Raw genomic sequence first — 57,671 nt, 5'->3', positions numbered from 1 at the left:
AAGTAGCGCACCAGTTGCTGGGCGCCCAACTCCTCGAACAGGCTGTCGATACGCGCCACGTAGCGCGCCATCACTGGGCTCAGGTAGGCGTTGACCACGGTGGTGGAGGTGCGGGTGTATTCGCGGATTTGCGGGAACACTTCAACGCCTGTGCAAACGAACACCCCGGGCAGCGCTGCCCTGACCAGCTCGGCGGCACGCTGCTCATGGCTGGGGTTGCGCACCGACCAGAGGAAGGAAATGGCCACCGCTTCCACGCCTTCGGCGCGGAAGTAGTCGATAGCCTCATGCACCGCGCGCTCGTCCAGCGGGCTGTGCTCGCGGCCATCGCCGAGGATCCGGCCACCGATCGGGCGCCGCAGGTGACGCGGGGCGAGCATGTGCGCCGGCGGGTAGTGGGCGTCATAGCGGTGGCCCTCTTCCTTGTGGCCCAGGCGGATTTCCAGGCTGTCTTCGTGGCCCTCGGTGCACAGCAGGCCGACCTTGACCCCGGTGCGCTCGATCAGGGCGTTGAGGGCGACGGTGGTGCCGTTGATGCACAGGTCGCAGTTGGCGATGATCTCGGCCGGCGTGCGGCCGGTGGCGTCGGCGATTTGCGCCAGGCCCGCGCGGATGGCCAAGGTGCCGTCCTGCGGCGTGGAAGGGGCTTTGAACAGCTGCACGCCGCCATCGCGGTCAGCCAGGATGAAATCGGTGAAGGTGCCGCCGGCGTCGATGCCCAGGCGATATTGATTGCGCATGATGGGTCTCCGGTCAGTGCAGGTCGCGGGCAAGACGGGTGGCGGTTTCGTCGAGGTGGCCGTCAGCGTCGACGACCACGCCGTATTCCAGGGCGGCGCCGTGGGGCGAGACCAGGCCGTTGCGCAGGTCTTGCAGCACGGCGGCTACCGGGCGGCGCAGGGGGTCGCCATAACCGCCGCCCCCCGGGTTGATGTTGATGATCCGCTCGCCGGGCTGGAGGGTGAGCATGGGGTTCTGGGTGTAGTGGTCTTCCGAGCCATCGGCGTGACGGTGGATCAGGCGGCCGAGCTTGGGCTCCAGCAGGGCATTGCGGGCCCCGGCGGCGCCGGCGGTGGGCAGTTGGCGGCCCTCGCCGAAGCCGACCACGGTCATCGCGTGTTGCAGGGGCTCGATCTCCAGGCGGGTGCCGGAGCCGCCGCGAAATTCACCGGCGCCGCCACTGTCGGCCATCAGGCTGTAGCGGTGGATGAGTATCGGGTAGGCGTGCTCCAGCAGTTCGATGTCACCGCTCATCAAGGCGCCGAAGCAGCACAGCGGCCCACAGGCATGCCAGCCATCCATGACTTTGTTGGCCCCCGCGCCGGCAATGATCGAGGCCAGGACCATGGTCACGTACTCGCTGTTGCCGTTACGTGGGTCGTGGCCGGCGATGTTGATGCCGCTGGTATGCCCCCAGGAGGCCGTGACCCGCTGCGGCGAAGCTTGCTCCAGTGCCGTGCGCACGGCATCGGCCAAGGTTTCCATCGGAGTCGTGGTGCAGTTGACGTGGGGGGCTGGTTCCTGGGCGTTGCACAGCGTGCCCTTGGCGCCGACATCGACCGTGACGCAGCGATACAGGCCTTCGTTGTAGGGCGGTGCGACCTGGGCGAACATCATCAGGCCAAGGTACACACCCGACACCGAGTTGCCCTCGTAGGAATTGATGAAGTAGGGCACCTGCGGCGGGCTTTCGATACGCACATGGGCTTGCTCGCCGCGTATCTCGACATGCGCGGTGATGGCCAGTTCACCCAGGCCGTGGCCGGCGTCTTCGAGCACGGCGGTGCCGCGGTAGTGGCCGTCCGGCACGTCACGCAGCAAGGCGCGCATGTGGCGGTCGGCCATGTTCTTCAGCTCGGCGATGCAGGCACGCACCTGCTCCACGCCGTACTTGTCGAGCAGGTCGAGCAGGTGCCGCTCACCGACTTTGCAGGCGCCGTACTGGGCGTTGAGGTCGCCCTCCTGATAGGGGCGGGCGCGCATGTTGGTGAGCATGAAGTTGATCACGTCTTCGCGGCGCTTGCCCTTTTCCCACAGCTTCACGGGCGGGATGCGCAGGCCTTCGGCGTAGATTTCCTTGGCGTCCGGGTTGTAGCCGGCCGGTACCGGGCCGCCGATGTCGGTGAGGTGGCCTTTGCATACAGTCCAGAACACCAGCTCGCCCTGGTAGTACACGGGCTTGTACATGCAGCAGTCGAGGATATGGCTGCCCTTGTACGCCGGGTCGTTGTGGTAGATCACGTCACCTTCGGCGATATCGTCACCGAAAAACTCGGCCACGCACTTCATGGCGGGGATCAGTGAACCCAGGTGGATGGGGATGTCCTGGCCTTGCAGGATCATTTCGGGGAGGTGGTCGAACAACGAGTTCGAGTAATCATGGGCCAGGTTGAACACACTGGAGCGGCCGGTCTTTTCCAACGTCAAGGTCATTTCGCGCTGCGCTGTTTCCAGCGCACCCCGGACCACCGCAAGGGTGATCGGATCTACTGTTTTCATAGGTCACCAACGTTTGTTCTTGTGCTTTTGGGTGCGTGCCGCAGTGATCGGCGCGTGGTGACAGGCTACGGGGCGAGCGGGGTGGCTGACTTGTCGGTGGGTGTACTGCTTGTTGCGCTTGGGTGCACTGTTTGGGCGGCTTTAGCCCATCATCCTGTGGGAGCAACTGTCTTGCGCCATTTCTAAAAATTGACGCATTAAGTGGGAGCGGGCTTGCCCCGCGAACACCGGCGAAGCCGGTGCCATGCTCCGCGTAGCCCCATTCGCGGGACAAGCCCGCTCCCACAATGTTCACTATTGTCTGGTCGATTTCCTACACGCCCAGCAACCGCTGCACCAGCCATTGCCCGGCTGGGCCGAGGGCGCGGCGGCGGGACCAGGCGATGTCCATGTCGACGCGGCGCGGATAACCGGCCACCTGCAATTCCACCAGGCCGCTGCCAAAGCGCGTGACCAGGGCCTTGGGCAGTTCTGCCCAGCCAAAGCCACGGGCGGCGAACTCCAGCAAGGTCAGGTAGTCCGGCGCCGACCAGGCCTGGCCGCGGTCGTGGTGCAGGCTGGGGGCGTAGGTCTTGATGTACAGCTGGCGTACGGTCTCCAGGTGTTGGCGCTGCACTGTGCGCAGCGCCGCCAGCGGGTGCTCGGCGCTCACGTACACACAAAACTCCGCCTGCTCAGGCAGGCGCGCCACGGCGACATCGGCGGGGTACTGGCGCTGCGCGGCAAGAATGCCGATCTGGGCCATGTCCTGCTGCACCAACTCGATCACGTCAGCGTCTTCCGAGGGCCCACAGCGCAGCTCGGTATGCGGGTAGCTGTGTGCGAAGCCGGTCATGACCGCGCTTTGGAAGGTGACGCTGTAGCTGTCCGACATCACCACCGAGACCAACGCTTCAACGTGCTCAGCCAGCCTCAGTGACAGGGCGTCGAGCCCGGCACTGGCGTCGAGGATCGCTTCGACATGGGGCAATACCTGGCGCCCGGCAGCATTGAGCGTAGGGTGGCGCCCGCCGCGGTCGAACAGGGGGCAGCCGATATCCGCCTCGAAATTGGCTATCGCAATGCTGACGGTGGACTGGCTTTTCTTCAGTTTGCGGGCCGCCGCAGAGAACGAGCCCAGCGAGGCGGCTTCGACAAAGGCAAGCAAGGCTTCAGGCGAGTAGCGCATAGGTATTGATAAAACCGATAGGAGCTATGTCGCGAGTATCTGTTCCATCAAAGAAAATAGGAAGCACGTCTCAAGCAAATGATGGAATTCAAGATGAAAAAGGTCTCTTTCACCGAACGCATGGTCCATGCCGTAGGTTATGAAGTGTTCGCTGTGCTGTTGTGCGCACCGCTGTTGTCCTGGGTGCTGGGCAAGTCGTTGGCAACGGCCGGGGGGCTGGCGGTGACCCTGTCGGTCATCGCCATGGCCTGGAACGTGGCCTATAACGCACTGATCGACCGCGTCGTGCAAACCGAACGGGTTGCCTGGAAGCCTTGGACGCGTGTCGCCCATGGCCTGGGCTTCGAGGCAGGCCTGGTGGTGTGGTGCCTGCCCGTGGCGGCCTGGATGCTGGATATTTCGCTGCTTCAGGCGTTCATGGTCGAGCTGGGCTTCTTCGTGATCATCCTGCCCTACACCGTGGTGTACAACTGGGCGTTCGACAAAGCCCGGCACTATGTGGTCCAGCGCCAGGCTGCCGCCTAACGGCCTACTCCCCGCGCCCGATGCCCTCGGCATGCATGATCTGCGCGATGATCGGCACGGGGGTCATCAGGTGCGAGTGCATCATGGCGCTGGCGCGCTTGGCGTCGCGGGCCAGAATCGCCTCCACCAACGCTGCGTGCTCCTGGCGCTTGAGTTCAAGGGCCTGCTCGGAAAACACCGTCTGCGTCAGCCACAGATGCCGATAACGCTCGGCCTGGTCGAACAGGTAGGTGCGTGCCTGCAGCAAGTGCTTGGAGCCGCACCCGGAGGCGATGGCGGTGTGAAACGCCTTGTGCCGCTCGTCCCAGACGTCCAGGCGCTGCTCGCGGGTTTTCACTTCCACCACTTTGGCCAAGGTATGCGAACAGGCCAGCACCGAGGCCTCCCAGGCGTCGTCGCCGCGTTCGATGGCCAGGCTGATGATCATGGCTTCCAGGTTGGCGCGGGCATCGTAGATGTCGTTCATCTCCGCCAGTGACATGGGGGCGACACGGTAGCCCTTTTGGCTGATGGCATTCACCAGGTGCTCGGCCACCAACTGCGAGAGCGCCTCGCGCAGGGGCCCTACACCCAGTTCGTAGCGGTCTTTGAGGGTGCTCATCAAGAGCTTTTCCCCCGGCTTGAACACGCCACGGATGATGTCCTTCTTGAGCCTCTCATACCCGCTGAATGCTGAATTTTGTCGGGGCGCGAGCGCTTCCAAGGTCCTGTTCCTCAAAACGTTTTGCCGATCATACCGAAACCACTGGCGGACGAAAAACAATGGACATACTCGCTCTTTATCTTCGTTTTATAAAAATGTAGACATTTTTGTTGAGTGGCGATATTTTTGCTTCGCCTGCACTGATCCAGATCACACACTGGGCGGCGCCACCCACTTTTTCTGCCAGGACCTAGCCATGAACGCTTTTACGCAGATCGACGAACTTGTCATGCCGTTGCCACTCGAACCGCGGGGTTACACCATCGCCCCTTCGAAGCAGTCGCCGCGTCTGCTTGAACTGACCTTTGCCCGCGAGACCGTGGAGGCGTTCGTCAAGGCCGTGGCCGAATGGCCGGTACAGGCGTTGGAGTACAAGTCGTTCCTGCGTTTCCGGGTGGGCGAGATCCTGGATGAACTGTGCGAAGGCACGCTGCGCCCGGTATTGCTCAACACCATCCTCGACCGCGCCAGCGGCGGCATGCTGATCACCCCGGTCGGGCTGGATGACGTGAGCCAGGCCGAGGACATGGTCAAGTTCACCACCGCCTGCGCCCACCTGATCGGTCGCTCCAACTACGACGCCATGAGCGGCCAGTACTACGCCCGCTTCGTGGTGGTGAACAGCGACAACTCCGACAGCTACCTGCGCCAGCCACACCGCGTCATGGAGCTGCACAACGACGGCACCTTCGTGAACCAGATCACCGACTATGTGCTGATGCTGAAGATCGACGAAAAGAACATGGAAGGCGGTAATTCGCTGCTGCTGCACCTGGACGACTGGGCAGACTGCGACGCGTTCTTCCGCCACCCGATGGCGCGCCGCGAGATGCGCTGGACCGCGCCACCGAGCAAGAAAGTGGCCGAGGACGTGTTCCATTCGGTGTTCGATACCGATACCGAAGGCCGGCCGACCATGCGCTACATCGACCAGTTCGTGCAGCCGGAAAACTTCGAGGAAGGTATCTGGCTGAACGCCTTGTCCGAATCGCTGGAGGGCAGCGACAAGAAACTTTCCGTTCCGGTGGCGGTAGGCAGCTTCGTCTTGATCAATAATCTGTTCTGGCTCCACGGCCGCGACCGCTTCACCCCGCACGATGGCTTGCGCCGCGAGCTGATGCGCCAACGCGGCTATGTCGCCTTCCCCAAGCCGCTGTACCAGCGCGGCCAGTAAACACGGCGCGGGAGGTAACACTGTGTACGACTTCATCATCATCGGCGGTGGCATTGTGGGCATGTCCACTGCCATGCACCTGATCAAGGTGTACCCGGACGCCAAGATTCTCCTGTTGGAGAAAGAGTCCGGCCCGGCCCGCCACCAGACAGGGCACAACAGCGGCGTGATCCATGCCGGGGTGTACTACACCCCTGGCAGCCTCAAGGCGCGCTTCTGCCTGGAAGGCAACAAGGCGACCAAGGCCTTTTGCACCGAGCACGGCATCGCCTTCGATGAGTGTGGCAAGCTGCTGGTGGCCACCAACGACCTGGAAATGCAACGCATGAAGGCGTTGTGGGAGCGCACCGCGGCCAATGGCCTGGAGCGTGAATGGCTGTCTGCTGCCGAGCTGCATGAGCGCGAGCCCAACATCGTCGGCCTGGGCGGGATCTTTGTCCCCTCCAGCGGCATCGTCAATTACGCCGAGGTCACGGCGGCCATGGGCCGTCAGTTCCAGCGTGCCGGTGGCGAGATCCGCTACAGCGCCGAGGTGATTGGCCTGGAAGAGCGCGCCAGTGAAGTGATCGTGCGTACCCGCAGCGACGAGTTCCACAGCCGCTTCCTGGTCACCTGCTCGGGGCTGATGGCCGACCGCGTGGTGAGCATGCTGGGCATTCAGACCAATTTCGTGATTTGCCCGTTCCGCGGCGAGTACTACTTGCTGCCCAAGCAGCACAACCAGATCGTCAACCACCTGATCTACCCGATTCCGGACCCGTCCATGCCGTTTCTGGGCGTGCACCTGACGCGGATGATCGACGGTACCGTGACCGTCGGGCCAAACGCGGTACTGGCGATGAAGCGCGAAGGCTATCGCAAGTCCGACGTCAGCCTTGGCGACATGTTCCAGACCCTGACCACACCCGGCATCCTCAAGGTGCTGGCCAAGAACCTGCGGCCGGGCCTGATCGAGATGAAGAACTCGCTGTTCAAGGGCGGCTACCTCAAGCAGGTGCAGAAGTACTGCCCGAGCATCACCAAGGACGACCTCACGCCATACCCGGCGGGTGTGCGGGCACAGGCGGTGTCACGCGATGGCAAGCTCATCGACGACTTCCTCTTCGTCAACTCCGCGCGCAGCGTGAACGTGTGCAATGCGCCGTCGCCTGCCGCCACCTCTGCGATTCCGATCGGCGCCTACATCGTCGAGAAGGTCTGCGAACAAGTCAGCCGCCAAGGGGGCGGCTCGCTCAAGCCTGACTTGGCGGGCAAGCAGCGCGCTGCCAGCTGAGGCGGCAGCTAACCCCGGCGGATCTGCGTTTCGTTTTACTCAACCCGTCCTTGCCCTACTCACCATTTAGGGCAGGGCGGGCTTTTTCGCGCCCGCGTTCGCTAGCCATGCGTGCTGACGGCTTAGCGCGGGCATGACAAGAATAAGAAGGTAAGACCATGCAAACAGACAAGAACAATTTGAGTCATGGATTGAAATCGCGGCATGTCACCATGCTGTCCATTGCCGGGGTGATCGGCGCCGGCCTGTTCGTTGGCTCTGGGCGGGCCATCGCCGAAGCCGGGCCTGCAACCATCCTGGCCTATATCCTGGCCGGCGGGTTGGTGGTGCTGGTGATGCGCATGCTGGCGGAAATGGCAGTCGCTTCGCCCGACACCGGCTCGTTCTCCACCTATGCCGACCTTGCCATCGGCAAGTGGGCCGGCTACACCATCGGTTGGCTGTACTGGTGGTTCTGGGTGCTGATCATCCCCATCGAAGCCAACATTGCCGCCACCATCATCAACACTTACGTGCCGCAGATGGAGATCTGGGTATTGTCGTTGGTGATCACGCTGCTGCTGACCGCCACCAACCTGTTCAGCGTGAAAAACTACGGTGAATTCGAGTTCTGGCTGGCGCTGGTGAAGGTCATTGCCATCGTCGCCTTCATCATTCTGGGTGCCTGTGCCATTTTCGGCCTGCTGCCCAGCTCCGGTGTCAGCGGTGTTTCGCGCCTGTGGGATACCGGTGGGTTCATGCCCAACGGCTTTGGCGCGGTGCTCAGCGCCATGCTGATCACCATGTTCTCGTTCCTTGGGGCCGAGGTGGTGACCATTGCCGCTGCAGAGTCCGACGAGGCGGGCAAGCACATCTCCAAGGCCACCAACTCGGTGATCTGGCGGATCACGCTGTTCTACATCCTGTCGATCTTCATCGTCATCGCGCTGGTGCCCTGGACCGACCCACGGCTGGCCACTGAAGGCTCGTATGTCACGGTGCTGGATACGCTCGGCGTGCCGCATGCCAAGGCCATCATCGACTTCGTCGTGCTGACTTCGGTGACCAGCTGCCTGAACTCGTCGTTGTACACCGCCTCACGCATGGTCTATTCGTTGAGCCGCCGGGGTGACGCGCCGGCCTGTGCCCAGGTGACCAGCCGCAGCGGTACGCCGATTGTCGCGGTGCTGTTGTCCACCGGGGCGGCGTTCCTGGCGGTGATCGCCAACTACCTGGTGCCGGCCAAGGTGTTCGGCTTCCTAATGGCCAGCTCCGGCGCCATTGCCTTGCTGGTTTATCTGGTTATCGCCATTTCCCAGCTGCGCCTGCGCAAGCGCCTGACCGCCCAGGGCAAGACGCTGAGCTACCGCATGTGGCTGTTCCCGTGGCTGACCTGGGGCGTGATCCTGTTCATCAGCAGCGTGCTGGTGCTGATGCTGTTCCGCCCGGATCATCGCCTTGAAGTGGTTTCGACAATGGTGCTGGCGGTGTTCGTGGTGTGCTCGGGGTTGTTGATCACCCGCCGACGGGCGCGGGTGGCGCAAGGCAGTGCTGTGGGGCAGGGCGCCTAGGCGCCCGAAACACCCTGAACAGACGAACGTTGCATCACAGACGAGCAAGATCCATCAGGCTGTGAGAGGATGACCGCCACCTCCACGGCTCGGCCACAGGACCCCAGAACTCAAGCCTGATGAAGACTCCAAAAAGAATCGAACCCCTGATCGAAGACGGCCTGGTCGACGAAGTACTGCGACCTTTGATGAGCGGCAAGGAAGCAGCCGTCTACGTGGTGCGTTGCGGTACCCAAGTGCGCTGCGCCAAGGTCTACAAAGAAGCCAACAAACGTAGCTTCCGCCAGGCCGCCGAGTACCAGGAAGGCCGCAAGGTCCGCAACAGCCGCCAGGCCCGGGCCATGGCCAAAGGCTCCAAGTACGGCCGCAAAGAGGCCGAGGATGCCTGGCAGAACGCCGAAGTGGCGGCCCTGTTCCGCCTGGCCAGTGCCGGTGTCCGGGTGCCCAAGCCTTATGATTTCCAGGATGGCGTACTGTTGATGGAACTGGTGACGGACGCCGATGGCGATGCCGCGCCACGCCTTAACGACGTGCACCTGGAAGCCGACGAGGCTCGCGAGTTCCATGCGTTCGTCGTCCGCCAGATCGTGTTGATGCTGTGCGCGGGGCTGGTGCATGGTGACTTGTCCGAGTTCAACGTGTTGCTTGGCCCGGAAGGCCCGGTGATCATCGACTTGCCGCAGGCGGTGGATGCGGCCGGTAACAACCATGCGTTCAGCATGCTGCAACGTGATGTGGGCAACATGGCGCTGTACTTCGGCCGCTTCGCCCCCGAGCTCAAGAGCACCCGTTACGCGCAGGAAATGTGGGCGTTGTACGAGGCCGGCGAGTTGAAACCGGACAGCCCGCTGACCGGCGAGTATGAGGAGGATGACGAGGCTGCCGATGTGGATGGCGTGTTGCGTGAAATCGACGCCGCACGGCTCGACGACGCCCGCCGCCGGGCGGCGCTGGCCGATGCCGAGCGCGGCCCGGTCAAGGGCGAAGAACCGCCACCGCCCTGGTTGCAGTAAACAGTCACCCACAGGTACAGCGCCGCTTTTACCCAAAGCGCTGTACCTGATTGGCGCCCCCACCCCTGTGGGAGCGGGTTTACCCGCGAAGGGGCCGGCACACGCGCTGCAAACTCCCGCTATTACCCCCACCGCAAGACACAATCTCGTCATTCAGCCTTTTCACTGAAGCTCAACAGGCATATGGTGTACGCCGTCCATATTCCCTGGAGCTGTCATGTCCAACCGTTTCCCCTCCGTTCGTCCGCGCCGTCTGCGCCAGAACGAATCCCTGCGCTCGATCTTCCAGGAAACCGAGTTTCGCCTTGAAGACCTGATCCTGCCGATCTTCGTCGAAGAAGGCATTGACGATTTCGTGCCGATCACCAGCATGCCCGGCGTCAACCGCATCCCTGAAAAGCTGCTGGCGCAGGAAATCGAGCGCTACGCCCGCGCCGGCATCAAGTCGGTGATGACCTTTGGTGTCTCGCACCATCTGGACGAGGTTGGCAGTGACACCTGGAACGAAAACGGCCTGGTGGCGCGCATGGCGCGGATCTGCAAGGACACCGTGCCGGAAATGATCGTCATGTCCGACACCTGCTTCTGCGAATACACCAGCCATGGCCATTGCGGCGTGGTGCACGACCACGGTGTGGACAACGACGCCACCCTGGCCAACCTGGGCAAGCAGGCCGTGGTCGCGGCCGCAGCCGGTGCTGACTTCATCGCGCCATCGGCGGCGATGGACGGCCAGGTCCAGGCGATTCGCGGCGCTCTGGACGCCGCAGGCTTCCATGACACCGCCATCATGGCCTACTCGACCAAGTTCGCCTCGTCGCTCTATGGCCCCTTCCGCGAAGCGGGCGGCACTGCGCTCAAAGGCGACCGCAAGAGCTACCAGATGAACCCGATGAACCGCCGCGAAGCCGTGCGCGAATCGTTGCTCGACGAGCAGGAAGGGGCCGATGTGCTGATGGTCAAGCCGGCCGGTGCCTACCTGGACGTGATCGCCGACATCCGCGCGGCCTCGCGCCTGCCGCTGGCGGCGTATCAGGTCAGTGGCGAGTACGCGATGATCAAGTTCGGCGGCCTCGCCGGTGCCATCGACGAAGGGCGCGTGGTACGTGAGAGCATCGGTGCCATCAAGCGCGCCGGTGCCGACCTGATCCTGACTTACTTCGCCATGGACCTGGCCCGCGAAGGCATCTGATCAGTAAAAGGTATTCGCGGCCCTCCAAGGGCCGCCAATACCCGCAGATGGCCTCTAGCCACAAAAAATTTACTAAGCGCTGAATTATTTTGTGTCCCTTTGTCTCTGATGCCATAGAGCATTCAGTGACAAGGAAATGGGCATGAAATCTCGCAAGAAAAGCGTCAAGCCAATTGGCTTGAAAGATATCACCATCGTCGACGACGCCAAGATGCGCAAAGCGATCACCGCTGCCGCACTGGGCAACGCCATGGAGTGGTTCGACTTCGGCGTTTATGGCTTCGTCGCCTACGCGCTCGGCAAGGTGTTCTTCCCCAACGCCGACCCCAGTGTGCAAATGATCGCCGCCCTGGCGACGTTCTCGGTACCGTTTCTGATTCGCCCGCTGGGTGGGTTGTTCTTCGGTGCCCTGGGCGACAAGTTCGGCCGGCAGAAGATTCTCGCCGCGACCATCGTGATCATGTCGTTGAGCACCTTTGCCATCGGCCTGATACCGTCTTACGCCACTATCGGCATCTGGGCGCCCATCCTGCTGTTGCTGGCCAAGATGGCCCAGGGCTTTTCGGTGGGCGGTGAATACACCGGGGCGTCGATTTTCGTCGCCGAGTACGCACCCGACCGCAAACGCGGCTTCCTCGGCAGCTGGCTGGATTTCGGCTCGATCGCAGGCTTTGTGCTCGGCGCAGGCGTGGTGGTGTTGATTTCCACCGTGCTGGGCGAGGAGAAGTTCCTTGAGTGGGGCTGGCGCCTGCCGTTCTTCCTGGCCCTGCCGCTGGGCATCATTGGTCTCTACCTGCGCCACGCACTGGAAGAAACACCGGCGTTCCAGCAACACGTCGAGAAGCTTGAGCAGGGCGACCGCGAAGGCCTGGCCTCCGGCCCCAAGGTGTCGTTCAAGGAAGTCGCCACCCAACACTGGCGCAGCCTGGTGACTTGCATTGGCGTGGTGATCGCCACCAACGTCACGTACTACATGCTGCTCACCTACATGCCCAGCTACCTGTCGCATAACCTGCATTACAGCGAAGACCACGGGGTGCTGATCATCATCGCGATCATGGTCGGCATGCTGTTCGTGCAACCGATCATCGGCCTGCTCAGCGACAAGTTCGGCCGCCGGCCTTTCATCATGGTCGGCAGTGTCGGCCTGTTCGCGCTGGCCATCCCGGCCTTCATGCTGATCAACAGCGGCGCGCTCGGGCTGATCTTTGCCGGGCTGTTGATCATTGCGGTGCTGCTGAACTTCTTCATCGGCGTGATGGCGTCGACGTTGCCGGCGATGTTCCCCACGCATATCCGCTACAGCGCGTTGGCCAGTGCCTTCAACATCTCGGTGCTGATCGCGGGGCTTACCCCGACCTTGGCGGCCTGGCTGGTGGAAAGCACCGGCAACCTGTACATGCCGGCGTACTACCTGATGGTGATCGCGGCCATCGGCCTGATCACTGGCCTGACCATGAAAGAGACCGCCAACAAGCCGCTGCGCGGCGCAGCGCCTGCCGCGTCGGACATCGATGAAGCGCGCGAGCTGTTGCAGGAGCACCACGACAATATCGAGCAGAAGATCGAGGACATCGACACGCAGATCGCCGAGCTTGAGGCCAAGCGCAAATTGCTGGTGCAGCAACACCCGCGCATCGATTAAGGGACGGGCCGAGGGTTTTTCGGCGCTACCCGCAGCGTTTGATCAACGCGGCATGTAGCCGCGTTGCCAAGAGCGCGGAATGAACCGTGTCACCAAGGCCAGCAGGCACGCCAGCGCGCAACTGCCTGCCAGCGCCTGCAGGCCCAGTTGGTGCTCAAGCCAGGCGCCCAGTGCGGCGCCCAGCAGCATGCCAGCCCAAGGCACCAGCTGTACCCGCCAGCCGTTGCGCCGCTCGCCCAGCAACCAGCGCCCCAAGCCGCGGCCGAAGCGGGACAGGGCGCCGGTGACATAGGTCAGGCCGATCGGCAGGCCATTCACTTGTTCAACCACGGCATTGATCATGCCCATCGCCAGCGTCGCTGCCAGCAGCGCCGGAAAGGTCGCGGGCAGCGGCCAGGCCGTCGCCATGCCAAGCAGAACGGCGACCACCAGCAGCACCGGCCAGGCGCGGCGTCGGCAAGCCCGGGCCAGTATCACCCCCAGCGCATTGCCTGCGACAAAGCCGAGCACCGCGCCACTCAGGCGCAGCACCATGGCCAGGTCCGCCTCGCTGATGGCCACTGCCAGACGGGTGGTGTTGCCACTCATGAACGACACGAAATCACCCAGCGCCAGCAGGCCGATAGCATCCGTCATGCCAGCCAGCACCGACAGCGCGGCAACCAGCCCCAGGCCCACGCGACCGCGCAGGGCCTGCAGCTTGAGCCGTCGTGCGTTGCGGGCGGGCAGTGCGTTGGGCAGCATGCTCAGCGCAGCAGTGTTTCGCGGGCCAGCGTGCCCTTGAGCGTTCGCTCGACCACATCGACCAGCACCATGGTCTGGTGGTCCACTTCGATGTTGAGCAGCTCGCCAGCCTTGTAATGGGCGAAGGTGGTCTGGCGCAAGGTCTCGGGGATCAGGTTGATGGTGATGACATTGTCATCGACATCGGCGACGGTCAGGCTGCAACCGTTGACCCCCAGGAAGCCGCGGGGGAATACGTACTTGGCCCATTGCGCTGGCATGCGGAAACGGATGAACGCACCGGTCTCTTCGATCACCTGTTCGACGATCTCGGCGGTGGTGGCGATGTGCCCGGCCATCAGGTGGCCGCCAACCTCGGCGTTCATCTTCGCTGAGCGCTCGATGTTCACGCTTTGGCCGGCCGTCAGGCAGCGCAGGTTGGTGCGTTCGAGGGTGGCATTCATGGCGTCGAACTTCACCTGGGTGCCGTCGATCTCGGTGACTGACAGGCACGTGCCCTCGACACTGACGCTGGCGCCGATCTTGAGGTCGTCGAGCAGTTCAGGGGTGAGGTCGACGGTGAACTGCCGGTGGCCTGGGTAAGGGGTCACAGCAAGCAGCGGGCGAACGGCCTGGACGATGCCGGTGTACATGGAAATTGCTCCTGGGCACGGGAAAATGAAGTCCCCCGGAAACTATGCCTCTGAAGCGGTAAAAGCAAGGCGGCCGCCGCCCTTCAAACATGCCCGCTGCTGCTCACGATGCGCAGGCACAGCGCCTCGTACGGCTCCAGGTTGACCATCAAGCGCCCATCTTCGGTCAAATCCCCCTCGACTGTCTCGTTGATCATGTCCACCACCGTTCCCGGTGTGAAGCCGGTCAAAAGCAGCTCCTCGGCAATGACCGTCTGGCCAAAGTTCAGTGCGCTGATCTGGATGCCGCGCCCCGCTGGCAGCTCGTGCACCATCACCAGCAACCCAGGGCTGCTGACCTCGGGCACCAGCACTTGGCGGCTGGTGGCGATGCCATAGGCCTGGCGCACGGCCAGCAGTTTTTTCACCTTGCTGGCGAATGAGTCGCTGCTCTCGAGCTGGCTGTCGAGGCTGCCGTAGAGCGCCCGCGCCCGGGGCATGCCGCGCACCGACGCCTCAGCGTCGGGGGCGAGCCCGGCCAGGTCGTAGCCGCCACGGTGGATCCAGCGGGTGTCGCCATCGAGCATCCGTTCGGCCACCGCCTCGGCAGGCAAGGGCAGGGCGCCGACCAGGTCCCAGCCGGACAGTGCGACCACGCCGGGCTGCATGGCGTTGTACATCACCAGCAGCAGGTGGATTTTTTGGATGCGCTCGATATCCGCTGCGTCGATCTGCTCAAGGTCGCGGATACCCAGCGCGGCGGTGATCAGGCTGGCAGTGGTGCAACTGATGCCATTGGTGACGAAGCGCAAGTTGTAGGGGGCATGTTCGCCAGACAGGCGCTCATAGATTTCTTCGCGTATGTGCTCGCGCAAGATACTGCCAGGCAGGGTCTGGCCCTTGAACAGGTACATGTCGTGGGCATGCAGGGTCCAGAAGTGCACCAGTTCGACGGTCAGCTCGTCATGGTTTTGCAGGGCGTGGATCAAGGAAGCCGGGTCGATGCCAAACGCGTGCATTTCCTTGAGCATCAGGCGCAGGAACTCGGTGTCGCCGGTCAGCAGTGCATGCTGGTAGGCGGGGCGGGTGATGAAGTCATAGGACAGATCGGCGCCGCCCGTGGACATCTGGGCTATGTCGTCGATTGTCAGGTTAAGCTCCTGAAAGCTGAACCCGCCCGCCTTGCGAATCATGCCGCCAATCAACTGGTTGCCGACGATCGACAGCGGGTGGCTTTCGGACCACGCGGTGCCCTGGAGCCGCGTTTCCACCCCGAGAAAACCATTGGCATCCAGGCGCAGGCCCCGCGCGCCCAGGCAGTCCAGCGCATGCAGGGCATCCCCGATGATCATCTGCTGGGCGGCGAAGGTTGGGTCGAGCCAGTTGAGCGACGGCTGCCCTTCCTTGAAGTAGTGCAGGTACACCCAGCGCCGGGTCTTGCCATCGACGCCGGTGATGGGCGGGGTGACGCTCCAGTCGGTCTCCTTGACCCCAGGCTCGAAGAAGATCACCCGCTGCAACTGGCCGACGATGTAGTGGCGGGCCTTGAGCTCGTCGCACACAGCCGGCAATAGGTTGACCGCATCACGGCCTGCGGGCACCTCGGGTAGCAGCGGCCAGTCTTCCTCGCGCACTTCGACCATGTGGTAGAGCCCAGGGTAGGCCCCGTGGGCCAGCTCAGCCAGGCGGAAGTCGGCACCTTTGCCGGTGTGCGAAGGGATCAGGTCATCGATGGTCACAGCGTTGTGCGCAGCGGCCATGCGGCTCATCTGGATCAAGTCCTGCTCGCTGCCGTAGAGCGGGTCGATGTCAAAGCTGATGCGGTCGAAGTTACCGTCCACGCTGGGGGTAAACTCGCGGCCACGCACGCCGCCGGACTGTTTGATCGGGCCAGTGTGCACGCCTTGTATGCCAATTTCCGACAAACGCTTCCACAGCGCCTCGTGGGCCAAGGCCGCCAGCACCGAGCCGCCCTCCGGGGCAATGATGGCGTCTGGGTAGACCGTCAGCCACACCGAGGCGATTTCAGTGGCGCGGCGGGGCTGGGCTTCGGCGTAGGGGTTCTGCCATAGGCGCGATTGCCCCGAATACAGGCGGGCCCGTTCCTGGGAGGCCTTGAGCATGGAACGGTCTTCGAGCCACTTGATGTATGACGGGTCGGGTTGGGTCATCTCGCGTCCTCTCTGCGTGTCGGCACCGGCCACAGTTATGACGGCGTTGCAGGCGGAACGTTCGGATCAGGTCTACGCCTCCTGCACGTTTTGTGTGTAGGAGCGGCCTTGCGTCGCGAAAGGGGTGCGAAGCAGCCCCCGACTTTGGCGTCGCCGCACATATTGTTGGGGCCGCGTTGCGGCCCTTTCGCGACGCAAGGCCGCTCCTACAGGGGACGCGTATTCCGTGAGGTCGGCAACCCAGCGGTTCAACGCCGCGCCGACAACTGCTGCGGTGCCAGAAATGCACCATGAAAGTAGTTGCGCAACGCCTGCATCGCCGGGCTGAACGCCCGCTCGCGATGCCAGGCCAGGCCCACGCTCATCGGCGTGACCGGGTCGCTGATGGTCACCGTCTCGATCCGTTTGCCCTCCAGCGACCAGGGCCTGTGCACCAAATCAGAGAGGATCGCCACGCCGCTGCCATTGGCGACCATGCTGCGCACAGCCTCCACCGAGCTGGTCCGCACGCGCACGCTGGGCCGCTGCCCGGCCTGCTCCCAGTAACGCATGGCACTTTGTTCGGCTTCGTCCACGGTCAGCAGAATGAACGGTTCGCTGGCCACATCGGCCAGGCTCACCGCCGAGCGCTCGCACAGCGGGTGGTGGCCGGGCAGCCACAGCCGGCGCTCGGAGTTGAACAGGGTTTCCGAGACGATATCCGGGTGGGTGAGGTTGGCGGTGAGCACCACCGCCATGTCGAAGCGCCCCTCCAGCAGCCCTTGCTCGATCGCGCTGCGCTCCTGCTCATGCACTTCCAGGGTCACGTCCGGGTGCCAGTGTTCGAGGCGTTGCAGGTGGTGTGGCAAGAAGTAGCCAATCACCGTATAGCTCGCCGCCAGGCGCAGCAGGCCGCTGGCGCGCACGTCTGGCAGCGGGCTGTTCAGCGCATCGTCGACGCTGCGCAAAATCACGTAGGCGCGGTTCAGAAAGTGCCGGCCCGCCTCGGTCAGGCTCATGCCCTGGGCCGAGCGCTGGAACAGCAGCACGCCGAGCATCGCCTCGAGTTCCTTGATTGCGGTGGTCACCGCCGACTGGGAAATGTTCAGGTGGATCGCCGCCTGTGAAATCTGGCCGATCTCGGCAGTGGCGACGAAGTAGCGGACCTGGCGCAGGGTCAATGACACGGTTGGCTCCCGGTGTATCTGATTTTCAGAAGACACCCTATCTGTTTATAGATCTTCCCAAGGGGGTGTGGAAAATCTAACGTGGCTTGCATGCAGTCACAAGTGCCAGGAGATACGTTCATGCAGGTGGTGGATTTCAATTCGGACATGGGTGAGGGCTTCGGCCCGTGGACCATCGGTGATGGCGTCGACAACGAGCTGATGGCTTTTATCAGCTCGGCCAACATCGCCACCGGCTTCCATGCCGGCGACCCCGGCACCATGCGCCGCACCGTCGAGCGAGCCAAGGCGCTGGGCGTGGGCGTCGGTGCACACCCAGGCTTTCGTGACCTGGTCGGTTTCGGCCGCCGGCACATCAATGCCACCGCCCAGGAGCTGGTCGACGACATCCTCTACCAGCTGGGTGCGCTGCGTGAAATCGCCCGTGCGCAAGGTATGACCTTGCAGCACATCAAGCCCCACGGCGCGTTGTACATGCACCTGGCGCGCGATGAGGTGGCGGCCCGGCTGCTGGTGCAGAACCTGCGCGTGGTCGAGCCGCAATTGTTGTTGTACTGCATGCCAGGCTCGGTGATCTGCCGTATTGCCCAAGAACTTGGCCAGCCGGTGGTGCGCGAGTTCTATGCCGACCGCGAGTACGATATGAGCGGCTCCATCGTGTTCACCCGCAACGTGCGCGGCTACCAACCCGAGGCCGTCGCCGAGCGCGTGCTGCGCGCTTGCCAGCAAGGCCTGGTGCGCACGGTCGAGGGGCAGGACCTGGCCATCACGTTCGATTCCATTTGCCTGCACAGCGATACCCCCGGCGCGCTCGACCTGGTCGAGGCAACGCGCAAGGCGCTGGATCAGGCCGGTATCGAGGTGCGTGCGCCACGCTGAGTTTTACCGGCACCTGGCGCACCTAGGCCGGGGCCGCTACATCGATTTGATTTCGCCTGCCTTTCTATAAAGATTCCAAGAAAAGGAACAGTCATGGCCGAGCCGGTTGCTTCTACCCCGATCCGCTACAGCTTCGGTGCCGACGAGCACCTGTTTGCCGAAGTCAGTGACAGCATGTCGCTGGAGGCCTTTTTCAAAGGCATGGCCGTCACCCGCGCGGTGGAACGGCTTGGCCTGGAGGGCGTCCTCGACGTGTGCCTGGCCAACGCGTCGTTCCAGATCCGCTTCGACCCTGACCGTATTGCCCCCGAGGCCCTGCTCGAAGCCGTACGCGGCGCCGAGGCAGAGGCGGTGGCCGAGCGCTCGCTGCACACCCGCATCATCGAAATCCCGGTGCTGTACAACGACCCTTGGACCCACGAAACCCTGATGCGTTTTCGCGATCGCCACCAGGACCCGAGCAGCACCGACCTTGAGTATGCGGCGCGGGTCAACGGCCTGGCCGATGTCGAGGCGTTCATCGCTGCCCACAGCGGCGCGCCCTGGTTCGTGTCGATGGTCGGCTTCGTCGCCGGCCTGCCGTTCATGTTCCAGATGGTCGAGCGCGAGCGGCAACTGCAGGTGCCCAAGTACCTGCGCCCACGCACCGACACGCCCAAGCTGACCCTCGGCCATGGCGGTTGCTTCGGTTGCATCTACTCGGTGCGCGGGGCGGGGGGCTACCAGATGTTTGGCGTCACCCCGGCACCGATCTACGACCCGCAGCAGACGCTGGCCTACCTCAAGGCGCACATGGTGTTCTTCCGCCCGGGTGACATCGTGCAGTTCAAGCCGATCGACCGCCGCGCCTATGACCAGGCGGTGGCGGATGTGGAAGACGGTTGCTTCAACCTGCGCATTCGTCCGGTGGCGTTCTCCCTGGATTCCTTCCTCGCCGACCCAGTCGGCTACCCCAAGACGCTGCAAGAGGTGCTGGCATGATCAAGGTACTCAAACCCGGCCTGGCCACCTCGGTACAGGACCTCGGTCGCGAGGGCTATTACCACCTGGGCATTCCGCCTTCCGGGGCGCTTGACCAGTACGCTTTGAGCGCAGCCAACCATCTGGTCGGCAACCCGGCAGGCGCCGCGGGGCTTGAATGCGCGCTGGTGGGCCCAGAACTTGAGTTCCAGCAGGATGCGCTGGTGGCAGTGTGCGGCGCGCAGATGCCGGCATTGCTCGACGGCCGTGAGCAGCGCCCCGACACCGCGTTCGCGGTCAGGGCAGGGCAGGTGTTGCGCTTCGGTTTCCCCACGGCGGGTGCCCGGGCGTACCTGGCCGTCGCCGGAGGTATCGATGTGCCCGAGGTGCTCGGCAGCCGATCGACCTACGCGCTGGGGGCCTTGGGTGGGCACCATGGGCGAAAGTTGCTGGCAGGCGATGTGCTGCCAGTCGGTGTGCCCAGCGGCAAGACCCGCGCCGGCGCAAGCCTGCCGATGGCGTTGCGACAGTCGCTGGGTGGCGAAGTGGTGTTGCGGGTGGTCCCAGGCTTGTATTTCCATCGCCTGACCGACGCAGCAGCGCAGCGCTTCTTTACCGAGGCGTGGACCGTCGGCTCCGAGGCAGACCGAATCGGCTACCGCTACAAAGGCGGCAGCCCATTGAGTTTCCAGCCGCGTGAGCAGCCGTTTGGCGCCGGCTCGGACCCCTCGAACATCGTCGACAGCTGCTACCCGATCGGCTCGATCCAGGTGCCGGCGGGGCTGGAGCCGATCATTCTGCACCGCGATGCGGTGTCCGGAGGCGGGTACGCCATGATCGGCACCGTGATCAGTGCCGACCTGGACCTGGTCGGGCAGATGCAGCCTAATCAGCAGGCGCGGTTTTTGCCGGTGAGCCTGGAGCAGGCGTTGGAGGCGCGGCGGTCGTATAAGAAGAAGCTGGGGTGTGTTGCTAGGCTGTTTGGCTGATGGTGGTGTGGGGTGGAGCATTTTTGTGATGCTCCACTGTCCGATAATTGGGCGCTATTGTTGCTGCTTTTTTCGCATATCTAAATTGTGGTGCGCGACCGGGTTGACATTTCATCGGTACACGTACATTGACGTTATGGAGAACAGTCTGATCAGCTCTCAATTTTTATCTCGGGAACGGCGGCAACAGACATACTGACGGGGTGTCTGTTGTTCGCTTGCTCCACTTGGACTGGTTGACTCAGCGATGGACGCTGCCGTGTGATGCGCTGGCAATAAAGGTGGCGCAGCACGCGGTTTTCATGCCGTCAAGGGCGACGGGTACTCCGTTGACGCGGTACGTGTCACTGCCTTCGATGATAGGGAACTCGTCTTTGCACAGAGGGCAGAGAACCTTATTGCCTTTGCCGGCCATGGGTTTTCTGTAGAGTTTGGTGTGCGGGATGCTCTCGATCACTTGCCCGTCATGATTGGTTGTGTCGCCTAAACGAACTACGATGCTCATTTTTGGTTACTCATCTGACTGGTTTTCATATGGTATGCCTTATGTTGTCGGTCTTGGGTTTTGGTGGTATTTATACCCTGTCTTGGTTAGCGGTGATACTTTGGTTGCTTATTGGGTTAGGATTACATAAAGATCTATTCTTGCTGTTGTATCGATTGTGTTCATGTTGTAAATCGCACTTAGGTCACTGGGTTACTTGTCGATGATGATGTCGGCTTCAATCATCCAGGATGATGGGGGTGGGTTTTAGGATCCGCAATAGCGTAATTGAGTTGTTTAGTATTTGTTGTCTGGAAGGTGTGGGTGTGCGGGAAAAGTCGGATGGTGAATTGTTGTTAAAATATTCATGGAGTGCTGCTCGTAAGTGCGCAGGCTTGACTTGAATGATCAATCGTTTTTCTCTGCTCTTTCAAACTCATTAAGTGTAATAAGTTTATTTATGTGTATAATTGTTTCAATTATTTCTTCTGTGATTGGCGGGGCATCATTTTTTCTGCCTCTTGAGGTTCGGTTGTCGGGGTCCTAGTTTGTGTGTTTGGTTTGACGTTAAATCTGATTAAGTCAGTGTCTGCAAACATAATGTGACATCGTGACTCTTTGGCGCTCAACCCAGCCCCGCATGCCCTTGGGGCACATTTTTCGCCAGTAGGACCTTTATGGGTTGTGGGGCTAGTAGCGTTTAAAGACGTTGTATTTTTGTCATAGAGTATTTAAGATTTTATCCAGTTCTGCTGCTGCTGGAGGATTGATTTCATCCAGTTTAAGATGTCCTTCCGCTCTGATAAGATTTTTGATTGTTAAGAATTTTTCTTCTCCAAGGTGTGCTTTCCAAGCATTAAGGAAATCTAGTCGAGATGAAAAGTTTTTTATTTTCATGAATGTTAAATACGGTGCATCATCAATTCCATCCATCAGTGATTTTATATAGTTATCCCATTCTGATGCGGTTTCGGACCACGCATCTTCCCAGTCATAAACGTGCGATTTTCTTTCGAGCCCAATAGATTCGATTTCCGCAATTATCTCTAGTGTTTCATTTGTTATTGTTGAGTCTATTTCATCTGTGGTGAGCCAATATAGGTGGCTGGCGATTGAGCTTATTGTATGAAGTGCGGTGCTTAGTGAGTCTGTTATGCCTTCAAGGATTTCAATATATTCTGTTAATTTTTTTAAAGTGGCTTCCGGTATATTTTTTTCTCTTGCCATTTTGAAAAAGACCTCTTGCGTGCTGCGCTGTCTATGGAAAGAAAAGTCGGCGTACAAGTAGTAGTTTTTTTCGCCATTCATTATTGTCTTTACTGAGTGGCGAGCTATTTCTTTGATCGAATTTAGTTCGACTTTGTCTGAGCTTTCTAGTACTTCAGCAGCAAGGCAGTCTGTACTTAACAGGAAAATCAATTCGTCAAATGTCTTGGCCATTTTTCGTTACCTAGTAGGGGTGGGTGGGATAGGAGTTCTTGCTAAATTACGTATCGAGTGAGGTATTTTGTAGTGCTTGTTGCAATCGCGGCTGTCAAACTTTTCTATGTCATTATTTAGTCCGATTTTGATATCGTTTGCTGCCTCTTGGTGTCCTTCCCAAGACCCTTTTCCTGCAAGTTGACCATGTTGCCTGGCTTGGTTTTTGGTGCGGGCGAAAAGGTACAGATTATGCTTATCATCGCGCATGTCCTCTACTCTTTCGAGTAAACCCCTGCTTCCAGAAAATTCCTTTCGGCCGACGGATTTTGCGTAAATTTTTGCTATCAGGGCTTTGCATTTTTCCTTTGTGGCCGATATTCTGCACGGCGTAAGCCCAAGAGGGTCTGTCCAGGCAATAGGGTTGTTTGCATACTGGTAAATATTAAATCCGCCTAGAAAACCAATTGGATCTTTCGCAATGAAACGCCCTGTTGATGGTTCATAGTTCCGATAACGGCTGTAATGCAAGCTTGTTTCGGTATCGAAGTATTGCCCCTGAAAGCGTAGCGGGTTTCGAATGTTTGCCCAAGCCGCCTTATCGCTGCGCTTTTCCAGCGCCAGTCCCCAAGCTTTGTAGCTTCCTCTCCATGCAATATGCGCATCTTCGCCAGTAAGCTCTACGGGAGTACCCAGCTGATCACACTGATACCAGGCGATAGCCACAGTAGGCCTTGGTGCCGCCTGGTGCCGCCAGACAGGATCTTGATTAACATCATATGGGAAGTCATAGATTGGCTGATGCAGCATTTCTTCAATGTGATGCATCACCCCTTGCACCACTGGAATAAAGGTTCCGGGCTCAAATACATAGTGCGTGGTCTGCCCCTTGCCATCACGGCCTCGCTGTTCGAACGCCAGGGTGTCGCCATCCCACACGAATAGGGTCAGATCGCAGCCCAGCTCCTCATCTAGTGCTCGTCTCGCGTTCTCGTTCCAGACCGGTCCGGCCTGGACCCGGTTGCGGTACTTCGAGCGCGAGTCCTTGTAGACACGACGGCCTAACGCGTCATAGCCGAACTCGACGACCAACCGGTGATCCTCGTACCGCCGCAGCCGGTCATACAGGTCCCAAGTGAACTTGCCTGTCTTGCCGTTCTCAATCCGCTCCAGCAGGTTGCCGCGCTCGTCGTACCGATACTGGGTGCCGCAGTAGCTGCGCAGCACGTTGTCCATCAATTTGCGTGGCGAGTGTGGATTCGGACCCGGTGGTGCCTCGGGGTCCAGCAGGTTGCTCGCTGGGTCAAAGGCAAATGTTTCCTTCTCGTAGTTAAGGCTGGCTTCAAGCAAGCGCCCCACCGGGTCATAGCGATAACGCAGATCGCCACGGTTCAGGTCTTTGATGTGGTATAGCTGCCCGGCTTCGTCATAACGATAGGTGCGCGCCGCTATGCGTTTGGACTCACCTTGTCGAGCCAACGTCTGTTCCAGCAACTGACCATTCGGGCTCCAGGTCTGACGCTGGATCAGGCCATTGCCCTGCACGCGGCCGATCTCTCGGTGCAAGTCATCACGCTCGTAACTGATCAACTCCTGGTCATCGAGTTTGAGCGCGAGCAGGTGGCCGCTGCCGTAAGTCAGCCAACTGACCCGGTGGCCATCGGGGCGGGTGGTGGCGATGCGTTGATTAAGCGCATCGTACTCATGCTTGAACACGGCCACCTGTGGCTTGACCAGATAATCCAGCCACTGATGCTCGCGCGTGTTGTTACCTGCTGCATCGTAGAACCATTGCAGTCTGCAGGTGCCGTTGTTGGCCGACAGCAGGTTGCCATTACCGTCATAGGCAAAGGTCTCAACCTCCCACTGCTCACCGCCACGTCGTCCGGCTTTGCGCTGGGTAAGCCGGCCCATGGGGTCGTATCCAAAATGGGTGGTCCTGTCGCCATCCAGACGTCGGGTGGGCAGGTTGCTGCCGTTGTCGTAGAGGTAGTGGGTGGTTTCTTTGTCGAAGCCGGTTTCCTTAAGCAGTCGACCTACAGGGTCATACTTGAAGCTGGCCTCGCTGTTGTTCTCGTTGCGCAGACGCACCAGTTGACCGAGCTTGTCCCAATGGTAGGTGAGGGTGGTGTCGTTGGCGTTGAGGCGTTGGTAGATCAACCCGGCTTCATTGTAGGTCCAGGCCGTCCGGCGATGCAGGGCATCCTTATGGCTGAGCAGGCGGCCTTCTGCATCGCGCTCGAAGCGTTCCGTGGTCCTGTCCGGATGGATGAGCAACACCAGCTGGCCGGCTTCGTATTGGTACTCGGTGACCTCGCCGGCGGCGTTGATTAGTTTCGTCAATTGACCCAAGGGGTCGTATTTCCACTGTGTGGTCTTACCTGAGCAGTCGGTGTAGCGGGTCAGCTGTCCGTCACGGTTATAGGCCAGCTTCTTCTGACCGCCGTTGGCATCGGTGATGGCGATGGGCAGGTTGTCACTGTTGTAGCGGTAGAGCGTTTTGTTCTCCAGGGGATCCTGAGTTTCGATGATGTTGCCGCGCTGATCGTAGTCGTACCTCCACAGCCCGCCTTCTGCATCGCGTGTCTTGAAGCACTGACCTAGGTCATCATAGGCATAATGGACGGAGGTGCCATCGGCGCGGGTATGCTGTAACAAGTTGCCGCGATCGTCGTAGGCGAACTGTTCTGCACTGCCATCGGTATGGATGTGTTGGACGACATTCTTGGCATCATCACGGTAGAACCATTCTTCATTCCCATCGGGGTAAACGATGCGGTAGGTGAAGCCTAGAATGTCGTAGTAGTGCCAGGTTTCCTGCCCTTGCGCGTCGGTAACATAGGTCAGCCGAATATTGTTGTCCCACTCCAGGCGGGTCTCAAAGCTGCCATCATCGCCCCATTCACGAACCGCTTTTGCGTCAGCCCCTTCACCTTGCCACTCCAGGTTGAATCCTCGGCCTGACCGGTCTGTATAGCGTGTGATCAGATGATGCTGGTAGGTGTAATGCCATGGCGTGGCGTGCTCGTCGCGAGCCAGGATCAGGTCACCTGAATCATCATGTTCATAAGCGGCCAGTTGGCGTGACGCTATGCCATCGACCATTTGCCACACCGAACGGATCAAGCCATTGCTGCCATGTTCGAGGTGGATGTGATGTTGCTGTCGGTCGTCCTGATAAGTGAGCAAGTCAGACAGCAGCGGTTTTCCGTTGGACGAGTGCTCGTAATGCAAGCTCAGATGTGCGCCGCTGCGTTGTTTGATCGCGACCAACTGATAGAGGTTTCCTTGTCTGTGGAAGTGCTCCTGAGTGTCGTGGCCACGTGCGACTATCAACCTGCTCTCCGAGGCTCGAATCAGCAGGAGTTCTTCGACGGCATCGTAGTGGTGCTTGCCAATCTTCAGATCGGGGAAATGGTGGCTACGCCCGTCCGAACCACGGTAGGCGAGGCCTCGATCAGCAGTGCTTTCGATCAAGATCGAGTAGGGCGTGATCCACCTAGCGCCAAATGGGCCATCATCCAAGGCGTCCAGACTGGAGCGATAGGTTCGAGCCCACTCGATTGGAAAGCACCCAGGTAAGGAAAAATCGGTGTGCGTAAAGGATTCACTGCCCGTGGCAAAGCTGATATTGGAGCCAGTTCCCGCTCTGGCCAGATTTCGACAGTTGGGGTCGTTGTTTGCGGCGCGCTCGGTCCCACGCGTGGTAAGACCGCCCTGTGGCTGGATATGCTGTGCATGGCTGGGTTTGTTGCTGTGTGATGTCGCTGCCATTGCGCTGCGGCGCTTTCGGTTCTTCAGCGCGGTGGCAAGCTCCAGCACCAGGTAGCCAATGCTTCCGACTTTGCCAGCGTCTGCCATCCCAAGGATCTTGGCCGATGCATTGCGGCCGATCTGATCAGCCAGGCTGGCGGCGTTTAGTAGTTGTTGGCACACGCTCTTGGAGAGCAGCCTGTCTTCGATCGTGAAATGAGCGGCGAGAGCTATAGCGGGGCCGAAGAAAATGGATGCTTGCTTGGTCTTCTTGGCCAAGCCCTTTTGCCCCTCATCACTGGCAATGCCTCGCAGCATCTGGGCAAAGGATGAGCATGCTTTCTTGATCTCAGCAGCGATCTTGGTCAGCAGTTCATTCAGCCGGCTTTGTATGGCCTGCGCGAACGCTTCCAGCGACCCTCGCGTTTTGTCATTGAGGTTCTTCTCCAATGCACTCAATAGGGCGTCGGAGATCACAGTGGTTCCGTTGCGTTTAACAGCTGAAAGCGTCGTGCGAATTGCCAGGCGTGCTGGGCCCACGCCTGGGAAGGAAACCAGTCCAACGACGTTTATGCCGAAGCTGACCCACGTAAGAAAATCGTTCTGGTTTCCATCGATAAGGGTCAGCAGATCGCCAATGGCATCAACCGCCGCAAAAACGCTGCCTACGCCAGGGATGACCGAGCCAGCGGCATTGACGGCAGTCCAGCCGACGGTCCCCCCTGTCATTTTTCGGATCCATTGATCCAGCTTCTCCTTGCCTGCTTCGATGTCGTTGATGGAGGCAGTGTTCGTTGGACCTGTGGCCTGTTGAGTTGCCCGAGCGGGAACGGTCATCGTGCTTTCTCCGAGCGTTTGATCAGCGTCTCGGGTATGCCGGCGCTTTTAAGGGTCGACTTTGCGGCGTCTGCAGCAAGATCAGCTGCGAGTTGCAGAGGTGTGCTTTTCAGGTTTTCCGGAGACTGGGTTGATGTGAATTGCTTCAGAATTGCTGCGGCATGTTCACTGACGTCGGATGACGGAGGGGATGTCAGCTCGCCCGAAATTTGCTCGTGGGGGCCAGGGAAACCAGGGTCGTGCAAGACATCAACGTCGTCTTCGCTGAATCGCACCTTGGCTGGTCCCGGCGCGACGTTGGCAACGGTGGCTTTTCCATTGCTATCTAGAGTGCCTTTGAAAAGTTGGCCGAGGGCGTCCTCAACTTCGTACTTGCCTTTCTTGAATGGCAGGGCGTTGGCGTACTGCTGTAGCAACTGCAGATTACCCTTGCCCGATTTGAGATCTTCAGGAAACGCCGCCGCCTGGCTCTTCGAGGCCTTGTAGATGAAGTCCGTCGCGTGTGCCGTGTACTGCCCAGCCGTGGCGTGCAGAATTCCGCCCGCGTTGTAGGTCGTACTGCTGCCGCCGGCTTGAATCATCAGTTCCTCCTTGGCACTGAGGGTGATCCGTTCGGCGGTGACGCTGACCTTGAGCTTGGCCAGCAGATTGATGTTGTCCTTGAGCGCCTTCAGGTCAATGTCGCCTGACGCGGCCACCAGTCGCCAGCCCATGCTCTGCACGAACTGCCGTACGCCCCGACTGGCACTTATCAGCAGGCGTTTGCCAATGGCCATGCTGGTGTGGCCGCCGGTGCTCAGGCCCAGGTGCTCGCCGCTGGCGATGTGGGTGGATTCCCGTGTGGTTGTCGCGATGCCGGTTGGGCTGGCGATCACCAGTTGCGGGTCCGCCAGCTCGGGGAAGCGGTTGGCTTCAGGGTTGCCACCGCTGCCGCGAATGGCGTCGTGCTGGGCCTTGAGGGCATCACCCACTTCATCCTGATCGCCGCCTTCCTGGGCCAGGTGATCGCGGGCTTCACTGGCAAAGGTGGTGTGGTACTCCTGTGCGACCTTCAGGCGCTCGGCGGTTTCGACGAGGTCCGTATGGTGTTCACTGGCGCGAGCACGCATCTCGGTGGTCAGCAGCAGGCCACCGCCGGCGCGTAGCACGCCGTGGGTATCAGTGCGCAGCTCGAAACCTTGCCCACGCGGCTTGCCGCCAAAGTGGCGAGGATGGGTGAGGTAACCAAGGTTCAGTGCCGAGTGGTCGTGATCGCTCATCAATGCTGCGCTGATCTGCCCGGTGGTGTCGTCCAAGCGCAGTTCGTTGTGGCGCTTGCCGTGGTGCTCCTTGCTGCGGATCGGGCTGAGTGCCTTGAACTCAGGCAGCCGGTACGGCGGGCGGTTGACGATGTGATAACTGCGCCCGGTGATCATCGGCTGATCGGGGTCGCCGTTGAGGAAACTGACCACCACTTCCTGGCCGATGCGGGGAATGGCCATGTGGCCCCAGGTGGCGCCGGCCGAGGCTTGAGTGACCCGCACCCAGCATGAGCTTTTATCATCGTCCTGGCCGAGACGGTCCCAGGGGAATTGCACGCGCACACGGCCGTGCTCGTCGCAGTAGATTTCCTCACCGGGTGGCCCAACCACCTTGGCCATCTGCGGGCCTTCGATTACCGGTTTGGGGCGGGCAGGGGCGTGCCATTCGACTTGCGCCGGTATCAGGGTGGCGGTGAGCGTGTAGGACGTGCCAACTTCGGCTTCGGCGGAATCCCCTTCCCGTGCCGTAAACTGGTGGCCCTTGTGGGTGATGCGCAGCGGTCGCCAGAGGATGTTCATGTCCTCGCGGGCATGGCCAGCCAGCTGGAAGGCGATACCCGGTTGCAGGCGAGCATCATCGCCTTCGACCTGGGCCACGCGAGCATCGCCGAACAGGGCATTGACTTTGGTCTGGGTGAACGGCTTGCCGGCGTTGTCGTGCTTGTAGCGGCCAGGGTAGTCGTAGCGTTCGTAGTCGTTGCTTTGATTGCCCATGTCCTGAGGGAACATGGTGTGCTCATGGTTGTAGCGTGGGTGGGTAAAGGTGTAGTCGCGCTGGACTTGGCTGCTGGTGCGTACCTGCTCGCGGTAGGCGAAGTGGTGCAGACAGGGTTGTTGCTCCATGCCGCCTCGGTTGGCGACATACAACACCGGCTCGCCTTCCAGGCTACCGAAATTGCTGATGTGATCCGTCTGGATCACCACGTAGTTGGCTTCGCTGTGCTCGAAGGTGCAGATCAAGCCTTCCTCGGCCGACAGGCGCCAGAAGAAGTTCAGGTCCAGGTCACCGGCCTGGACACAGTACTCGCGGCTCTGGTGTGGGTTGACCACATACTGGATCAAAGTGCCCCATTGGCGTTCGCGGAACAGTTCCTCTAACAGCTGCGGGACCGGGCGGTGCTGGAAGATGCGCCAATCCGATTGCAGGCCCGCGCGGGCCAGTTGTGGCTCGATCACGGCGCGGTAGCGGGTGCGGCGGTGACCGGTCTTGCCTTGCTCGAAACTGCTGATCAGGCCGTGGACATGGCGCACTGCTTCCTGCTGCTGCCAGATGGTCAGCACGGCGGGTTGGTCTAGAAGGGTGGCGAAGTCGGCGTCGTCGGCGAAGCTGACCAGTTCGACTTCCAGGCGGTACAACTCGCTGACTCCTTCGGTCAGTTCGAACGACACCACATCAAACGCTATTGCCTCATCGGCGGGTGTGCTGAAGGTGAAGCGCACATCGTTCAAGTTGCTCATACGGGCTCCTGCTGTTCATCCCATCGGGCAGGTTTATCGGGCCGGACGCGTTGTAGAATGCGGGGCATAAGTGCACCCAAAGACCGTAACGGGGAATCCATTCCTCGTCGCCGTAATGGCTTCCTAAAGAGTTGTAGGAAGTTTCGCTAAATGCGGCTTGTGTACTTCTTTAAGGCAAATACCTATTGGTTGCGCGCGCAGGCACAGTGACTGTTGAGTCAAGTCAGTGCGGTATTGACGAAGTTATGGCTGACGCATCGTCTGCAGCGATGCCAGAACTTGATGGGTAATGTTGCTGGGCTTCATTCAACCTTGCTGATCCGTTTACCGCGCTGCGCAGCCACCTCCAGCGCCTGCCCATCCCGCTGCTTACCCTGGCGCGCCAGGCCTTCGAGCTGGGGTATCAGCATCCCTTCCGGCAAATGCCGCCAGAACCGCCCCGGCATGTGCAGGCGCAGCGCGTCCGGGTTGAGGCGGGCGGGGTTGAAGGTGTGGCGATAGTAGGTGCGCCACAGTTCGGCGCCGGGGTCGTCGGCATTGCGTGCCCATTGCCGCCACTCGTCAGGGCAGGTGCGCCGGTAGTCGAAGGCCTGGCCGTCGAAGCGGATAGCGTCGGCAGGGGTGGCGATCAACCAGCGTTGCCGGCCCAGGCGGTCGGCGAAATGCGCACTGGCCCTCTGCAGGATATCGTGGGCGGGTTCGTAGTAGGCGACCAGGTCCAGTTGCAGCTGCTGCGCCAACGCTTCGGGTAGCGGCACGAAGCGTACAAAGGCATGCAGGTGATGGGCTTCACGGCTGACCTGTTTGATGCGCCGTTGCAATTCGCTGCCCAGACGATCGCCGGCCAGCATCGCGGTGCGGTCACCATGGGCCACGCGCCAGAGCACTTCGTACAGCAGGTTCCAGCGTTGCTCGCCGCGGTAGCAGGCTGCCTGCTCCAGCTGGCTCAGTAGCGCTGCCGGCACTTTGCCGCGAAACGGGCCTGGGCCTTGGGGCAGCGGTGCAGGGATGGCCAGCAGATCATCGATCGGGCCTTGTGACCAGGTGACATCGGCTGGGTCAATGCCATGGCCCAGCAGCGCTCGGGCTTGGTCACGCCAGGTGGCGAAGCTGTCATTGCAGTCGAGCGCGATCATCCCCATAACCCCATTTGCACCGGTGCCTGGGGTTCGCGCAGGCGTTCGCGCAGCAGGCCGCTGCGCAGCTCGGCCTGGGCCGGGCGGTAGTCACTGGTGACGATGAATGGGCGCGCTTTGTCCAGCACGCAGCGCAGTTGAATCAGGTCGTCGTAGCGGATGCGCCGCTCTCGTCGCAGCGCTACCAAACGCTGCACGCTGCGCAGGCCGATGCCCGGGATGCGTGCCAGCAGGGCCGGCTCGGCGTGGTTCACATCCAGCGGGAAGACCTCACGGTTGGCCAGCGCCCACGCAAGCTTAGGGTCGATGTCCAGTGCCAGGTTGCCGCTTTGCGCCAGCAGTTCGCCGGCCTTGTAGCCATAGCCACGCAGCAGGAAGTCGGCTTGGTACAGGCGGTGTTCCCGCAGCAGCGGCGGCGCGGCCAAGGGCACACTGTCGGGGCTGTCGGGGATCGGGCTGAAAGCCGAGTAGTACACGCGCTTGAGGCCGTAGCCCTGGTACAAGGACTCGGCATTGCGCAGCAGGGTGCTGTCGTCGGTGGCGTCTGCGCCGACGATGACCTGGGTGCTTTGCCCGGCCGGGGTAAAGCGCGGCGCCTTGGGTTCGTTGGCCACGGCTTGCTGGCCGTGGTGGATGACCGCCATGGCCTGGCGGATGGTGTGCGCGTGTTTCTCAGGGGCCAGGCGCTTGAGGCTGGCGTCGGTCGGTAACTCGATGTTGACGCTCAGGCGGTCGGCCAGGCGCCCGGCTTCTTCGATCAGCAGCGGGTCGGCATCGGGGATGGTCTTGAGGTGGATGTAGCCGCGGAAGTTGTGCTCCTCGCGCAGCAGGCGTGCCACGCGGATCAATTGCTCCATGGTGTAGTCGGCCGAGCGGATGATGCCCGAACTGAGAAACAGGCCGCTGATGCAGTTGCGCCGGTAGAAGTCGAGGGTCAGGCGCACCACCTCTTCTGGGGTAAAGCGCGCCCGCGGCACGTTGCTGGAGCGCCGGTTGACGCAGTACTGGCAATCGTAGAGGCAGAAGTTTGTCAGCAACACCTTGAGCAGCGATACGCAGCGCCCGTCCGGGGTATAGCTGTGGCAAATGCCCATGCCATCGGTGGCACCCAGGCCTTCGCTGCCGCGCGAACTACGCTTGGGTGCACCGCTGCTGGCGCAAGAAGCATCGTACTTGGCGGCGTCGGCAAGAATGCCGAGTTTGGCGATGAGTTGCATGGCGGCTGACTCGAAACACTGAATATTCATACAGTATTTTGAGAATGCCCTGATTGCAAGCCCCATCGATGAAGGCCGTGTATCAATGCCCGAGTAAATCCGTCAGCTAAGCTTGTGCTGGACTTACGGACAGCAACGAGGCGCGCGGGAGAGGACATGAAAATCACGATCGAAGCGAAGCGGGCGCTGGCCGGCCTGGCGCTGGCCATGGGGTTGGGCGCAGTCATGCTCAACGCCCAGGCCGCAGAAACCAAAAAGGTCGATGTACTGCTGGTGGGCGGCGGCATCATGAGTTCGACCCTGGCTATCTGGCTCAACGAGCTGGAGCCCGGCTGGTCGATGGAGATGGTCGAGCGCCTGGACAAGGTGGCCGAAGAAAGCTCCAACGGCTGGAACAACGCCGGTACCGGCCACTCGGCCTTGGCAGAGCTGAACTACACGCCAGAAAAAGATGGCAAGATCGACATCAGTAAGGCCGTGGAGATCAACGAGTCATTCCAGATCACCCGCCAATTCCTTGCCTGGCAGGTCAAGCAGGGCGTATTGAAGAACCCCCATTCCTTTATCAACACCACGCCGCACATGAGCTTCGTCTGGGGCGACGACAACATTCGCTTCCTGAAGAAACGTTATGAGGCGTTGCAAGCCAGCCCGCTGTTCAAGCCCATGCAGTATTCCGAAGACCACGAACAGATCCGCAAATGGGTGCCCTTGATGATGGAGGGCCGCGACCCCAATCAGAAACTGGCCGTGACCTGGACGCCGATCGGTACCGACGTCAACTTTGGCGAGATCACTCGGCAGTATGTGGGTTACCTGCAGACTCGGCCTAACTTCGACCTCAAGCTGTCGAGCGAGGTACAGGACATCACCCGCAACGACGACGGCTCATGGCATGTCGAGTACAAGAACCTGAAAGATGGCAGCCAGGCGGCCACCGATGCCAAGTTCCTGTTCATCGGCGCCGGCGGCGCGGCGCTGCCCCTGTTGCAGAAGTCGGGCATCGATGAAGCCAAGGACTATGCCGGCTTCCCGGTCGGTGGTTCGTTCCTGGTCACCGATAACCCGGCCATTGCCCAGCGCCACATGGCCAAGGCCTATGGCATTGCGGCAACCGGCGCGCCGCCGATGTCGGTACCGCACTTGGACACCCGTGTCCTCGATGGCAAGCGCATGATCCTGTTCGGGCCGTTTGCTACCTTCTCGACCAAGTTCCTCAAGCAGGGCTCGTTGTTCGACCTGTTCGCCAGCGCCAGTGTTCACAACGCCTGGCCGATGGTGAGGGTAGGGGTACGTGAGTTCGATCTGGTGCAGTACCTGGTCGGTCAGGTTTTGCAGTCGGACGATGACCGCTTCGAAGCACTGCGCACCTACTTCCCCGAGGCCAAGAAGGAAGACTGGCGCCTGTGGCAAGCCGGCCAGCGGGTGCAGATCATCAAGAAGGACGAGGCCCAGGGTGGGGTGCTCAAGCTGGGTACCGAAGTGGTCACGTCCAAGGACGGCAGCATCGCCGGCCTGCTTGGGGCCTCACCGGGTGCCTCGACCGCGCCGCCGATCATGCTGGATGTGTTGAACAAGGTGTTCAAGGACAAGGTGGCCTCGCCGCAGTGGCAAGCGAAGATCAAGCAGATCGTACCGTCTTACGGCATTCGCCTGAACGAGCACCCGGACAGGGTGCAGCAGGAGTGGACGTATACCAATGAGGTGCTGCAGCTGAATCCGCCGTCGGGTGGTGAAGCGCCGTAAAAGTTCGAGGTTGGTGTTATTGGGGCAATCACTGTTGCTGGCTTGCGCGGCTGCTTCTCCAGAGCCGCGCAGTCAGGTTCAGCCAAGCGAGCACTTGCGGCGCTTGCCTGAGGCACCCGCGTAGACAGATCCCTCGACCTTGGTGAACGCTTCTACTGCGTCCCCATTCAGCAAACTCTCGTACTGCGCCGACTGCCGCAAGCGCGTCAGTTTTGCGTCAGCAATTGCCCTGAAATGCGCTACAGATGCGCTGAAATCGCTGCTTTTAGTCGACATCATGTATTTCCTCATGGTTGAAGGCAGCATAATCACCACGTAGGTCATAGGCAAGCCCGATACCTTTTACCTGCCGGAAACCATTCTGTTGATAGGCGATACGCGCTTCAGGGAGTGGGTCTTTCACTACAACCCATTTCAACCCGAGCATAAGGGCGTAGAAGCGGACGCCGCTCATGCACAAGGGCGCTATGTAGCCTCGTGTCACCAGGTAATTGTCTGGGTTACGCTGAAGGTAAAGCACCATGATCTTTTCCTTGCTGCCTTGTGGTGAAGCCCAACAAAGGCCAGCAAGTGCATTGCCATGCCATATGGCAATGTCCAGCGCGCGTGCATGAGCACGTCGGCGCTTCCATTGCAACACACGATCCCAGCCGAAGTCATGTGGGTTGGGATGCCAGCGCTCATGGGCCTCTAGCCTTATGATCAATTTCCTCGACCATTAACCGGTTATCCAGGTTGAGGGTTTTGTTCCGGGTTTCCAGTACTATTTGACCTCGAGCAGCCTGCTTGAAGCCAATCAGTGCTGCCAGTTCTATATCGTCCATCTGCAATCACATCACCAGCCGTCGTCAGGTGTTTGATGCTATTGCTAACGGTCACCAGAAGTAGCCGATAACCTCCTTCTTGTTTTCCCGGGTAGACGTAGTCCAAAACCGCCTCTGCTTAGTTCTTGGCATCTAAACTTACAAACAGCCCGTCGCAGCTGGTGGTGCGGCGCGCCTTTCAAATCATTCGACCACCGCCCCCTCGGACCCGGACTTCCCTCGTCGACGGTGGCCTTCTTGCAGAGGAGGGCAGGTCATGGACGAGGCACGGCTTCACGAATTCATGGGCAAGCTGGTGGGTGACATGGGCGCTGCGGCGACCCTGGCCAATGTCATTCTGGGCGACGAGCTCGGGCTGTACCGGGCGATGGCCGACAGCCTGCCGACCACCCCCGACGCGCTCGCGGCCAAGACCGGTTGCCACCCGCGCCTGGTGCGCGAATGGCTCAATGCCCAGGCGGCGTCGGGCTACATGGTGCATGACAAGGGCAGTTTCGTGCTGCCCGAAGAACAGGCCATGGCCCTGGCGCTGGAGGATTCGCCGGCCTACATGGCCGGTGGCGCCGCGGTAGTGGCGGCGCTGTTTCACGACAAAGACAAGCTGGTCGCGGCCATGCGTGGCGACGGCGGGTTGGCGTGGGGCGACCATCACCCGTGCATGTTCAGCGGCACCGAGCGGTTCTTCCGGCCGGGTTATCGGACGTTCCTGGTGGCCGAGTGGCTGCCGGCGCTGGACGGGGTAGTGGCGAAACTGCAAGCGGGCGCCAAGGTGGCCGATGTGGGCTGTGGCCATGGCGCCTCGACGTTGGTCATGGCCCAGGCGTTTCCTGCATCGACCTTTGTCGGCTACGACTATCACGGGCCATCCATCGCCACCGCCAACCAGCGCGCCGAAGAGGCGGGGTTGGGCGCGCGGGTGCATTTCCAGCAGGCCACCGCTAAGGACTACCCCGGCCACGACCATGACCTGGTGTGTTTCTTCGATTGCCTGCACGACATGGGGGACCCAGTGGGCGCGGCGCGCCATGCCTACCGTGCCTTGAAGGCTGACGGCACGGTGATGCTGGTGGAACCGTATGCCGAAGACTCGCTGGAGGGCAACCTGACGCCGGTTGGGCGCTTGTTCTACGCAGCGTCGACGTTTATCTGCACGCCGAACTCGCTGTCTCAGGAGGTGGGATTAGGGTTGGGTGCCCAGGCCGGGGAGGCACGGCTGCGAGCTGTGTTCGAAGAGGCGGGGTTCACTCGGTTCCGGCGTGCGACGCAGACACCGTTCAACCTGATCCTGGAGGCGCGTAAATAGCCGCTGCCCTTGCCGCAACCGGGCCATTCGGCTTTTACGCATTGTAATGCCGCGCCCTGATCGTCAGAATCGCGCCCGGTTGTCGAGCAAGGGGCTTACGTTGAACGAACAGACACTCTCCATGCGCCTGGAGCGCGTGGCGGCGCATGTGCCACACGGCGCGCGCCTGGCCGATATCGGCTCGGACCACGGTTACTTGCCGGTAGCGTTGATGCTGCGCGGCACTATCGAAGCGGGCGTGGCCGGTGAAGTGGCGCAGACGCCCTTTGCCTCCGCTCAGCGCAATGTGCGCCGCAATGGCTTGGAAGCACGCATCACCATTCGCCTGGCCGATGGGCTAGAGGCGATCGAAATAAACGACCGGATCTCTGCCGTCAGCCTCTGCGGCATGGGCGGCGACACCCTGTGCGAAATTCTGGAACGCGGCAAGCATCGCTTGAACGGCACCGAGCGCCTGATCCTGCAACCCAACGGCGGCGAGTGCGCGCTGCGGGGCTGGCTAATGACCAATGGCTATCGCATCGTCAGCGAAGAGTTGCTGCGGGAGAACCGCTTCGACTACGAAATCATCGTCGCCGAACCGTGTGAGGCAGTGGCGTATACCGCCGAAGAACTGTACTTCGGCCCACTGTTGATGCGCGAGAAAAGCCCAGCGTTCATGACCAAATGGCAGCGCATGTTGCGTCAGAAGCAGCAGACGTTGGCCAACTTCGAACGCGCCCGGGATGCAATCCCACAGGAAAAACGCGACGATTTCGCCCGGCAAATCACCTGGATCAACCAGGTATTGGCCTGACTTACTGCTGCGAGCAGTTGCCCATTTCCCGGTAGTTGATTTCGCGGGTGTGGCCTTGGTGGTCGACATAGACCATGTGCGCGGTGCCAACCTGGCAATCGGCTGCATTGCTGGCTGGGGTGATGGAGATGACTTTGGCCACATCCAGCGGCATGCCGTATTCGTAGTTGCTGTTGGCAACAGGCTGGTTAGACCCCGCGTCAGCCAAGGCGCCGAACGAGGCGAGGGCAGCGGTAACGGCAAGCACAGCGATCGAACGTTTCATGGCAGGTTCCTTTTTCGATGTTTTACCAATGATGCATTCATTGGTGATCCACAATAAATGGGCTAACCCGTGATAGATTCCTGCCTTGAACGTAAGAATAAGATTGAACAAGGAGCCCATCCCTCATGGACATGCTGCATGCCATGCGTACCTTCACCCGGGTGGTGGAGTGCGGCAGCTTTGCGGCGGCTGCCAATGCCCTGGATATTTCAGCGGCGCAGGTGTCGCGCATCGTTGCCGAGCTTGAAAACCAGCTACAGACCCGTCTGCTGCACCGCACCACGCGCCGTTTGCGCATGAGCGAGGCGGGCGAGCGTTTTCTTGAGCGCGCCCGGCAAATCATGTTGTTGACCGAAGAAGCCGTGGGCGAAGCCCGCGGCGCGCACCTCACGCCCCGTGGCCGCTTGCGCCTGCATTGCCCGCACGGCCTGGGCCTGCTGCTGATGCCGCTGGTGGCGGGCTACAACGCGCTGTGCCCGGAGGTGGTGGTCGAATTGACCCTGTCCCAACGCAACCCCGACCCGCTGGCTGAAGGGCATGACGTGGTGATCACTGTGGACGGGGCCTTGCCGGACTCGCAATTAATTGCGGTGCCATTGGGCGACATCTTCAGCATCCCCTGTGCCGCGCCCAGCTACCTGGAAACCTTTGGGGTACCCGAGCGGCCGGAAGACCTGCATGATCATCGTTGCCTGCGCATGGCGTATCCGATGTATGAAGGCGACTGGGTATTCCCGCAAGGCGTCGATCAGTGCGTGATCGCGCCGCGAGACAGCTTCCTGACCAACGTAGCCGACGCCATGCTGCTGGCCAGCGAGTTGGGCATGGGCATCGGGCTGTTGCCGTTCTACACCGCCAGCCAGGCCATCGAGCAGGGGCGTTTGCGCCGGCTGCTGGCCCCGTATCGCCTGCGCGAGTGTGCGCTGTACGCGATCTACCCGTCGCGGCACTACCTGGATGCCAAGGTGCGTACCTGGATCGACTACCTCAAGGAACAGCTACCCGCGCTGTTCGAGGCCCATGCGCGGATAGTGGATGATGAGCGGTACTGGCGCTGAAACGGGCTGATTTAGCTGGAACCTGTGGGGCTGGCTTGCCGGCGCCCACAGGTTTGGCGACTCGCTACAGCGGATAGTGCTTGAGCTCCCGCGCAATCAACATCCGCTGGATCTCGCTCGAGCCTTCGTAGATCTGCGTGATCCGTGCGTCGCGGTAATAGCGTTCCACCGGGTAATCCTCCAGGTAGCCATAGCCACCATGCACCTGGATGGCCATGGAACATACCCGCTCGGCCATTTCCGACGCGAACAGCTTGGCCTGCGAAGCCTCCGACAGGCACGGCTTACCGGCACTGCGCAAGCGGGCTGCATGCAGGATCAGCAGGCGTGCGGCATTCACCTGTACCTGCATGTCGGCCAGCAGGTTGGCGATGCTCTGGTGTTCGTTGATCGGCTTGCCGAACTGCACCCGATCGCGGGAGTAGACCAGCGCGGCTTCGAACGCGGCGCGGGCGATACCCAATGCCTGCGCGGCAATGCCGATACGCCCACCTTCGAGGTTGGACAAGGCGATGGCCAGGCCCTTGCCGCGCTCACCGAGCATATTGGCAGCCGGGATGCGGCAGTTGTCGAAGGTCACCGCGCAGGTATCCGAGGCGCGGATGCCCATCTTGTGCTCGCTGCGGTCAACCTTGAAGCCAGGGTTGTCAGTGGGTACCAGGAAGGCCGACAGGCCTTTCTTGCCCAGTTCCGGGTCGGTCACCGCAAAGACGATCGCCAGGCCCGCTCGGCGAGCATTGCTGACAAACTGCTTGGACCCATTGATTACCCATTCGCCCTCCACGCGTTCGGCACGGGTGCGCAGGTTGTGCGCCTCGGAGCCGGCCTGGGGTTCGGTCAGGCAGAAGCAGCCAATCACCTCGCCCGTGGCCAGGCGTGGCAACCAAGCCTGTTGCTGTTCGGCTGTGCCATAAGCCAGCAACGGGCCGCAGCCCACCGAGTTGTGGATGCTCATCATCGCCCCGGTGGCGCCGCAGGCAGCGGCGATTTCTTCCACGGCCAGGGCGTAGGCGACGTAATCGGTGTAGCTGCCGCCGAAGGCTTCAGGCACCACCATGCCGAGCAGCCCCAGCTCGCCCATCTTGCGGACCACGCCATCATCGATCCAGCCAGCTTTTTCCCAGGCCTGGGCATGGGGCGCGATTTCGCCACGGGAAAAGTCCCGGGCCATGTCGCGGATCATGATCTGCTCTTCGCTCAGTTCCAGGTCTTGCATCTGTGTACTCCCGGGCTCACAGGCCTTCGAAGAATTGGTCGACCCGCTGGCGCTCGAGCTCGGCCAGGGTGGGCGGGTTCCAGCGGGGCTGCTTGTCCTTGTCGATGATCAGGGCACGCACGCCCTCGATGATGTCGCCGTACTGGAACCACTGGCGGTCCAGGTGCAGCTCCATGGCAAAGCACGCCTCAAGTGCCAGGTGGCGACCGCGACGCAGCATTTCCAGCGTAACCGCCATGGCCAGTGGCGAGCGGCTTTCCAGCTGGTCGGCGGTTGCCAGGGCCCATGGGTGGCTGTCGCCGATGCTGACGGTGCGCAGTTGCTCGATGATCGCTGGCAAGTCGGGGAGGGCAAAGAAATGGTCGATGACCGGGCGCAGCTTCTCCAGCGGCGCGTCATCCAGCACCTGAGTGCCGAGCTTGGCCAGCAGGCCTTGCAGGTCCTTGAGCGGGTGGTCGCCAAAGGTCAGGCGGTCCAGGCCTTGGTCGAGTGCGGTGAGTTTATCGCAGGGCACGTGCCAGTCGGCGAGCCCGCAATACAGGGCGTCGGCGGCCTGGATCTGGGTGCCAGTGACACCGAGGTAAGTGCCCAGCTCGCCAGGGAGGCGTGAGAGGAAATAGCTGCCGCCCACATCCGGGAAATAGCCGATGCCGACTTCCGGCATGCCCAGCCGGCTGCGTTCGGTCACCACCCGCAGGTCACAGCCTTGAGCCAGGCCCATGCCGCCGCCGAGGGTGAAGCCGTCCATCAGCACCAGCACCGGTTTGCGGTAATGATGGATGCACAGGTCGAGCGCGTATTCCTCGACGAAAAAGTCTTCATGCAGGCGTTCTGCGTTTTTGTAGCTGTCGTGCAGCGAGCGGATATCGCCACCGGCGCAAAACCCTTTAGGGCCCGCACCACGCAGTACCACTGCGCGCACCTGCGGGTCGTCTGCCCATTGGTCGAAGTGCTGGCGCAGGCTGCGCACCATATCCAGGGTCAGGGCATTGAGGCCGGCGGGGCGGTTCAGGGTCAGGTGGCCAATCTGGTTGCGGACTTCAGCCAAGACATGATCCGTTGCCGAAGTGTAAGCATGCGCGGTCATCGCGTTCTCCCTGCTTTGTTATTGATTTTCCAAGTGAAGTCTGGAGTTCGCTGGAGGATCACTGGATCCTGTCATGCGAATTTGTCGTGCACAATCGGCAAATCTGCAGGGGTGTTTTGCATTTTTGCCTTGTGTTCAGGTTAAGCCTTGCAGCGCCTGGGAGATCGAGCGCCGCCCGCGCGGCGCTCGAATTGCGCCCCCCACTAATATCACGCCATACACCCCAAGCCCACCCCACCCTCAATTCATTAACCTGAGCGTAACGATCACCCATCCAGCTTGATTGATGCACCCTCACGCCTCGCCCTAAGGTGGCTCCACGACAGCGAACCCGTGGAGTCACCATGACAACAACCAAGAATCCACCGCCGCAATGGTCGCGGCGGCGCGCCGAGAAGCAGCGCCGCCTCGACCGGGTCCGCCACCTCGCCGACGGCGTGGTGCTGCCCACCGCGCATATCGTCGAGGCACTGGAACTGTTACTCGCCCCCGGCGACCGGGTGGTGCTGGAAGGCAACAACCAGAAGCAGGCCGATTTTCTCTCCCGCTCACTGGCCAAGGTCGACCCGGCGCGGCTGCACGATTTGCACATGATCATGCCCAGCGTCAGCCGTGCCGAACACCTCGACCTGTTCGAGCGGGGCATCGCCCGCAAGCTCGACTTCTCGTTCGCCGGGCCACAGAGCCTGCGCATCGGGCAACTGCTGGAAGACGGCCTGCTCGAAGTCGGCGCCATCCATACCTACATCGAGCTGTACTCCCGGCTGCTGGTCGACCTCATCCCCAACGTGACCCTGGTCGCGGGCTTCATGGCCGACCGGGATGGCAACCTCTATACCGGCCCCAGCACCGAAGACACCCCGGCCCTGGTCGAACCCGCCGCGTTCAGTGACGGCATCGTCATTGCCCAGGTCAACCAATTGGTGGAGCGGGTCGACGACCTGCCGCGCGTCGATATCCCTGCGTCCTGGGTCGACTTCGTGGTGGTCGCCGACCAGCCGTTCTACATCGAGCCGCTGTTCACCCGCGACCCACGCCACATCAAGCCCGTGCATGTGCTGATGGCGATGATGGCGATCCGTGGCATCTATGAAAAACACCAGGTGCAGTCGCTGAACCACGGCATCGGGTTCAATACCGCAGCCATCGAGCTGATCTTGCCGACCTATGGCGAATCCCTTGGCCTGAAAGGCAAAATTTGCCGCAACTGGACACTCAACCCCCACCCCACGCTGATTCCCGCTATCGAAACGGGTTGGGTCGAGAGCGTGCATTGTTTTGGTACCGAATTGGGCATGGAGGACTACATCGCCCAGCGCCCGGACGTGTTTTTCACCGGCCGCGACGGCTCGCTGCGCTCCAACCGCATGATGTGCCAGCTGGCGGGGCAGTACGCCGTCGACCTGTTTATCGGCGCCACGTTGCAGGTGGATGGCGACGGCCATTCTTCGACCGTGACCCGCGGCCGCCTGGCGGGCTTTGGCGGTGCGCCGAACATGGGCCACGACCCCCGTGGGCGCCGCCACGCGACACCGGCCTGGCTTGACATGACCGTGCCCGAAACAATGCTCGAGCGCGGCCGCAAGCTGGTGGTGCAGATGGTCGAGACCTACCAGGAGGGCGGCAAGCCCACCTTCGTCGAAACCCTCGATGCGGTTGAAGTGGCGAAAAAAGCCGGCATGCCGCTGGCACCGGTGATGATCTACGGCGACGACGTTACCCACTTGCTCACCGAAGAAGGCATCGCCTACCTGTACAAGGCGCGCAGCCTTGAGGAACGCCAGCAGATGATTGCAGCCGTGGCCGGTGTCACCGCCATTGGCTTGCGGCATGACCCCAAAGACACCCAGCGCCTGCGCCAGCAGGGCCTGGTGGCGTTGCCCGAGGACTTGGGCATCCGCCGAACCGATGCCAGCCGTGAACTGCTGGCTGCGCGCAGCATCGCCGACCTGGTGGAATGGTCCGGTGGCCTGTACAACCCACCCGCACGGTTCAGGAGCTGGTGATGAAAGTACTCGACCTGCAATCGCAAGGGCTGCTTCGCGAACAAGCTCGCTCCTACAGGTATGTCACGGGCCTTGAAGCCAGTGGGGGCTCTGTGGGAGCGGGCTTGCCCGCGAAGAGGGCTGAACAGACAACCGAAATCCCTGTGGCTGACCACCTGGCGGATTTGGCAGTAGAAGCCCTGATCGACGAAGCCGACCTGTCGCCCAAACCGGGCCTGGTAGACCGCCGCAGCAACGGTGCGCACACCGACATGACGCTAGCGTTGATGCATGCGTCGGCGCTGGCCCTGTGGCCGTGCCTGCGGCAGATGGCCGAAGCGGCCGAGGCCATTGGCGGCGTCGGCCAGCCCTTGCGCACTGCGCTAGGCCGCATTGGCCGCGAAGGCGAGGCCGCGATGCTGGCGACCACCGGCGGGGTGAATACCCACCGAGGCGCGATCTGGGCCCTGGGGCTGCTGGTGGCGTCCCGTGCCCTGGGTCCCCACGCTGACCCGTGCGCAGTGGCGGCCCGCGCCGGGCGCATCGCGCTTATCGACGACCCCGGCGCAACCTCGGAAGACAGCCATGGTGCCCAGGTAAGGCGCCGGTATGGCAGCGGCGGTGCCCGTGAACAGGCGCAATTGGGCTTCCCAGCGGTTATCGCGCATGGCCTGCCACAGCTGCAGCGCAGCCGTGCCTTAGGTGCCAGCGAACCCCACGCGCGGCTCGATGCCTTGCTGGCGATCATGGCGGCGCTGGCCGACACCTGCGTGCTTTGGCGCGCCGGGCCACAAGGGCTGGCCACGGTCCAGCAGGGGGCCCGCGCCGTCCTGGACGCCGGTGGCAGCGCCACGCTGGACGGGCGCCGGCAACTGCGCCTTTTGGATGAACACTTGCTGCAACTGAATGCCTCTCCGGGTGGCGCTGCCGATCTGTTGGCGGCCTGCCTGTTCCTCGACAAAGCCGGGAGCCTGTGACATGGAAACCCTGACCTTTCAATTTCCCGCCGCCGAACCGGGGCGTGGGCGCACCGTGGTCGGCTGCGTCAGCTCCGGCGACCTGGAAGTGCTGATCGAACCCGGTATCGCCGGCAGCCTGCAGATCCAGGTCGTGACGTCGGTCAACGGCAGCGGCGCGCGCTGGACGCAACTGTTCCAGCGCCTGTTCGAAGGCCGCCAATGGCCAGCGGTGAACATCGACATCCATGATTTTGGCGCCACGCCAGGGGTGGTGCGCCTGCGCCTGGAGCAAGGTTTCGAGGAGATCGCCCATGACTGACACCGAACGTTTGCTGCACAGCCGCAGCCTCGTCGAAATGGGCGCCCGCCAGCGCGCCCGGGCACTACTTGACCCGGGAACGTTCCGCGAGCTGCTGGGCCCCTTCGACCGGCTCATGTCACCTTGGTTGCCGCGCCAAGGCATCGTGCCCCAGGCCGATGATGGCGTGGTCATCGCCAAAGGCCGGCTGAATGGCCGCAACACGGTGGTCGCCGCTATCGAGGGTGGCTTCCAGGGCGGCAGCATGGGCGAGGTGGGCGGGGCGAAGATTGCCGGTGCACTGGAATTGGCCATCGAAGACATCCGCAACGGCACCCCGACCTGCGCCGTGCTGCTGTTGGAAACCGGTGGCGTGCGCCTGCAGGAAGCCAACCTCGGCCTGGCGGCAATCGCCGAGATCCAGGCCGCGATTGTCGAGCTGCGCAGCTACCAGCCGGTGATCGGCGTGATCGCAGGCTCGGTCGGCTGCTTCGGCGGTATGTCCATCGCTGCCGGCCTGTGCAGCCACCTGCTGGTCACCCGTGAGGCGCGCCTGGGCCTCAATGGCCCGCAGGTCATCGAACAGGAAGCGGGCATCGCCGAATACGACGCCAAGGACCGCCCCTTTATCTGGAGCCTGACCGGTGGCGAGCAGCGCCATGCCAGTGGGCTGGTCGACGGCTATGTGGCCGATGATGCAGATGCAATACGCCAGCAGCTTTTGCACCTGCTCGACACCCCCGCCACAGACCGTGCTCGCCGCCACGCCTGGTACCTCGAGCGGCTGTCGCGCCTCGGCGATGACTGCCCGCAACTGGATGCCGCCGCTGTACGCAGCCTCTACCAAGGAGAAGCCAAATGAACCGAGCCATGAACTGGCTGCCGGGCCTGGCCGGCGGGCAAGTGCTGCCGGGTTACCCCGCGTCGCTGCAGGTGATCGACGGCGAACTGGACAACCGCCTGGCACGCTTCATTGCCGTGGTGCCCGATGCGCACAACCCGTTCCCCCGGGCGCGTGCGGGCGAGGTCGGCTTGCTGGAAGGCTGGGGGCTGGCCAAGGCGGTGAGCGAAGCGGTCGCGGCAGACCGCGACGGCGAGAAGCGGGCCATCGTCGCCGTCATCGATGTGCCCAGCCAGGCCTATGGCCGCCGCGAGGAGGCGCTGGGCATTCACCAGGCGCTGGCCGGTGCGGTGCAGGCGTATGCCGAGGCGCGCTTGGCCGGGCACCCGGTGATTGGGCTGCTGGTCGGCAAGGCGATGTCTGGCGCCTTCCTCGCGCATGGCTATCAAGCCCAGCGCCTGATCGCGCTGGATGACGCTGGGGTGATGGTGCACGCCATGGGCAAGGCCGCTGCCGCGCGCATTACATTGCGCAGCGTCGAAGCGCTGGAGGCCCTGGCCGCCGAAGTACCGCCGATGGCTTATGACCTCGACAGCTACGCCTCGCTGGGCTTGCTGTGGCGACGTCTTGGCGTGGACAACGCCGAGACGCCAAGTGCGGCCGACCTGGCCAAGGTACGTACCTGCCTGGCCGAAGCGGTGCGCGATATCGGCAACTCGACCGACCTGTCATCGCGGCTGGCGGGCGAAAACCGGCGTGCCTCCCGCGAGGTGCGCGAACACTTGCGCCGTCAGTGGCAGGGGGCCTGAGATGAATAGCCCACGCGCGCACGACCTGTTGTGGGGGTTGCCCCTTTGCGCGCTGCCTGAAGATGCCCCGCAGTGGGCGCATCAGGTGGTGGCAAGCGGTCAGCCTGTGGTGGTGCGCCGCGCCGCCTGCGCTGACGGCTGGGTGGCGGTGGGCCTGCGCGGCCTGAGCCGGGATCAGCGGCTGGGCACACAGATGCGCCTGGCCGATATCCAACGCCTGCAAAGCCCTGAGGCCCTGCGCTGGCGAGCACCGAGCCCGTGGCCTGCATTGCAGGCGTTGGCCTCGGTGGCCCCGGTACTCGATACCACCGGGCTGGCCTGGGGGCCGACAGGTGGAGTGGGGTACCAACTCGCCACCGAGACTGGCGTGCTGCACCTGGCCAGTGACCTGGACGTGGTCGTGCGCACGCCGCACCCCCTGGCACGCGCAAAAGCGCGGGAACTGCTGGACATACTGGACTGCGCGCAATGCCGTATCGATGTGCAATTGGAAACACCGGCAGGTGCCGTCGCCCTGCGTGAGTGGGCCGGTGTTGCCCGCCGCGTACTGCTCAAGTCGCCCCATGGCGCGCGCTTGGTGGCCGACCCCTGGGCAGCTTGGGCGTGTGCGGCATGAGCAGTTTGTTCGCGTTCCCCGGCCAGGGTGCCCAGCAGGTAGGCATGTTGCACCGCTTGCCCGAGGGGGCCGGCCCACTGTTGGAGGAGGCCAGCGATACGCTGGGCCATGACGTGCTGGGCCTGGACAGCGAGCAGGCATTGCAGAGCACCCGGGCCGTGCAGCTGTGCCTGTTGCTGACCGGGGTGGCCTGGGCGCGCCGACTGCTGCAGCAAAGTCCCGCCCCCGACTATGTGGCAGGGCTGTCGATAGGGGCGTATCCCGCCGCTGTCACGGCCGGTGCGCTGGCGTTCGCCGATGCCGTGCGCCTGGTTGCGCTGCGCGGTGAGTTGATGCAGCGCGCCTATCCGCAGGGGTATGGCATGACCGCGCTGAGTGGCCTGGACCTGGCCAGTGTCGAGCGCTTGCTGGTGGAGGCGGGCGGTGAGGTCTACATCGCCAACCTCAACAGCGAAAACCAGATCGTCATTGCCGGCAGTGAGGCGGCCATGGCTGCGGTGGCCCAACGCGCGCGCAGCCTGGGCCAGGGCGTCGCGCGGCGCCTGGCGGTCAGCGTGCCGTCCCATTGCCCACTGCTCGACGCCCCGGCTGCGGAACTGGCCCAGGCCTTTGCTGCGGTCGAACTGCGAAGGCCCATCATCACCTACCTGAGCGGCAGCAGTGCACGGCCGATCCACGACCCGCAACGCTTGCGCGACGACTTGGCCGGCAACATGGCGCGGGTGGTGGATTGGCGTGCCACGTTGCGCAACGCCTATGAACGCGGGGTGCGCCTGCACCTGGAAATACCACCGGGCAGTGTGCTCAGCGGCCTGGCCCGCCAGGTGTTCGCCAATGGCCGCGTGGTAGCCATCGAGTCCACTCGGCTGGACAGCGTCGACGCCTTAATGCGTCAGGAGGTGGCCGGCAACCGATGACCGTGCTGTGCAACGCGAAGGACAACAACAAGCAACTTCGACAACACCTGAGGACAACAACAATGATTATTTATGGTGTGGCTCTGCTGGCAGTGTGCACGCTTGCCGGCGTTATCGTCGGCGACTTCCTGGGCGTGCTGCTGGGCGTCAAATCCAACGTGGGCGGGGTCGGTATCGCCATGATCCTGCTGATCTGTGCGCGGCTGTACATGCACCGCCATGGCGGCATGAGCAAGGAGTGCGAGTTCGGCGTCGGCTTCTGGGGCGCGATGTACATTCCGGTGGTGGTGGCCATGGCGGCCCAGCAGAACGTGGTCACGGCCCTGCATGGCGGGCCGGTGGCGCTGCTGGCGGCCGTCGGCGCGGTACTGGTGTGTGGCGCGACCATCGCGCTGATCAGCCGCAGCCACCGCGGTGAACCCTTGCCCGCGCTGGAGCCCACACCCGAAACACCTGTGCAGGTTGCCCCTGCAGGAGGGCGCTGATCATGTGGCCGATCATTGACAATGCCTTGGAACACAACGGCCTGATCACCGCGTTCGCGGTTGTCGGGGCGATCATGTGGTTGTCGGTACTGATGTCGAAATACCTGACGTTCGGCCGGGTGCACGGCTCGGCGATTGCCATCGTCATTGGGCTGGTGCTGGCCTGGGTTGGCGGTACCGTGACTGGCGGGCAAAAGGGCCTGGCGGACATGGCACTGTTCTCTGGCATCGGCCTGATGGGTGGGGCGATGCTGCGCGACTTCGCCATCGTCGCCACGGCCTTCGAAGTGCAGGCCACCGAGGCGCGCAAGGCCGGGATGATTGGCGCCGTGGCGTTGCTGCTGGGCACGGTGCTGCCGTTTATCGTCGGTGCGGCGGTGGCTTATGCCTTCGGCTATCGCGATGCCGTAAGCATGACCACCATTGGCGCGGGCGCGGTGACCTATATCGTCGGGCCGGTGACTGGGGCGGCGCTGGGTGCGAGCTCGGACGTGATGGCCTTGTCGATAGCCACCGGGTTGATCAAGGCCATCCTGGTCATGGTGTTCACCCCGGTGTCGGCCCGCCTGCTGGCCTTGGACAACCCGCGTTCGGCCATGGTGTTCGGTGGTTTGGCGGGGACGGTGTCGGGGGTGACCGCAGGGTTGGCGGCCACGGACCGGCGGCTGGTGCCGTACGGCGCGCTGACCGCGACCTTCCATACCGGCTTGGGCTGCTTGATGGGCCCTTCGATACTGTATTTCTGCGTGCGCGGCTTGATGGGCTGACCTACCCCTCACGCCCTCTGTGTAGGAGCAGCCTTGCGCTGCGAAGAGGCCCGTACTAGCGGCGACTATCTACGGTGTTGTCACCGGCCTCTTCGCAGCACAAGGCTGCTCCTACCTGCAACTCCATCCCCCGAATCGGGGAAAACCGCTGGGGAATCCTCCCCAATCTGTTTCGGTTAGCGCCGTAACTCACCAAAAAATATAACAATTCTCATCTGGCATATACCTTGCTGAACCTCCACGCAGAGACCCTGTGTTCCGGAGGTGCAGCATGTCGACCCCGCTCAAAGGCCCCGTCCTGTCATCCCTTGTCCTGGCCCTACTCGGCTGGGAAGCGACCAGCGAGGCAGCTGTGCAGTGCCAGCGCACCCTGGTTGCCAATGTGGTCGCACTGGACCAGCCGCTGATGTTCAACCGCCTTGGCGCGCAAAACGCCAATGGCATGATGTTCGCCCTGCGCGAAGATGTCGTGGACGAGCACCAGGTCCCGCTTGGCAAAGGCGGAGCCGCAGTGCCTGGCAAAGTCACCTTGCGCCCGGACAAACGCCCACGGCCAATCGTCTTGCGGGTCGCTGCCGGTGACTGCCTCACCGTCAACCTGACCAACCTGCTGGCCTACCAGGCCAACCCCAACAAGCACGGTATCGACCACGAAGAAAACGAGGCCGAAGGTGAGGAAGAAGACGGGCCGGAGACCGAGTTCGAGAATGAAGGCGGTGAGCACTTCGTTGCGGATGAGCAAGTCAGCGACCGCCACGTAGGTTTCCAGGTCAACGGCATGCAAGCCGTCAACAGCATTGGCGACATCGCCGCCAACACCGGCCGCAACGGCAACTTCCTGGTGTCGCCGGGCAACACCCGCAGTTACACGCTGTATGCCGAACGCGAAGGGGCCTTCGCCGCCACCAGCCAAGGCGCGACCTTCGGCGGCCAGGGCGGTGCCGGCAACGTTGCCAACGGCTTGTTCGGCCAGGTGGTGGTGGTGCCCAAAGGCGGGCGCACCTTCCGCAACACCCTGACCGAAGAAGAAATGCGCCTGGCCACCACGGGCCGCACCCCCACCGGCCAACCTGTCATCGATTACCAGGCCCGTTACCCGCAGGCCGAGCCCTGGATCACTGAAGGCAAGGCCGGCAAGCCGATCATCGCCATGGTCGATGGCAACGAGATTCTCAACAGCGAGACCGATGCCATCGTCATGGGCCCCAACCCAGACGGCAGCTTCCCCCGTTCGACCTACCCACTGGAGAGCGTCAACAAGCGCAACCCGGCGCTGCCCAACCGGCTGGATGCGTTCCGTGATTTCGCCTCGCAGTTCGCCGACGAAGTGGCCGGCACCCAGGCCTTCCCCGGCTACTGGGCCGACCCGATCATGGGCCACGTGCTGGAGCCGACCCGCGATTCGTTCATGATCAACTACGGCTCGGGCGGCATGGGCGCCGAGGTAGTGGCCAACCGCCTGGGCGTGGGCCCGATGCATGACTGCCTGTCGTGCGCCTATGAGGAGTTCTTCCTCAGCGCCCACACCGTGGGCGATATCGGCACGCTGGTGGACGTGCCGGCCAACGTCGGCCTGGAGAACATCCGCCCCGGCGAAACCCCACCGGCCAATGCCGTGGGCGTCAAGGCCAGCATGGCCCTGTACCCGTCGGAGCCGGCCAACGTCCACCACAGCTACATTGGCGACTTCACCAAGTTCCGTAATACGCACAATGGTCATGAGCAGCACATCTTCCACTTGCACGGCCACCAGTGGCTATTCAACCCAAACGACGACAACTCCGACTATGTGGACGCCCAAGGCATCGGCCCGGGCATCGGGTACACCTACGAGATCGCTAACGGCGGCTCTGGCAACCGTAACCGCGTAGCGGGCGATGCCATCTACCACTGCCATTTCTACCCGCACTTCGCCCAAGGCATGTGGGCTATGTGGCGGGTGCACGACGTGTTTGAGGAAGGTACCCGGCTGGAGGTCAGTGGCCAGGATGCAAACGGCTTCCACAGCACGCCGTTTGCCCTGCGCAGTGGCAAGCCAGCCGTCGGCGCACGGGCATTGCCGGACGGTGAAATCATTGCCGGTACGCCGATCCCCGCCATCGTCCCGCTGCCGGGCAAAGCCATGGCGCCGATGCCGGGCAAGGTGGTCGTGGTGCCTAAGCTTGCAGAGCAGTGGGTGGCCGCAAATGAGCAGGACGATGATGAAGAGGAAGAAGAGGGCGACGATGACCATGGCCACGGGGCAGCTGCGCCCAAGGCTGTCGGCTCCTTGGCCCTGGTCGACCGTAGCGAAACCAACCGCAACGCCGACGGCACCTTGAAAAACCCAGGCTACCCGTTCTGGATCGGTGGCATGGAAAGCAGCGTCGGCCAGCGCCCACCGACCCCGCCGCTGGACATGCTCGACCCTGCGCTTGCCCAGCAACTGAAAAACAGCGGCAATGCCCTGTGGGCCAACCTGGACCCCAACCAGGTCGATGGCTGGGATGGTGGCCTCGGCCGGCACGCGCTGGATGGCATCTCGGCAGGTGGCGAAGCATTGACCACCACCACCAAGCTGGATTTCTCCAAGGTGGTGCACAAAGCCAAGCCGATCTACCTGCCGGAAGAGGGCACTGAAGTCGAACAGGCGGCCATGAAGTTTCACGCCAAGGCTGAGCACCCCAGCTATGCGCTGATGCCGGGCAGCCAGCCGGTGGCGCGCAACTTCCGCACCAATGGCGCCTTGCCGACGGCCGGGGCACCGTTCTTTGAGCCGTGCATGGACGACCGCGGCAAGCGCCTCACCCAGACCTCGGGCATAGGCGAGTTCGCCAGCGGTGAAAGCCTGACCGGCATGAGCTTCCGGGGTGCGTCTGCCTTCACCGCCGACCGCCCGCGCATCTACAAAGGCGCCAACATCCAGTTCGATGCGGTCTACAACAAAGTGGGCTACCACTTCCCGCAGGCGCGCATCATTGCCCTCTGGGAAGACGCCTGGCCAGTGATCACCAAGCAGCGCCCACCCGAGCCGCTGGTGATGCGCATGAACACCTTCGATTGCACCATGTACCAGCACACCAACCTGATCCCGTCCATTTATGAGATGGACGACTACCAGGTGCGCACCCCAACCGACGTGATTGGCCAGCACATCCACCTGCCCAAGTGGGACCTCACCGCGGCTGACGGTTCGGCCAACGGCTGGAACTACGAGGACGGCATTCTTTCGCCCGGCAGCGTGGTCGAGCGCGTGCATGCCATTCGCGCCTACAACGGTTGCACCGAAGGCGATAGCCGAGACGGCACCGCCGCCTGCCCAAGCGCCAAGCAGCACCCGTACTTCGGGCGCTTTGGCCGGGCCGACTGGCTGGGCGCGCGTACCGCCATGCAGCGTTGGTTCGCCGACCCTGTGGTCAACGTGCACAACGTCGACCGCGGCCTGGGCACCATCTTCACCCACGACCACCTTGGCCCATCGACCCACCAGCAACTGGGCCTGTACGCCACGGTACTGGCCGAACCTGCCGGCTCCACCTGGTACCACGCCGAAACCGGCGAGCAGCTGTACAACCCGGCTGCGCGCCAGGACGGTGGGCCAACCTCGTGGCAAGCAGTGATCAAGACCGGTGACCACGATGGCGACGGCAAAAACGACAGCTACCGTGAGTTCTTCCTCGAGTACAGCGACTTCCAGCATGCCTATGAAGCCGGCGTGTACGTGGGCGCAGGGCCGGACGGTATTCCCAATGGCCAGTCGTACCCGGCCACGGCCGACAGCTTCCGCTACGCCATCAACCCACCGGTACGGCAGAAAGCCTCGTCGCTGCTCGAATCGGTGGTCGAGTCGCGTGGTGGCCTGAGCCCTGGCTGCCCAAGCCGGCCGTGCCCACAAGCCATTTCGGTGGATGACCCAGGCATGTTCGTCGTCAACTACCGTAACGAACCGCTGGCCCTGCGGGTGTTCGACCCCAACAAAGTGGCCCCGGACGGCAAGCGCGGCATGCAGGCCGATGGCCTGGGCGGTGACCTGAGCTATGCCTTGCAGAGCCGCACCGACCGTGCCATCCCAGCGATGAACATGGCGCCCTCGGCGATCACTTCGGCGGTCGGCCCAACCGGTGGCACCACGGTGTTCCCGCCGCACATCAACACCGCCGGTAGCGAGCCCGGTGACCCGTTCACGCCGCTGCTGCGCACTTACTCGGGTGACAACGTGCGCTTGCGCATGCATGCCGGTGGCCATGAAGAGGAGCACAACGTCACGCTGCACGGCGTCAAGTGGCTGCAGAATGGCTCGGGCTTCGGCAGCAGCTCCAACTCGGGGTGGAAGGCATCGCAGATGATCGGCATCTCCGAGCAGCTGGGCTTCATGGCGCCGGTGTCGATGATTTCCAGCTCTGCGGCCACCAATGGCGACTACCTGTACTCGCTGGACGCGGCACTGGAAGGCTACTGGAACGGCATCTGGGGCATCATGCGCAACTACACCACCTTGCGCCCGGACTTGTTCCCGCTGTCGAACAACCCGCAGCCGGTGGCCATGCGCAACACCGTGAACTTTGACGGCATCTGCCCAAAAACCACCACCAACGCCAATGGCATTGGTACCCGCGCCACGGTCAAGCGCAGCTACGAGATCGTTGCCGTACTGGCCAACGACATTCTGGAGAACCGCCACGGGGTCAGCATCACCGACCCGGCCGGCGTCGGCCAGCATGTCGGTGGGCCACTCAAGCCTGGCGGTGGCACGCTGGTGTTCAACAGCCGCAAGACCAGCATCCCGCAGGTGACCGTGGTGGATGAGGAGGACGGCACCACCTTCACCGTTGGCGGCCACAGCGCACCACTGCACGACCCGACCGCGGTGCTGTATGTGCGCAAGGCAGACCTGGACGCGACCACAGGCAAGCTCAAACCCGGCGTGCCGGTAGAGCCCCTGGTGCTGCGCGCCAACGCTGGCGACTGCATCAGCATCACCCTGGAAAACCGCCTGCCGCTGGTGATGCCCGACCTGCCAAGCACGGCCGTGATGCAGAACGTGGTCAAGCGTGACCGTAATGGCAGCGAAGGCTCCACAGCGTTCAACAACAACCTGATGCGGCCGTCCAGCCATGTTGGCCTGCACGCACAGTTGCTGGCCTACGACATCACCAAGTCCGATGGTGCCAACGTCGGCCTCAACCCGGTGCAGACCGTGCCGCCGCGTGCCGGCAACAGCGGTGCCTACCCGAGCAAGGTGTACCAGTACTACGCCGGGCACCTGGAGCGTGAAGGCAAGCCGGTGCTGCAACTGGGCCGCACGGTGGACAACATCAACACCACGGCGATCGAATTCGGCGGCCTGAACCTGACCCCGTCCGACTTCATCAAGCAACCGCAAAAAGGCCTGGTGGGCGCCATGAGCATCCTGCCGCAAGCCGCCACCTTCACCGAGGACACCGCCAGCCGTGCCCAGGCCACGGTAAAAGTCAGCGGCCAGCCGGACTACCGCGACTTCGTCACGGTGTGGCAACGCTCGATGAACATGCGCTGGGCAGACGGCCGCCCCGTGGAAGGTATCGCCACGGAAGGCAATGGTGTGCCGGGCGATCCGAAGGACAACGGCAACATGGCCATGAACTACAAAACCGAACCGCTGTGGTTGCGCTTCGGCATGGCGCCGGACGCACCGTTCGGCCATGCCGACGGCAATGGCTTCGCCGATGTGCCAAACGCCCACATGGCCTACAGCAACGCCCTGGTCGGAGGCGACCCGCAGACGCCCGTGCTCTGGGCCAAGCCCGGCCAGCCGGCACGCAGCCATGTGCTGATGCCCAGCGGTGGCAGCCGCGGCATCACCTACCAGCTGGACGGGCACCTGTGGCCACTGCACGCCTACCAGGCCGAGAAGAACGACGCCGATGGTTACCCGATGAACCTGCCAGGCATCGGCTCGGTGCGCTTCGGTTTCAACCCGATGTCGATCTACATCGGTGCCCAGGAAAGCGTACTGCCGGCGGCGCACTTCAGCTTCATGCTGCCCAGCGCGGGTGGTGCCAATGCGGTGCCGGGGGACTACCTGTTCCGCGACTATGCCGCCTACGGCAACCTCTCGGGGCTGTGGGGGATTTTGCGGGTCAGCAACGAAGCGCCGCCCGCAACGGCTGCGCCACAATAACGACACGGGAGTGCGAGCATGAACAAGAAGACTCGCCCTGCTTACTTGGGGGTACTGCTGGGAGTGGCACTGATCGGCCTGGGCGTAGCGTATGAGCAGCTCTGGTGCGACCCACGCGAACTGCTGCAGGAGCCTGCCGACCCGCAGGCCCTGCACCGGCTCAGCCGGGACGGGGTGACCGTGGAGTTCGAGGCGCGGCCGCTGGCCGGGGGCGAGCTGCGCGAAGGCGCCTTCGCCAACGTGCGCTTCAAGGTCAGCGACCAGGCCAGCGGCCAGCCGCTGTCGGGCATGGCGCCGGGGGCCTGGATCGACCCGGCCCAGTCGGCACCGGTCGGTGACCGCGACCAAAGCTGCAAGGCCCGCGTGGCGCTGTTTCTGAAAAGCAGCATTGGTGCCCGGCCATTGCTCGACCTCAACAGCTACTTCCTGTTGATGCTGAACAAGGACGCCAGCCTGACGGTCATCGACCCGACGGTTTCGGTGGGGGGCGTCACCAGCACCATGGCCCGTATCGAACTGCCAGGCAGGCCCATGGACTGGGCGGCCACCGGCGACGACAAGCAGGTGTTCGTGTCGATCCCGGAGCGCGGCAAGGTGTCGGTGATCGATACCGAGACCTTCACCCGCGTGGCCGACCTGGATGCCGGTGACCAACCGACGCGGGTGGCGCTGCAACCGGACCAGCATCGGCTGTGGGTGGGCAACAACAGCAGCGACCCGGCCAAGGGCGGGGTAACGGTGATCGACGTGCCCGGGCGCAGCACCCTCAAGTCCTTCGCCACCGGCTCTGGGCACCACGAGATCGCCTTCAGCAGCGACTCGCGCTACGCCTTTGTCAGCAACCGCGACAGCGGCACCCTGAGCATCATCGACATCCCTGAAATGCGCCTGGCCAAGACCCTGGAGGTGGGGCCGCACCCGCTGTCGGTGAGCTACTCGGCGCTGTCCCAGGCGGTCTATGTGGTCGATGGCCAAGAAGGCACGGTGCGGGTCATCGACGCCCGCAGCCATCAACCGCGCCACACCGTCACGGCGGAACAGGGCCTGGGCCCGATGCGTTTTAGCAGCGACGGGCGCTACGGCATCGTGCTCAACACCCTGGAGAACCAAGCCTTGGTGATCGATGCCAGTACCGACACGCTCATCCACCGCATCCCGGTGTCGGCCGAACCCTACCAACTGACCTTCACCAAGGGCTATGCCTACGTCCGCGGCCTGGCCTCGCCCAAGGTCAGCATGATCAACCTGAGCAGCCTTGGGGAAGGGCGTTCGCCGATCGTGCAGGGCTTCGACGCCGGCCCTGCAGCGCCGCGCCAAGCCGGTGATCTGCCGCTGGCACAAGGGTTATCGGTGTCGCGTGACGACAACTCGGTGTTCGTGGTCAACCCGGTAGACAACACCACCTACTTCTACGCCGAGGGCATGAACGCGCCGATGTCGGGCTACAACAACCGCGGCCACCAGGCCCGCGCGGCCATCGTCGTCGACCGCAGCCTGCGCGAGGTGGCCCCAGGGGTGTACGGCTCGACGGTGAAGCTGCCGGCGGCCGGCAAGTTCGACGTGGCCTTCCTGCTCAACCAGCCGCAAATCATCCACTGCTTCAGCACCGATGTGGGCGAGGCGCCGAATGCCCGCAAGCACAAGGGCGCGCATGCCGAGTTCCTTGGCCTAGAGCAGCCTTTGCCGCAGCACAGCGCCTTCACCGCACGGGTGCGCATCGTCGGCGACGACGGTGAACCGCGCCTGGGCCTGAACGACCTGAGCCTGCGCTACTTCCTGGCGCCGTCGTCGATGCCGCGCAACCTGCGCCTCGAAGAAGTGGGCGAGGGCGTCTACCAAGCGGCCTTGACCCTGCCCGAAGCCGGCGCCTGGTACCTGCATGTGCAGTCACCGTCGCTGGGCCGCAAGTTTGCGGAAGAGAATTACACCAGCCTGCGCGTCCTGCCGGCCTCGGCCTCCACGGCGTCCCAAGGGGACGCTTCCCAGATGCAAACCAGGAGTGTGCGATGAACGCCAAGCATGCTTTTACACGGCTGGGCCTGAGCCTGGCGCTGCCCCTGTTGTTGTCCAGCAACCTGGCCCTGGCCCATGCCGGGCATGACCACAGCGGCCATGCCGAGCAACCGCCCGCCGCGCGACAGGAGAAAGCCAGCGTGCGCTTTGCCGATGTCTCGCTGCTGGACCAGGACGGGATGCCTGTGCGCCTGGAGAAGGACCTGGTCGGCGATCACCTGGTGGTGATGGGTTTCATCTACACCAGTTGCACCACGGTGTGCCCGGTGGTGTCGTCGATCATGGGCAAGGTCCAGCAGCAGTTGGGCGGCCGTGTGGGTGAAGAAATCCACCTGGTGTCGATCAGCGTCGACCCCCAGCGCGACGATTCCAAGCGCTTGCAGCGCTACGCCAAGGCCTTCCAGAAAGGGCCGGGTTGGAGCTGGCTGACCGGTACGTCGTACGCCATCACCGAAACCCTCAAAGGCCTGGGCAGCTTCAGTGCCGACCTCAGCCAGCACCCGCCGCTGATTCTGGTGGGCGATGGCCGCAGCGGCCACTGGACCCGCTACTACGGCTTCACCGACCCGGCGGTACTGGTCGCGGAAATCAACCGCCTCAGCGCACGCCGGGTGCATGCCAAGAGCACGGCCATCGCCGAACACCATGCCGACCACACCGGCGACCATAACGAGGTGCAACCATGAGCCATCTGATTTCACGCCGCGCCGGTATGCGCGGTCTCGACTGGCTGGTACTGGGCGGTTGCCTGTGGATTCTTGCCTCGGTCGCATTGGCCCATGAAGGCCATGCCCAGCAGGCGCCCGAGCCACAGGCAGCGCCCCAGGCGATGACCAGCGGCGGCGGCACCCGCGATGCCCAGTCCTGGTTCACCGACACCGTGCTCAAGGACCAGAATGGCCGCGACCTGCGCTTCTACAGCGATGTGCTCAAGGACAAGGTGGTGATGCTTAACGTCATCTTCACCCACTGCACCGACGCCTGCCCGTTGATCACCCGCAAGCTGCGGGAGGTACGCGAGGCCATGGGGCCGGCGCTGGCCGGGCAGGTGACGTTCGTCTCGATCAGCAGCGACCCGCTCAACGACACCCCGGCGGCGCTCAAGGCCTTTGCCGAGAAGCAGGGTGTGGACGGCCCCAACTGGCTGTTCCTGACTGGCGACAAGGCCAGTGTCGACCTGGTACTGGGCCGCATCGGCCAGTTCCTGCCCAGCCCCGAACAGCATTCCACGCAGCTGATTGCCGGTGACGTGGCAGGCAAGCGCTGGAGCAAGATCCGCCCCGATGCGCCCCCAATGGCGATCGCGCAGCGCATGCAGCTGCTGGCCCAGCCGCTGGCGGGGCGGTGACATCATGAACCTTGCGCTGGCCAATGCCGTTGTAGGAGCGGCCTTGCGTCGCGAAAGGGCTGCGCAGCGGCCCCAGATTTCGGTGTCGATGCAGAGACTGCTGGGGCTGCTGCGCAGCCCTTTCGCGACGCAAGGCCGCTCCTACAAAAGCCTGGTATGCGTGCTAGGGCTCACTCTGTGCGGCTCCACCTTCGCCCTCGACCTCACCGAGCACGAACAAGCGGGCAAACGCCTGTACCGCGAAGGCCAGTCGAGCAGCGACGCACAATTGCTGGCACGCGTCGGCTCCAGCGACATGAGCGTCCCAGCCAGCGTCTTACCCTGTGCAAGCT

47 protein-coding genes (2 of these 47 running past the window's edge) are annotated in these 57,671 nt (G+C 62.5%); 28 read left to right on the top strand and 19 right to left on the bottom strand.

The window, feature by feature from the left end:
• The 3 genes from capA to AB7M33_RS24830 form a co-directional block, all read right to left on the bottom strand.
• Nucleotides 1–740, bottom strand: the 5' end (the start) of a protein-coding gene (gene capA / locus AB7M33_RS24840) for a caprolactamase subunit alpha (RefSeq protein ID WP_454243888.1). Its footprint begins 1,345 nt before the window's first position; 740 of the gene's 2,085 nt are visible here — the first part of the coding sequence; it begins with the start codon at nucleotides 738–740; its stop codon lies off the left edge, out of view.
• A 13-nt stretch (nucleotides 741–753) separates the two neighbouring features.
• Entirely contained in the window at nucleotides 754–2,499 is a 1,746-nt protein-coding gene (capB, locus tag AB7M33_RS24835) for a caprolactamase subunit beta (RefSeq protein ID WP_027593512.1), read from the bottom strand.
• A gap of 313 nt (nucleotides 2,500–2,812) precedes the next feature.
• Nucleotides 2,813–3,667 (bottom strand): LysR family transcriptional regulator, encoded by an 855-nt coding sequence (locus AB7M33_RS24830; protein ID WP_454243887.1) that lies wholly within the window; start codon nucleotides 3,665–3,667, stop codon nucleotides 2,813–2,815.
• Between the two features lie 93 nt (nucleotides 3,668–3,760).
• Between AB7M33_RS24830 and AB7M33_RS24825 the strand changes: the two genes are divergently transcribed.
• Complete coding sequence (locus AB7M33_RS24825) at nucleotides 3,761–4,192, top strand: multidrug/biocide efflux PACE transporter (RefSeq protein ID WP_099430896.1); 432 nt, start codon at nucleotides 3,761–3,763, stop codon at nucleotides 4,190–4,192.
• Between the two features lie 4 nt (nucleotides 4,193–4,196).
• Here the strand turns inward: AB7M33_RS24825 and csiR are convergent, their stop codons facing one another.
• A complete protein-coding gene (gene csiR / locus AB7M33_RS24820; protein ID WP_027593509.1) occupies nucleotides 4,197–4,895 on the bottom strand; it encodes a DNA-binding transcriptional regulator CsiR in 699 nt (232 codons plus the stop codon).
• A gap of 196 nt (nucleotides 4,896–5,091) precedes the next feature.
• On the opposite strand from csiR, the gene glaH reads away from it, so the two are divergent.
• From glaH to proP, 6 genes are all read left to right on the top strand, one after another.
• Nucleotides 5,092–6,069: a glutarate dioxygenase GlaH gene (gene glaH / locus AB7M33_RS24815; protein ID WP_454243886.1), complete on the top strand. Its 978-nt coding sequence runs from the start codon at nucleotides 5,092–5,094 to the stop codon at nucleotides 6,067–6,069.
• Nucleotides 6,070–6,091: 22 nt separating this feature from the next.
• Nucleotides 6,092–7,342 carry an L-2-hydroxyglutarate oxidase gene (lhgO, locus tag AB7M33_RS24810; protein WP_027593507.1) on the top strand — a complete coding sequence of 417 codons (1,251 nt, stop codon included), beginning with the start codon at nucleotides 6,092–6,094 and terminating at the stop codon, nucleotides 7,340–7,342.
• A gap of 158 nt (nucleotides 7,343–7,500) precedes the next feature.
• Nucleotides 7,501–8,892, top strand: coding sequence for a GABA permease (gene gabP, locus AB7M33_RS24805; RefSeq protein WP_027593506.1), 1,392 nt, complete (start codon nucleotides 7,501–7,503; stop codon nucleotides 8,890–8,892).
• Between the two features lie 119 nt (nucleotides 8,893–9,011).
• Nucleotides 9,012–9,905 carry a PA4780 family RIO1-like protein kinase gene (locus AB7M33_RS24800; RefSeq protein ID WP_027593505.1) on the top strand — a complete coding sequence of 298 codons (894 nt, stop codon included), beginning with the start codon at nucleotides 9,012–9,014 and terminating at the stop codon, nucleotides 9,903–9,905.
• A 217-nt stretch (nucleotides 9,906–10,122) separates the two neighbouring features.
• Nucleotides 10,123–11,097 carry a porphobilinogen synthase gene (gene hemB, locus AB7M33_RS24795; RefSeq protein WP_027593504.1) on the top strand — a complete coding sequence of 325 codons (975 nt, stop codon included), beginning with the start codon at nucleotides 10,123–10,125 and terminating at the stop codon, nucleotides 11,095–11,097.
• A 142-nt stretch (nucleotides 11,098–11,239) separates the two neighbouring features.
• The gene (proP, locus tag AB7M33_RS24790) at nucleotides 11,240–12,742 is read left to right on the top strand and encodes a glycine betaine/L-proline transporter ProP (protein WP_027593503.1); all 1,503 of its coding nucleotides are present in this window, start codon (nucleotides 11,240–11,242) and stop codon (nucleotides 12,740–12,742) included.
• A 42-nt stretch (nucleotides 12,743–12,784) separates the two neighbouring features.
• Here the strand turns inward: proP and AB7M33_RS24785 are convergent, their stop codons facing one another.
• From AB7M33_RS24785 to AB7M33_RS24770, 4 genes are all read right to left on the bottom strand, one after another.
• Nucleotides 12,785–13,486: a YoaK family protein gene (locus tag AB7M33_RS24785; RefSeq protein WP_454243885.1), complete on the bottom strand. Its 702-nt coding sequence runs from the start codon at nucleotides 13,484–13,486 to the stop codon at nucleotides 12,785–12,787.
• Between the two features lie 2 nt (nucleotides 13,487–13,488).
• On the bottom strand, nucleotides 13,489–14,118 hold the full coding sequence (locus tag AB7M33_RS24780) for a riboflavin synthase subunit alpha (RefSeq protein WP_186680111.1): 630 nt from the start codon (nucleotides 14,116–14,118) through the stop codon (nucleotides 13,489–13,491).
• An 83-nt stretch (nucleotides 14,119–14,201) separates the two neighbouring features.
• A complete protein-coding gene (treS, locus tag AB7M33_RS24775; RefSeq protein ID WP_265968907.1) occupies nucleotides 14,202–16,268 on the bottom strand; it encodes a maltose alpha-D-glucosyltransferase in 2,067 nt (688 codons plus the stop codon).
• 248 nt (nucleotides 16,269–16,516) lie between these two features.
• Nucleotides 16,517–17,434: a LysR family transcriptional regulator gene (locus AB7M33_RS24770; RefSeq protein ID WP_027593499.1), complete on the bottom strand. Its 918-nt coding sequence runs from the start codon at nucleotides 17,432–17,434 to the stop codon at nucleotides 16,517–16,519.
• Between the two features lie 120 nt (nucleotides 17,435–17,554).
• Between AB7M33_RS24770 and AB7M33_RS24765 the strand changes: the two genes are divergently transcribed.
• From AB7M33_RS24765 to AB7M33_RS24755, 3 genes are all read left to right on the top strand, one after another.
• Nucleotides 17,555–18,313 (top strand): 5-oxoprolinase subunit PxpA, encoded by a 759-nt coding sequence (locus tag AB7M33_RS24765; protein WP_454244257.1) that lies wholly within the window; start codon nucleotides 17,555–17,557, stop codon nucleotides 18,311–18,313.
• 93 nt (nucleotides 18,314–18,406) lie between these two features.
• Nucleotides 18,407–19,294, top strand: a complete 888-nt coding sequence (locus AB7M33_RS24760; protein WP_454243884.1) for a 5-oxoprolinase subunit B family protein — start codon at nucleotides 18,407–18,409, stop codon at nucleotides 19,292–19,294.
• Nucleotides 19,291–20,262 (top strand): 5-oxoprolinase subunit C family protein, encoded by a 972-nt coding sequence (locus AB7M33_RS24755; protein ID WP_027593496.1) that lies wholly within the window; start codon nucleotides 19,291–19,293, stop codon nucleotides 20,260–20,262. The genes AB7M33_RS24760 and AB7M33_RS24755 overlap by 4 nt, the downstream gene beginning before the upstream one ends.
• Before the next feature lie 241 nt (nucleotides 20,263–20,503).
• On the opposite strand, the gene AB7M33_RS24750 is transcribed toward AB7M33_RS24755, so the two are convergent.
• The 6 genes from AB7M33_RS24750 to AB7M33_RS24725 form a co-directional block, all read right to left on the bottom strand.
• On the bottom strand, nucleotides 20,504–20,767 hold the full coding sequence (locus AB7M33_RS24750; RefSeq protein ID WP_454243883.1) for a PAAR domain-containing protein: 264 nt from the start codon (nucleotides 20,765–20,767) through the stop codon (nucleotides 20,504–20,506).
• A 699-nt stretch (nucleotides 20,768–21,466) separates the two neighbouring features.
• A complete protein-coding gene (locus AB7M33_RS24745) occupies nucleotides 21,467–22,186 on the bottom strand; it encodes a hypothetical protein (protein WP_265968909.1) in 720 nt (239 codons plus the stop codon).
• Nucleotides 22,187–22,192: 6 nt separating this feature from the next.
• Nucleotides 22,193–26,755, bottom strand: a complete 4,563-nt coding sequence (locus tag AB7M33_RS24740) for an RHS repeat-associated core domain-containing protein (protein ID WP_454243882.1) — start codon at nucleotides 26,753–26,755, stop codon at nucleotides 22,193–22,195.
• Nucleotides 26,752–29,514: a type VI secretion system Vgr family protein gene (locus AB7M33_RS24735; RefSeq protein WP_454243881.1), complete on the bottom strand. Its 2,763-nt coding sequence runs from the start codon at nucleotides 29,512–29,514 to the stop codon at nucleotides 26,752–26,754. Before AB7M33_RS24735 ends, AB7M33_RS24740 begins: the two co-directional genes overlap by 4 nt.
• 302 nt (nucleotides 29,515–29,816) lie before the next feature.
• Nucleotides 29,817–30,656 (bottom strand): TIGR03915 family putative DNA repair protein, encoded by an 840-nt coding sequence (locus tag AB7M33_RS24730; RefSeq protein WP_454243880.1) that lies wholly within the window; start codon nucleotides 30,654–30,656, stop codon nucleotides 29,817–29,819.
• The gene (locus tag AB7M33_RS24725; protein WP_454243879.1) at nucleotides 30,647–31,867 is read right to left on the bottom strand and encodes a putative DNA modification/repair radical SAM protein; all 1,221 of its coding nucleotides are present in this window, start codon (nucleotides 31,865–31,867) and stop codon (nucleotides 30,647–30,649) included. The genes AB7M33_RS24730 and AB7M33_RS24725 overlap by 10 nt, the downstream gene beginning before the upstream one ends.
• 156 nt (nucleotides 31,868–32,023) lie before the next feature.
• Between AB7M33_RS24725 and mqo the strand changes: the two genes are divergently transcribed.
• Nucleotides 32,024–33,613 carry a malate dehydrogenase (quinone) gene (gene mqo / locus AB7M33_RS24720; RefSeq protein WP_454243878.1) on the top strand — a complete coding sequence of 530 codons (1,590 nt, stop codon included), beginning with the start codon at nucleotides 32,024–32,026 and terminating at the stop codon, nucleotides 33,611–33,613.
• Between the two features lie 78 nt (nucleotides 33,614–33,691).
• On the opposite strand, the gene AB7M33_RS24715 is transcribed toward mqo, so the two are convergent.
• Nucleotides 33,692–33,889, bottom strand: a complete 198-nt coding sequence (locus AB7M33_RS24715; protein ID WP_099430898.1) for a hypothetical protein — start codon at nucleotides 33,887–33,889, stop codon at nucleotides 33,692–33,694.
• Nucleotides 33,879–34,250, bottom strand: coding sequence for a hypothetical protein (locus AB7M33_RS24710; RefSeq protein WP_454243877.1), 372 nt, complete (start codon nucleotides 34,248–34,250; stop codon nucleotides 33,879–33,881). The genes AB7M33_RS24715 and AB7M33_RS24710 overlap by 11 nt, the downstream gene beginning before the upstream one ends.
• A 443-nt stretch (nucleotides 34,251–34,693) precedes the next feature.
• On the opposite strand from AB7M33_RS24710, the gene AB7M33_RS24705 reads away from it, so the two are divergent.
• Nucleotides 34,694–35,740, top strand: a complete 1,047-nt coding sequence (locus AB7M33_RS24705; protein ID WP_027593492.1) for a class I SAM-dependent methyltransferase — start codon at nucleotides 34,694–34,696, stop codon at nucleotides 35,738–35,740.
• A gap of 100 nt (nucleotides 35,741–35,840) precedes the next feature.
• Nucleotides 35,841–36,536 carry a tRNA (adenine(22)-N(1))-methyltransferase gene (locus AB7M33_RS24700; RefSeq protein ID WP_027593491.1) on the top strand — a complete coding sequence of 232 codons (696 nt, stop codon included), beginning with the start codon at nucleotides 35,841–35,843 and terminating at the stop codon, nucleotides 36,534–36,536.
• 1 nt (nucleotide 36,537) lies between these two features.
• On the opposite strand, the gene AB7M33_RS24695 is transcribed toward AB7M33_RS24700, so the two are convergent.
• Entirely contained in the window at nucleotides 36,538–36,801 is a 264-nt protein-coding gene (locus AB7M33_RS24695; RefSeq protein ID WP_238213487.1) for a DUF2790 domain-containing protein, read from the bottom strand.
• 125 nt (nucleotides 36,802–36,926) lie between these two features.
• Between AB7M33_RS24695 and AB7M33_RS24690 the strand changes: the two genes are divergently transcribed.
• A complete protein-coding gene (locus tag AB7M33_RS24690; RefSeq protein WP_027593489.1) occupies nucleotides 36,927–37,859 on the top strand; it encodes a LysR family transcriptional regulator in 933 nt (310 codons plus the stop codon).
• 64 nt (nucleotides 37,860–37,923) lie between these two features.
• Here AB7M33_RS24690 and AB7M33_RS24685 read toward each other — a convergent pair whose 3' ends face one another.
• Together AB7M33_RS24685 and AB7M33_RS24680 are read right to left on the bottom strand one after the other, a co-directional pair.
• Nucleotides 37,924–39,075 (bottom strand): acyl-CoA dehydrogenase family protein, encoded by a 1,152-nt coding sequence (locus AB7M33_RS24685; protein WP_454243876.1) that lies wholly within the window; start codon nucleotides 39,073–39,075, stop codon nucleotides 37,924–37,926.
• A 16-nt stretch (nucleotides 39,076–39,091) separates the two neighbouring features.
• The gene (locus AB7M33_RS24680; protein ID WP_027593487.1) at nucleotides 39,092–40,162 is read right to left on the bottom strand and encodes an enoyl-CoA hydratase/isomerase family protein; all 1,071 of its coding nucleotides are present in this window, start codon (nucleotides 40,160–40,162) and stop codon (nucleotides 39,092–39,094) included.
• Nucleotides 40,163–40,506: 344 nt separating this feature from the next.
• Between AB7M33_RS24680 and mdcA the strand changes: the two genes are divergently transcribed.
• From mdcA to AB7M33_RS24610, 14 genes are all read left to right on the top strand, one after another.
• Entirely contained in the window at nucleotides 40,507–42,168 is a 1,662-nt protein-coding gene (gene mdcA, locus AB7M33_RS24675; RefSeq protein WP_027593486.1) for a malonate decarboxylase subunit alpha, read from the top strand.
• Nucleotides 42,168–43,124 carry a triphosphoribosyl-dephospho-CoA synthase gene (locus AB7M33_RS24670; protein ID WP_454243875.1) on the top strand — a complete coding sequence of 319 codons (957 nt, stop codon included), beginning with the start codon at nucleotides 42,168–42,170 and terminating at the stop codon, nucleotides 43,122–43,124. Before mdcA ends, AB7M33_RS24670 begins: the two co-directional genes overlap by 1 nt.
• 1 nt (nucleotide 43,125) lies before the next feature.
• Nucleotides 43,126–43,425 (top strand): malonate decarboxylase subunit delta, encoded by a 300-nt coding sequence (locus AB7M33_RS24665; protein WP_085272968.1) that lies wholly within the window; start codon nucleotides 43,126–43,128, stop codon nucleotides 43,423–43,425.
• Nucleotides 43,418–44,266, top strand: a complete 849-nt coding sequence (locus tag AB7M33_RS24660) for a biotin-independent malonate decarboxylase subunit beta (protein ID WP_454243874.1) — start codon at nucleotides 43,418–43,420, stop codon at nucleotides 44,264–44,266. The genes AB7M33_RS24665 and AB7M33_RS24660 overlap by 8 nt, the downstream gene beginning before the upstream one ends.
• Nucleotides 44,263–45,054 carry a biotin-independent malonate decarboxylase subunit gamma gene (mdcE, locus tag AB7M33_RS24655; RefSeq protein ID WP_027593482.1) on the top strand — a complete coding sequence of 264 codons (792 nt, stop codon included), beginning with the start codon at nucleotides 44,263–44,265 and terminating at the stop codon, nucleotides 45,052–45,054. The genes AB7M33_RS24660 and mdcE overlap by 4 nt, the downstream gene beginning before the upstream one ends.
• Before the next feature lies 1 nt (nucleotide 45,055).
• The gene (locus tag AB7M33_RS24650; RefSeq protein WP_454243873.1) at nucleotides 45,056–45,670 is read left to right on the top strand and encodes a malonate decarboxylase holo-ACP synthase; all 615 of its coding nucleotides are present in this window, start codon (nucleotides 45,056–45,058) and stop codon (nucleotides 45,668–45,670) included.
• A complete protein-coding gene (mdcH, locus tag AB7M33_RS24645) occupies nucleotides 45,667–46,587 on the top strand; it encodes a malonate decarboxylase subunit epsilon (RefSeq protein ID WP_454243872.1) in 921 nt (306 codons plus the stop codon). Before AB7M33_RS24650 ends, mdcH begins: the two co-directional genes overlap by 4 nt.
• Before the next feature lie 62 nt (nucleotides 46,588–46,649).
• Complete coding sequence (madL, locus tag AB7M33_RS24640; RefSeq protein WP_027593479.1) at nucleotides 46,650–47,072, top strand: malonate transporter subunit MadL; 423 nt, start codon at nucleotides 46,650–46,652, stop codon at nucleotides 47,070–47,072.
• A gap of 2 nt (nucleotides 47,073–47,074) precedes the next feature.
• Nucleotides 47,075–47,839, top strand: a complete 765-nt coding sequence (madM, locus tag AB7M33_RS24635; RefSeq protein WP_027593478.1) for a malonate transporter subunit MadM — start codon at nucleotides 47,075–47,077, stop codon at nucleotides 47,837–47,839.
• A gap of 271 nt (nucleotides 47,840–48,110) precedes the next feature.
• The gene (gene mnxG, locus AB7M33_RS24630) at nucleotides 48,111–53,978 is read left to right on the top strand and encodes a manganese-oxidizing multicopper oxidase MnxG (RefSeq protein ID WP_454243871.1); all 5,868 of its coding nucleotides are present in this window, start codon (nucleotides 48,111–48,113) and stop codon (nucleotides 53,976–53,978) included.
• 18 nt (nucleotides 53,979–53,996) lie between these two features.
• A complete protein-coding gene (locus AB7M33_RS24625; protein ID WP_454243870.1) occupies nucleotides 53,997–55,988 on the top strand; it encodes a cytochrome D1 domain-containing protein in 1,992 nt (663 codons plus the stop codon).
• A complete protein-coding gene (locus AB7M33_RS24620) occupies nucleotides 55,985–56,677 on the top strand; it encodes an SCO family protein (protein WP_454243869.1) in 693 nt (230 codons plus the stop codon). Before AB7M33_RS24625 ends, AB7M33_RS24620 begins: the two co-directional genes overlap by 4 nt.
• A complete protein-coding gene (locus AB7M33_RS24615) occupies nucleotides 56,674–57,339 on the top strand; it encodes an SCO family protein (protein WP_454243868.1) in 666 nt (221 codons plus the stop codon). The genes AB7M33_RS24620 and AB7M33_RS24615 overlap by 4 nt, the downstream gene beginning before the upstream one ends.
• 88 nt (nucleotides 57,340–57,427) lie before the next feature.
• Nucleotides 57,428–57,671: the start of an ABC transporter substrate-binding protein gene (locus AB7M33_RS24610; RefSeq protein WP_454243867.1), read on the top strand. 1,328 nt of this gene lie beyond the right edge of the window; 244 of the gene's 1,572 nt are visible here — the first part of the coding sequence; the start codon lies at nucleotides 57,428–57,430; its stop codon lies off the right edge, out of view.

This window comes from Pseudomonas sp. Y3 TE3536, assembly GCF_053629175.1.
The sequence above is the reverse complement of the archived record's forward strand: the minus strand, read 5'-3'. Positions and strand labels throughout refer to the sequence as shown.

Excerpts from the sequence above, each read along its gene's own strand:
- AB7M33_RS24615 (WP_454243868.1), top strand. The coding sequence starts at position 56,674 with ATGAGCCATCTGATTTCACGCCGCGCCGGTATGCGCGGTCTCGACTGG.
- AB7M33_RS24830 (WP_454243887.1), bottom strand. The coding sequence starts at position 3,667 with ATGCGCTACTCGCCTGAAGCCTTGCTTGCCTTTGTCGAAGCCGCCTCG.
- treS (WP_265968907.1), bottom strand. The coding sequence starts at position 16,268 with ATGACCCAACCCGACCCGTCATACATCAAGTGGCTCGAAGACCGTTCC.
- AB7M33_RS24785 (WP_454243885.1), bottom strand. The coding sequence starts at position 13,486 with ATGCTGCCCAACGCACTGCCCGCCCGCAACGCACGACGGCTCAAGCTG.
- mdcE (WP_027593482.1), top strand. The coding sequence starts at position 44,263 with ATGAACCGAGCCATGAACTGGCTGCCGGGCCTGGCCGGCGGGCAAGTG.
- mqo (WP_454243878.1), top strand. The coding sequence starts at position 32,024 with ATGAAAATCACGATCGAAGCGAAGCGGGCGCTGGCCGGCCTGGCGCTG.
- proP (WP_027593503.1), top strand. The coding sequence starts at position 11,240 with ATGAAATCTCGCAAGAAAAGCGTCAAGCCAATTGGCTTGAAAGATATC.
- mdcA (WP_027593486.1), top strand. The coding sequence starts at position 40,507 with ATGACAACAACCAAGAATCCACCGCCGCAATGGTCGCGGCGGCGCGCC.
- AB7M33_RS24690 (WP_027593489.1), top strand. The coding sequence starts at position 36,927 with ATGGACATGCTGCATGCCATGCGTACCTTCACCCGGGTGGTGGAGTGC.
- AB7M33_RS24760 (WP_454243884.1), top strand. The coding sequence starts at position 18,407 with ATGGCCGAGCCGGTTGCTTCTACCCCGATCCGCTACAGCTTCGGTGCC.
- AB7M33_RS24715 (WP_099430898.1), bottom strand. The coding sequence starts at position 33,889 with ATGTCGACTAAAAGCAGCGATTTCAGCGCATCTGTAGCGCATTTCAGG.
- AB7M33_RS24825 (WP_099430896.1), top strand. The coding sequence starts at position 3,761 with ATGAAAAAGGTCTCTTTCACCGAACGCATGGTCCATGCCGTAGGTTAT.
- AB7M33_RS24735 (WP_454243881.1), bottom strand. The coding sequence starts at position 29,514 with ATGAGCAACTTGAACGATGTGCGCTTCACCTTCAGCACACCCGCCGAT.
- AB7M33_RS24765 (WP_454244257.1), top strand. The coding sequence starts at position 17,555 with ATGCAGGTGGTGGATTTCAATTCGGACATGGGTGAGGGCTTCGGCCCG.
- madM (WP_027593478.1), top strand. The coding sequence starts at position 47,075 with ATGTGGCCGATCATTGACAATGCCTTGGAACACAACGGCCTGATCACC.
- AB7M33_RS24745 (WP_265968909.1), bottom strand. The coding sequence starts at position 22,186 with ATGGCCAAGACATTTGACGAATTGATTTTCCTGTTAAGTACAGACTGC.
- AB7M33_RS24750 (WP_454243883.1), bottom strand. The coding sequence starts at position 20,767 with ATGAGCATCGTAGTTCGTTTAGGCGACACAACCAATCATGACGGGCAA.
- hemB (WP_027593504.1), top strand. The coding sequence starts at position 10,123 with ATGTCCAACCGTTTCCCCTCCGTTCGTCCGCGCCGTCTGCGCCAGAAC.
- AB7M33_RS24620 (WP_454243869.1), top strand. The coding sequence starts at position 55,985 with ATGAACGCCAAGCATGCTTTTACACGGCTGGGCCTGAGCCTGGCGCTG.
- AB7M33_RS24660 (WP_454243874.1), top strand. The coding sequence starts at position 43,418 with ATGACTGACACCGAACGTTTGCTGCACAGCCGCAGCCTCGTCGAAATG.
- AB7M33_RS24685 (WP_454243876.1), bottom strand. The coding sequence starts at position 39,075 with ATGCAAGACCTGGAACTGAGCGAAGAGCAGATCATGATCCGCGACATG.
- AB7M33_RS24665 (WP_085272968.1), top strand. The coding sequence starts at position 43,126 with ATGGAAACCCTGACCTTTCAATTTCCCGCCGCCGAACCGGGGCGTGGG.
- AB7M33_RS24730 (WP_454243880.1), bottom strand. The coding sequence starts at position 30,656 with ATGGGGATGATCGCGCTCGACTGCAATGACAGCTTCGCCACCTGGCGT.
- AB7M33_RS24780 (WP_186680111.1), bottom strand. The coding sequence starts at position 14,118 with ATGTACACCGGCATCGTCCAGGCCGTTCGCCCGCTGCTTGCTGTGACC.
- AB7M33_RS24800 (WP_027593505.1), top strand. The coding sequence starts at position 9,012 with ATGAAGACTCCAAAAAGAATCGAACCCCTGATCGAAGACGGCCTGGTC.
- AB7M33_RS24740 (WP_454243882.1), bottom strand. The coding sequence starts at position 26,755 with ATGACCGTTCCCGCTCGGGCAACTCAACAGGCCACAGGTCCAACGAAC.
- gabP (WP_027593506.1), top strand. The coding sequence starts at position 7,501 with ATGCAAACAGACAAGAACAATTTGAGTCATGGATTGAAATCGCGGCAT.
- capB (WP_027593512.1), bottom strand. The coding sequence starts at position 2,499 with ATGAAAACAGTAGATCCGATCACCCTTGCGGTGGTCCGGGGTGCGCTG.
- AB7M33_RS24680 (WP_027593487.1), bottom strand. The coding sequence starts at position 40,162 with ATGACCGCGCATGCTTACACTTCGGCAACGGATCATGTCTTGGCTGAA.
- AB7M33_RS24705 (WP_027593492.1), top strand. The coding sequence starts at position 34,694 with ATGGACGAGGCACGGCTTCACGAATTCATGGGCAAGCTGGTGGGTGAC.
- glaH (WP_454243886.1), top strand. The coding sequence starts at position 5,092 with ATGAACGCTTTTACGCAGATCGACGAACTTGTCATGCCGTTGCCACTC.
- mdcH (WP_454243872.1), top strand. The coding sequence starts at position 45,667 with ATGAGCAGTTTGTTCGCGTTCCCCGGCCAGGGTGCCCAGCAGGTAGGC.
- AB7M33_RS24625 (WP_454243870.1), top strand. The coding sequence starts at position 53,997 with ATGAACAAGAAGACTCGCCCTGCTTACTTGGGGGTACTGCTGGGAGTG.
- mnxG (WP_454243871.1), top strand. The coding sequence starts at position 48,111 with ATGTCGACCCCGCTCAAAGGCCCCGTCCTGTCATCCCTTGTCCTGGCC.
- AB7M33_RS24695 (WP_238213487.1), bottom strand. The coding sequence starts at position 36,801 with ATGAAACGTTCGATCGCTGTGCTTGCCGTTACCGCTGCCCTCGCCTCG.
- AB7M33_RS24670 (WP_454243875.1), top strand. The coding sequence starts at position 42,168 with ATGAAAGTACTCGACCTGCAATCGCAAGGGCTGCTTCGCGAACAAGCT.
- AB7M33_RS24650 (WP_454243873.1), top strand. The coding sequence starts at position 45,056 with ATGAATAGCCCACGCGCGCACGACCTGTTGTGGGGGTTGCCCCTTTGC.
- AB7M33_RS24725 (WP_454243879.1), bottom strand. The coding sequence starts at position 31,867 with ATGCAACTCATCGCCAAACTCGGCATTCTTGCCGACGCCGCCAAGTAC.
- AB7M33_RS24755 (WP_027593496.1), top strand. The coding sequence starts at position 19,291 with ATGATCAAGGTACTCAAACCCGGCCTGGCCACCTCGGTACAGGACCTC.
- madL (WP_027593479.1), top strand. The coding sequence starts at position 46,650 with ATGATTATTTATGGTGTGGCTCTGCTGGCAGTGTGCACGCTTGCCGGC.